Source organism: Pseudomonas sp. PDM01 (genome assembly GCF_014852325.1).
GTDB classification, from domain to species: Bacteria; Pseudomonadota; Gammaproteobacteria; order Pseudomonadales; family Pseudomonadaceae; genus Aquipseudomonas; species Aquipseudomonas migulae.
Window position 1 is genome coordinate 168,474 of the sequence record NZ_JACVBK010000002.1, and the last position, 57,671, is coordinate 226,144.

49 protein-coding genes (2 of these 49 cut by a window edge) are annotated in these 57,671 nt (G+C 60.2%); 23 read left to right on the top strand and 26 right to left on the bottom strand.

Translation table 11 applies throughout. The features are described 5' to 3' along the window. The 3 genes from IB246_RS05350 to uvrD all read right to left on the bottom strand — a co-directional run. Positions 1-302: the 5' portion of a Tim44 domain-containing protein gene (locus IB246_RS05350; protein ID WP_192229995.1), read on the bottom strand. It extends 571 nt beyond the left edge of the window; the window shows 302 of its 873 coding nt (coding positions 1-302); its start codon is at positions 300-302; the stop codon falls past the left edge of the window. A gap of 178 nt (positions 303-480) precedes the next feature. Further along, the gene (locus tag IB246_RS05355; protein ID WP_007934436.1) at positions 481-921 is read right to left on the bottom strand and encodes an EamA family transporter; all 441 of its coding nucleotides are present in this window, start codon (positions 919-921) and stop codon (positions 481-483) included. A gap of 156 nt (positions 922-1,077) precedes the next feature. Continuing rightward, positions 1,078-3,261 carry a DNA helicase II gene (gene uvrD, locus IB246_RS05360; RefSeq protein WP_008038173.1) on the bottom strand — a complete coding sequence of 728 codons (2,184 nt, stop codon included), beginning with the start codon at positions 3,259-3,261 and terminating at the stop codon, positions 1,078-1,080. Between the two features lie 258 nt (positions 3,262-3,519). On the opposite strand from uvrD, the gene IB246_RS05365 reads away from it, so the two are divergent. After that, positions 3,520-6,387 carry an EAL domain-containing protein gene (locus IB246_RS05365; protein WP_008038172.1) on the top strand — a complete coding sequence of 956 codons (2,868 nt, stop codon included), beginning with the start codon at positions 3,520-3,522 and terminating at the stop codon, positions 6,385-6,387. A gap of 59 nt (positions 6,388-6,446) precedes the next feature. Here the strand turns inward: IB246_RS05365 and IB246_RS05370 are convergent, their stop codons facing one another. After that, on the bottom strand, positions 6,447-6,761 hold the full coding sequence (locus IB246_RS05370) for a hypothetical protein (protein WP_008038170.1): 315 nt from the start codon (positions 6,759-6,761) through the stop codon (positions 6,447-6,449). Between the two features lie 352 nt (positions 6,762-7,113). Between IB246_RS05370 and hexR the strand changes: the two genes are divergently transcribed. Together hexR and IB246_RS05380 are read left to right on the top strand one after the other, a co-directional pair. After that, a complete protein-coding gene (gene hexR, locus IB246_RS05375) occupies positions 7,114-7,980 on the top strand; it encodes a transcriptional regulator HexR (protein WP_008027445.1) in 867 nt (288 codons plus the stop codon). Positions 7,981-8,168: 188 nt separating this feature from the next. Then, positions 8,169-8,378, top strand: a complete 210-nt coding sequence (locus tag IB246_RS05380; protein ID WP_008030742.1) for a PA3496 family putative envelope integrity protein — start codon at positions 8,169-8,171, stop codon at positions 8,376-8,378. On the opposite strand, the gene IB246_RS05385 is transcribed toward IB246_RS05380, so the two are convergent. Beyond that, positions 8,320-9,282: a LysR family transcriptional regulator gene (locus IB246_RS05385; RefSeq protein WP_008038154.1), complete on the bottom strand. Its 963-nt coding sequence runs from the start codon at positions 9,280-9,282 to the stop codon at positions 8,320-8,322. The genes IB246_RS05380 and IB246_RS05385 overlap by 59 nt on opposite strands. A gap of 190 nt (positions 9,283-9,472) precedes the next feature. On the opposite strand from IB246_RS05385, the gene IB246_RS05390 reads away from it, so the two are divergent. Continuing rightward, positions 9,473-10,888 carry an acetyl-CoA carboxylase biotin carboxylase subunit gene (locus IB246_RS05390; protein ID WP_008030739.1) on the top strand — a complete coding sequence of 472 codons (1,416 nt, stop codon included), beginning with the start codon at positions 9,473-9,475 and terminating at the stop codon, positions 10,886-10,888. Between the two features lie 11 nt (positions 10,889-10,899). Beyond that, positions 10,900-12,708, top strand: coding sequence for a sodium-extruding oxaloacetate decarboxylase subunit alpha (oadA, locus tag IB246_RS05395; RefSeq protein ID WP_008038148.1), 1,809 nt, complete (start codon positions 10,900-10,902; stop codon positions 12,706-12,708). A 190-nt stretch (positions 12,709-12,898) separates the two neighbouring features. Here oadA and IB246_RS05400 read toward each other — a convergent pair whose 3' ends face one another. The 3 genes from IB246_RS05400 to IB246_RS05410 form a co-directional block, all read right to left on the bottom strand. Further along, a complete protein-coding gene (locus IB246_RS05400; RefSeq protein ID WP_008038146.1) occupies positions 12,899-14,956 on the bottom strand; it encodes an autotransporter domain-containing protein in 2,058 nt (685 codons plus the stop codon). Between the two features lie 233 nt (positions 14,957-15,189). Then, positions 15,190-16,026 carry an amino acid ABC transporter permease gene (locus IB246_RS05405; RefSeq protein ID WP_008030736.1) on the bottom strand — a complete coding sequence of 279 codons (837 nt, stop codon included), beginning with the start codon at positions 16,024-16,026 and terminating at the stop codon, positions 15,190-15,192. Further along, positions 16,023-16,844 carry an ABC transporter substrate-binding protein gene (locus IB246_RS05410; protein ID WP_008038142.1) on the bottom strand — a complete coding sequence of 274 codons (822 nt, stop codon included), beginning with the start codon at positions 16,842-16,844 and terminating at the stop codon, positions 16,023-16,025. Before IB246_RS05410 ends, IB246_RS05405 begins: the two co-directional genes overlap by 4 nt. Before the next feature lie 112 nt (positions 16,845-16,956). Between IB246_RS05410 and IB246_RS05415 the strand changes: the two genes are divergently transcribed. Next, positions 16,957-17,856 carry a homocysteine S-methyltransferase family protein gene (locus IB246_RS05415; RefSeq protein WP_008038141.1) on the top strand — a complete coding sequence of 300 codons (900 nt, stop codon included), beginning with the start codon at positions 16,957-16,959 and terminating at the stop codon, positions 17,854-17,856. Positions 17,857-17,968: 112 nt separating this feature from the next. On the opposite strand, the gene IB246_RS05420 is transcribed toward IB246_RS05415, so the two are convergent. Genes IB246_RS05420 through IB246_RS05430 form a run of 3 tightly spaced genes read right to left on the bottom strand, consistent with a single transcriptional unit; the run spans position 17,969 to position 19,737 of the window. Next, entirely contained in the window at positions 17,969-18,640 is a 672-nt protein-coding gene (locus IB246_RS05420; RefSeq protein WP_008030727.1) for a GNAT family N-acetyltransferase, read from the bottom strand. Positions 18,641-18,657: 17 nt separating this feature from the next. After that, positions 18,658-19,104: a GNAT family N-acetyltransferase gene (locus tag IB246_RS05425; RefSeq protein ID WP_008038140.1), complete on the bottom strand. Its 447-nt coding sequence runs from the start codon at positions 19,102-19,104 to the stop codon at positions 18,658-18,660. 9 nt (positions 19,105-19,113) lie between these two features. Beyond that, positions 19,114-19,737 (bottom strand): FMN-binding negative transcriptional regulator, encoded by a 624-nt coding sequence (locus tag IB246_RS05430; RefSeq protein WP_008038139.1) that lies wholly within the window; start codon positions 19,735-19,737, stop codon positions 19,114-19,116. A 90-nt stretch (positions 19,738-19,827) separates the two neighbouring features. On the opposite strand from IB246_RS05430, the gene IB246_RS05435 reads away from it, so the two are divergent. Continuing rightward, positions 19,828-21,378, top strand: a complete 1,551-nt coding sequence (locus IB246_RS05435) for a PLP-dependent aminotransferase family protein (RefSeq protein WP_008038138.1) — start codon at positions 19,828-19,830, stop codon at positions 21,376-21,378. A gap of 17 nt (positions 21,379-21,395) precedes the next feature. On the opposite strand, the gene IB246_RS05440 is transcribed toward IB246_RS05435, so the two are convergent. The 7 genes from IB246_RS05440 to aspA all read right to left on the bottom strand — a co-directional run bounded on the left by IB246_RS05440 (position 21,396) and on the right by aspA (position 34,180). Beyond that, positions 21,396-25,982 carry a dermonecrotic toxin domain-containing protein gene (locus tag IB246_RS05440; protein ID WP_008038137.1) on the bottom strand — a complete coding sequence of 1,529 codons (4,587 nt, stop codon included), beginning with the start codon at positions 25,980-25,982 and terminating at the stop codon, positions 21,396-21,398. Positions 25,983-26,132: 150 nt separating this feature from the next. After that, positions 26,133-27,233 (bottom strand): polyamine ABC transporter substrate-binding protein, encoded by a 1,101-nt coding sequence (locus IB246_RS05445; protein WP_008038136.1) that lies wholly within the window; start codon positions 27,231-27,233, stop codon positions 26,133-26,135. 5 nt (positions 27,234-27,238) lie between these two features. Next, positions 27,239-28,276: a histone deacetylase family protein gene (locus tag IB246_RS05450; protein WP_008038135.1), complete on the bottom strand. Its 1,038-nt coding sequence runs from the start codon at positions 28,274-28,276 to the stop codon at positions 27,239-27,241. Positions 28,277-28,520: 244 nt separating this feature from the next. Next, complete coding sequence (locus IB246_RS05455; RefSeq protein WP_008030718.1) at positions 28,521-29,513, bottom strand: AraC family transcriptional regulator; 993 nt, start codon at positions 29,511-29,513, stop codon at positions 28,521-28,523. Between the two features lie 145 nt (positions 29,514-29,658). Then, positions 29,659-30,663 (bottom strand): asparaginase, encoded by a 1,005-nt coding sequence (locus IB246_RS05460; protein ID WP_008038134.1) that lies wholly within the window; start codon positions 30,661-30,663, stop codon positions 29,659-29,661. 141 nt (positions 30,664-30,804) lie between these two features. Beyond that, a complete protein-coding gene (locus IB246_RS05465; RefSeq protein WP_008038133.1) occupies positions 30,805-32,256 on the bottom strand; it encodes an alanine/glycine:cation symporter family protein in 1,452 nt (483 codons plus the stop codon). A 499-nt stretch (positions 32,257-32,755) separates the two neighbouring features. Beyond that, the gene (gene aspA, locus IB246_RS05470) at positions 32,756-34,180 is read right to left on the bottom strand and encodes an aspartate ammonia-lyase (RefSeq protein ID WP_008030715.1); all 1,425 of its coding nucleotides are present in this window, start codon (positions 34,178-34,180) and stop codon (positions 32,756-32,758) included. Between the two features lie 180 nt (positions 34,181-34,360). Here aspA and IB246_RS05475 point away from each other — a divergent pair, with 180 nt between their 5' ends. The 5 genes from IB246_RS05475 to IB246_RS05495 all read left to right on the top strand — a co-directional run bounded on the left by IB246_RS05475 (position 34,361) and on the right by IB246_RS05495 (position 38,141). After that, positions 34,361-35,278 (top strand): LysR substrate-binding domain-containing protein, encoded by a 918-nt coding sequence (locus tag IB246_RS05475; RefSeq protein WP_008030714.1) that lies wholly within the window; start codon positions 34,361-34,363, stop codon positions 35,276-35,278. A gap of 297 nt (positions 35,279-35,575) precedes the next feature. Continuing rightward, a complete protein-coding gene (gene purE / locus IB246_RS05480) occupies positions 35,576-36,067 on the top strand; it encodes a 5-(carboxyamino)imidazole ribonucleotide mutase (RefSeq protein WP_008030713.1) in 492 nt (163 codons plus the stop codon). A gap of 11 nt (positions 36,068-36,078) precedes the next feature. Continuing rightward, a complete protein-coding gene (locus IB246_RS05485; protein ID WP_008030711.1) occupies positions 36,079-37,161 on the top strand; it encodes a 5-(carboxyamino)imidazole ribonucleotide synthase in 1,083 nt (360 codons plus the stop codon). Positions 37,162-37,271: 110 nt separating this feature from the next. Then, a complete protein-coding gene (locus IB246_RS05490; protein ID WP_008030708.1) occupies positions 37,272-37,517 on the top strand; it encodes a GlsB/YeaQ/YmgE family stress response membrane protein in 246 nt (81 codons plus the stop codon). An 87-nt stretch (positions 37,518-37,604) separates the two neighbouring features. Then, a complete protein-coding gene (locus IB246_RS05495; RefSeq protein WP_008030706.1) occupies positions 37,605-38,141 on the top strand; it encodes a DUF3299 domain-containing protein in 537 nt (178 codons plus the stop codon). 120 nt (positions 38,142-38,261) lie between these two features. On the opposite strand, the gene IB246_RS05500 is transcribed toward IB246_RS05495, so the two are convergent. Further along, a complete protein-coding gene (locus IB246_RS05500; RefSeq protein ID WP_008038132.1) occupies positions 38,262-39,161 on the bottom strand; it encodes a D-hexose-6-phosphate mutarotase in 900 nt (299 codons plus the stop codon). A gap of 57 nt (positions 39,162-39,218) precedes the next feature. Further along, on the bottom strand, positions 39,219-39,623 hold the full coding sequence (locus tag IB246_RS05505; RefSeq protein ID WP_007896491.1) for an acyl-CoA thioesterase: 405 nt from the start codon (positions 39,621-39,623) through the stop codon (positions 39,219-39,221). 361 nt (positions 39,624-39,984) lie between these two features. On the opposite strand from IB246_RS05505, the gene IB246_RS05510 reads away from it, so the two are divergent. Both IB246_RS05510 and IB246_RS05515 read left to right on the top strand, forming a co-directional pair. Continuing rightward, positions 39,985-41,283 (top strand): MFS transporter, encoded by a 1,299-nt coding sequence (locus IB246_RS05510; protein ID WP_008030702.1) that lies wholly within the window; start codon positions 39,985-39,987, stop codon positions 41,281-41,283. Positions 41,284-41,495: 212 nt separating this feature from the next. Further along, positions 41,496-42,497, top strand: coding sequence for a phosphate ABC transporter substrate-binding protein PstS (locus tag IB246_RS05515; protein WP_008038131.1), 1,002 nt, complete (start codon positions 41,496-41,498; stop codon positions 42,495-42,497). A gap of 62 nt (positions 42,498-42,559) precedes the next feature. On the opposite strand, the gene IB246_RS05520 is transcribed toward IB246_RS05515, so the two are convergent. Then, entirely contained in the window at positions 42,560-42,706 is a 147-nt protein-coding gene (locus IB246_RS05520; RefSeq protein ID WP_157222763.1) for a hypothetical protein, read from the bottom strand. 44 nt (positions 42,707-42,750) lie between these two features. Here IB246_RS05520 and IB246_RS05525 point away from each other — a divergent pair, with 44 nt between their 5' ends. The 6 genes from IB246_RS05525 to IB246_RS05550 all read left to right on the top strand — a co-directional run bounded on the left by IB246_RS05525 (position 42,751) and on the right by IB246_RS05550 (position 50,773). After that, entirely contained in the window at positions 42,751-45,033 is a 2,283-nt protein-coding gene (locus IB246_RS05525; RefSeq protein WP_008030700.1) for an ABC transporter permease subunit, read from the top strand. A 15-nt stretch (positions 45,034-45,048) separates the two neighbouring features. Continuing rightward, the gene (pstA, locus tag IB246_RS05530) at positions 45,049-46,719 is read left to right on the top strand and encodes a phosphate ABC transporter permease PstA (protein ID WP_008030699.1); all 1,671 of its coding nucleotides are present in this window, start codon (positions 45,049-45,051) and stop codon (positions 46,717-46,719) included. A 159-nt stretch (positions 46,720-46,878) separates the two neighbouring features. After that, positions 46,879-47,712 carry a phosphate ABC transporter ATP-binding protein PstB gene (pstB, locus tag IB246_RS05535; RefSeq protein ID WP_008030698.1) on the top strand — a complete coding sequence of 278 codons (834 nt, stop codon included), beginning with the start codon at positions 46,879-46,881 and terminating at the stop codon, positions 47,710-47,712. A gap of 71 nt (positions 47,713-47,783) precedes the next feature. Continuing rightward, positions 47,784-48,545 (top strand): phosphate signaling complex protein PhoU, encoded by a 762-nt coding sequence (gene phoU / locus IB246_RS05540; RefSeq protein WP_008030696.1) that lies wholly within the window; start codon positions 47,784-47,786, stop codon positions 48,543-48,545. Between the two features lie 168 nt (positions 48,546-48,713). Further along, complete coding sequence (locus tag IB246_RS05545) at positions 48,714-49,670, top strand: response regulator (protein ID WP_008038130.1); 957 nt, start codon at positions 48,714-48,716, stop codon at positions 49,668-49,670. Positions 49,671-49,876: 206 nt separating this feature from the next. Beyond that, positions 49,877-50,773 carry a peptidoglycan DD-metalloendopeptidase family protein gene (locus tag IB246_RS05550; RefSeq protein ID WP_008038129.1) on the top strand — a complete coding sequence of 299 codons (897 nt, stop codon included), beginning with the start codon at positions 49,877-49,879 and terminating at the stop codon, positions 50,771-50,773. A gap of 123 nt (positions 50,774-50,896) precedes the next feature. Here the strand turns inward: IB246_RS05550 and IB246_RS05555 are convergent, their stop codons facing one another. The 3 genes from IB246_RS05555 to phoB form a co-directional block, all read right to left on the bottom strand. Then, complete coding sequence (locus IB246_RS05555) at positions 50,897-52,237, bottom strand: hemolysin family protein (protein WP_008030693.1); 1,341 nt, start codon at positions 52,235-52,237, stop codon at positions 50,897-50,899. 123 nt (positions 52,238-52,360) lie between these two features. After that, positions 52,361-53,647 (bottom strand): phosphate regulon sensor histidine kinase PhoR, encoded by a 1,287-nt coding sequence (gene phoR, locus IB246_RS05560; protein ID WP_219739792.1) that lies wholly within the window; start codon positions 53,645-53,647, stop codon positions 52,361-52,363. Positions 53,648-53,728: 81 nt separating this feature from the next. Beyond that, positions 53,729-54,418 carry a phosphate regulon transcriptional regulator PhoB gene (gene phoB / locus IB246_RS05565; protein ID WP_007896474.1) on the bottom strand — a complete coding sequence of 230 codons (690 nt, stop codon included), beginning with the start codon at positions 54,416-54,418 and terminating at the stop codon, positions 53,729-53,731. 153 nt (positions 54,419-54,571) lie between these two features. Between phoB and IB246_RS05570 the strand changes: the two genes are divergently transcribed. Continuing rightward, complete coding sequence (locus IB246_RS05570; protein WP_008038127.1) at positions 54,572-54,961, top strand: hypothetical protein; 390 nt, start codon at positions 54,572-54,574, stop codon at positions 54,959-54,961. A gap of 66 nt (positions 54,962-55,027) precedes the next feature. Here the strand turns inward: IB246_RS05570 and ubiA are convergent, their stop codons facing one another. Both ubiA and IB246_RS05580 read right to left on the bottom strand, forming a co-directional pair. Beyond that, positions 55,028-55,918 (bottom strand): 4-hydroxybenzoate octaprenyltransferase, encoded by an 891-nt coding sequence (gene ubiA, locus IB246_RS05575; protein ID WP_008038125.1) that lies wholly within the window; start codon positions 55,916-55,918, stop codon positions 55,028-55,030. Continuing rightward, complete coding sequence (locus IB246_RS05580) at positions 55,918-56,469, bottom strand: chorismate--pyruvate lyase family protein (protein ID WP_008038114.1); 552 nt, start codon at positions 56,467-56,469, stop codon at positions 55,918-55,920. Before IB246_RS05580 ends, ubiA begins: the two co-directional genes overlap by 1 nt. A 201-nt stretch (positions 56,470-56,670) precedes the next feature. Between IB246_RS05580 and IB246_RS05585 the strand changes: the two genes are divergently transcribed. Both IB246_RS05585 and IB246_RS05590 read left to right on the top strand, forming a co-directional pair. Beyond that, on the top strand, positions 56,671-56,838 hold the full coding sequence (locus tag IB246_RS05585) for a rubredoxin (RefSeq protein WP_007954349.1): 168 nt from the start codon (positions 56,671-56,673) through the stop codon (positions 56,836-56,838). Between the two features lie 20 nt (positions 56,839-56,858). Then, positions 56,859-57,671, top strand: partial view of an NAD(P)/FAD-dependent oxidoreductase gene (locus IB246_RS05590; protein WP_008038113.1) — the 5' portion only. Its footprint extends 336 nt past the window's final position; only the first 813 of its 1,149 coding nucleotides appear in the window; it begins with the start codon at positions 56,859-56,861; the stop codon falls past the right edge of the window.

Consider the following 57,671-nt stretch of genomic DNA (forward strand, 5'->3'; position numbering starts at 1 on the left):
ATCTGCATGCCCTCGAAGCCGCCGCCCATGAACATGGAAGCCAGCAGGCCACCGGCCGCGATACCGGCCAGAGGGCCGAGCCAGCGCGAAGCACCGCCGGCCTTGGCGGCAGCGCCAGCGGCACCGGCCGCGCCCGCAGTGGCAGCAGCGCCACCTGCAGCAGAAGAAGGAGCCATTTGGCTGGTCTGGTGAGTCGGCGCAGCGCCGGAGCTCTTGCCGCCACCAAAGCGCTTGGCGTTGGCGTCGAGGCTCATCGTCAGGCCGATGCACAACGCCATGGCGATGCTAAGAAAACGTTTCATAAAGGGAATTCCCATTTGTGGATGGCACGCGCGCCATGTTGCACAGCTGAAGTGTTACTGGCTAGCGGCAGAGTGTTTCGGGCTTTTGCCTGACAGGTCGTGTTCAGCTTCAGTCAGGGCAATAAGGCCTGTTAACTTTGGTCCGTAGGACGAGTGGATAGGTTCTGTAGGAAGGGGCCTAGCGTCGTAGCGCAAGCATGACCACACCGGCCGTGATCAGGCCGATTCCGCCCCATTGGCGCAGGTCGAGTTTTTCACCCAGTAAGATCACGCCGAGCACCGCCACCAGCACCACACTGAGTTTGTCCACCGGAGCGACCAGCGAGGCCGGCCCCAGTTTCAATGCGCGGAAGTAGCAGATCCACGAGGCGCCGGTGGCCAGTCCCGACAGCAGCAGGAACAGGTAGCTCCTGGCCGAGATCGATCCTAATGACTGATATTGGCCCGTGGCGTACAAAATCAAGGCCAGGCTGACCAACACCACCACGGTGCGCAGCAACGTGGCGAAGTCGGAGTTGACGTTTTCGATGCCGATTTTGGCAAAGATCGCGGTCATGGCGGCAAAAGCTGCCGACATCAGGGCCCAGAATGTCCAGGAAGAAAAGAAACCTGAGCCCATGGTTCGCGCCTTTATAAGATCAACCTGCCGAGGTGGATTAACCACAAACCCCTGTGGGAGCGAGCCTGCTCGCGATAGCCGCACCACGGTTTTCTGGATAAACCGCGGCGCCCTCATTCGCGAGCAGGCTCGCTCCTACAGAAAAGCCGATAACCCTTAGATCGCTTCCAGTTTCGCGTAACCCAACATCAGCCACTTGCTGCCTTCGCTGAAGTTCACCTGCACCCGGGCCTGCGCGCCGGCACCTTCGAAGTTCAGGATCACGCCGTCGCCAAACACCGAATGCCGTACGGTCTGACCGAGGCTGAACCCGGTGTCCGGGATCTCGCTGCCGCCAAACAGGCTGCTGGAACTCTGCTGCTGGCCGCCGCCAAACGGGCGACTGACACTGTTGGACAGGCGCACTTCCTGAATCAGGCCTTTCGGCACTTCACGTACGAAACGCGAGACCTTGTTGTAGGTTTCGCTGCCATACAGGCGTCGGGTTTCAGCATAGGTCATCACCAGGTTCTGCATCGCCCGGGTAATGCCGACGTAGGCCAAACGACGTTCTTCCTCAAGACGACCCGGCTCTTCCAGGCTCATTTTGTGCGGGAACAGGCCTTCTTCCATGCCCACCAGGAACACGTAAGGGAATTCCAGGCCTTTGGCGCTGTGCAAAGTCATCAGCTGAATGCTGTCTTCGTGCTCGTCGGCCTGAGTATCGCCAGCCTCCAGCGACGCGTGACCGAGGAACGCCGCCAGTAGGGTCAGGTCTTCGTCTTCTTCAGCGTTTTCGAAGTTGCGTGCGGCGCTGACCAGTTCCTCAAGGTTTTCTACCCGGGCCTGGCCTTTTTCGCCTTTTTCCGCTTCGTGATAGGCAATCAGTCCGGACTGCTCGATGACGGTCTGGGTCATCAGGTGCAGCGGCATTTCCATGCACTTGGCGGCGAGGTTCTCGATCAGCTCGATAAACGCGCCAAGCGCACCCGCTGCGCGACCGGTCAGGCCTTTATTGGCAACCAGCAGGCGCATGGCTTCCCACATCGACACGTCACTGTGGCGCGCATGGTCGCGAATCGCTTCAACGGTTTTTTCGCCGATGCCGCGTGCCGGAACGTTAATCACCCGCTCCAGTGCTGCATCGTTGCCACGACCTTCCAGCAAACGCAGGTAAGCCATGGCGTTCTTGATTTCAGCCCGCTCGAAGAAGCGCTGACCGCCATAGATGCGGTAGGGAATGCGCTCGCGCAGCAAGGCTTCTTCCAAAACGCGGGATTGGGCGTTGGAGCGGTACAAAATCGCGATATCGCTGCGAGCCAAGCCGGTTTTCAGCGCGCTTTCGATGGTTTCCACCACGTAGCGTGCTTCATCGTGTTCGTTGAACGCCGCGTACAGATTGATCGCTTCGCCTTCGCCGCCGTCGGTCCACAGCTCCTTGCCCATGCGCCCGGTGTTGTTGGCGATCAGGGCGTTGGCTGCCTTGAGGATGCCGGCAGTGGAGCGGTAGTTCTGCTCCAGACGAATGGTCTCTGCGTCCGGGAAATCGTCGGAGTACTGATAGATGTTCTCGATTTTCGCGCCGCGCCAGCCGTAGATCGACTGGTCGTCGTCGCCCACCACCATCAGGCTGTCGCCACCCTTGGCCAACAGTCGCAGCCAGGCGTACTGCACGGCGTTGGTGTCCTGGAACTCGTCCACCAGGATGTGCCGGAAGCGCTTCTGATAGTGCGCCAGCAAACCCGGGTGATCGCGCCACAAGTCGAGGGCGCGCAGCAGCAATTCGGAGAAATCGATCACGCCAGCGCGCAGGCACGCGGCCTCGTAGGCCTCATAAATGCTGCGCATGGTGGCCAGGAACAGGTCGCCGCTGGCTTGAATGTGTTGCGGACGCAGACCTTCGTCTTTCTGCCCGTTGATGAACCACTGCGCCTGACGGGCTGGCCAGCGTTGCTCGTCCAGCCCCAATTCGCGAATAACGCGTTTGACCAGGCGTTGCTGGTCGTCGCTGTCGAGAATCTGGAAGGTCTGGCTCAGGCCGGCTTCCTGCCAGTGCGCCCGCAGCAAGCGGTGCGCCAGGCCGTGGAAAGTGCCGACCCACATGCCGGCCGGGTTAATACCCATCAACTGCTCGATGCGATGACGCATCTCGGCAGCGGCCTTGTTGGTGAAGGTCACCGACAGGATTGAGTGGGGCGAGGCGTTTTCGACCTGGATCAACCAGGCGATACGGTGCACCAGCACTCGGGTTTTACCGGAACCAGCACCGGCCAGGACCAACTGACGACCCACGGAGGCAGCTACGGCCTGGCGTTGGGCATCGTTGAGGGAGTTCAGCAGAAGGGAGAGATCATCGCGCATCGGGGCATTCTAGGGGGCGGCGCCACACCGGGCAAACCCCGCTTTGCTTTAGCCGATGAAAGATACGCGAAGGACGACCGGTCGGTCACTGGCTGCAGGCGTTGGTGGGGCTCGCTTCCAGCGTTTTCAGGGGGTAAAAGGGCTCCGGACTTTTGCAGAAATTATGATCTGGAGCAGTTTGGTAAGGGCATTGGCTTGTGTATGCTCCGTCCACGTTTCGGGCTCATGCTCATCATTATAAGAACAAGAACATTGCCTATGACCCTCAGCTCCGACCTGTCGGGCCCCACTGTGGAGCCCCGGGTTATCCGCAAACAGTACGCCATGGAAATGGCGGTCGAGCGCACGCGCCTGCTTTATCAAGGCTCGTTGCTGCCGACGCTGTTCATGCTGATCAATGGCCTGGTGTGTGCGGGATTGCTCTGGAGTCCGCAGCGCTACTTCCTGGTCAGCGTCTGGCTGGTGTGGCTATTGTCGCTGGTGGCGCTGCGGGTGATTCAGGTCGCCGCTTTCGATTCGGCCATTCCCAACCGCCAGGCCCATCCAGTCTGGCGTCGCATGTTTTTGCTCGGTTCGGCCATGACCGGCCTGACCCTGGCCGGCGCCGGAATTGCCCTGGTGCCCGCCGACAATTTCATCCAGCAAGCCTGGGTGTTCGGCCTGATCGGCGCGGCAGCCCTCTCGGCCAGCGTCGCTTATGCCGTCAGCCTGCCAGCCTTCCTGTCATTCACCTTGCCGTGTCTGTTACCGGCCATCGCCTACCTGTTCTGGGGTGGTGACGAGCAGGAGCAGGGCTGGGGCTGGTTCGGCCTGATTTTGCTGGGGGCGTTGAGCGTGGTCGCCTGGCAGGTCAATCGGCTGATTGATCGCGGGTTGTTGCGCCGCTTCCAGAATCAGGCATTGATCGAGCACTTGCAGCAGGCCCAGAGCCGCAGCGACCAGCTGAACCATGATCTTGCCAAAGAAATCGATCAGCGCCGTCGTGCCGAAGACGAGTTGCGAGAAATTCAGATTGGGCTGGAAAGCCGCGTCGCCCAGCGCAGCCTGGAGCTGGATGCTGCCAACCAGGCCCTGAGCAAAAGCGAGGCGCGCCTGGCGCTGGCGTTGAAGGCCAGCGAACTGGGGCTGTGGGACTGGAACCTACAAACCGACGAAGTCCATCACACCCATATTCAGGAGTTGTTCGGCCTGGAGCCGGAATTCGTGACGGCCATGCTGCGTCACCTCAAGCCGCGCCTGCATCCCGAGGACTTGCCGTCGCTGAGGCGCGCACTGGTCGAGCACCTGAAGGGCCGCAGCGAGGACTATCAGATCGAATACCGCGTGCGCCATGGCGATGGTCATTGGGTCTGGATCGAGGACCGCGGTCGAGCGGTGGAGCGCAGTGACGGCGGTCGGGTGATCCGCATGGTCGGCACCCGCCGCGACATCAGCGCCAGCAAGATGCTGGAAGCCCAGCAGCAACTGGCGGCGACGGTGTTCGAGGCCGCCAGCGAAGGCATCATGATTTTCGATCCGAATTACGCACTCATCGCGGTAAACCAGGCGTTCAGCCGCTTAACGGGCTACGACATCGACGACATGCTCGGGCGCAACGTCGTGGAACTGCCGTGCAGTCGCGATGCCCGTCGCCACTACGGGGCGATTCATCAGGCGCTGGAGCAACACGGCAGTTGGCAGGGCGAGCTGGTGGAAACGCGCAAGAACGGCGAGCTGTATCCGCAATGGCTGCAATTGAACGCCGTGCGCGATACGCGGGGAAATGTCAGCCATATCGTCGGCTTCTTCGCCGATCTCTCGGCGCGGCGCGAATCCGAAGAGCGCATGCGCTACCTGACTCACTACGATGAACTGACTGGACTGGCCAACCGTTCATTGTTCCGCGAAAGGTTGCGTGAAGCCCATCAGCGCGTGCGCCAGGGCGGGCGCAGTCTGGCGTTGTTGCACATCAACCTTGATCGCTTCAAGTTGCTCAACGACAGCCTTGGTCATGAAATCGCCGATCAGCTGTTGCAGAAAATGGCCCGGCGGCTGGTCAACGCACTGCCGGAAGCAGACACCATCGCCCGATTGTCCGGCGATGAGTTCGCCGTGCTGTTCGACGCTTACGGCAACCTTTCGAGCCTGGCGCGGGTGGCGACTCGCCTGTCGGCCAAGCTGCGTTTGCCGGTGACCGTCGAGGGGCATGAGCTGGTGGTCAGCGCGTCCATGGGCATCAGCATGCTGCCGGACAACGCACGGGAAATCTCCGCGCTGGTGAGTCAGTCGAACATGGCCATGCAACACGCCAAACACTTGGGCGGCAACAATTTCCAGTTCTACACCGACAGTCTGCAAGCCAGCACGCTTGAGCGCTTGCAGCTGGAAAACCAGCTGCGTAAAGCCATCGAAGAAAAACAACTGAAAGTGTTTTACCAACCCAAGCTTTGCCTCGCCACAGGCCGGCTGAATGCCGCCGAGGCATTGGTGCGCTGGGATCACCCGACCATGGGCCGCGTGCCGCCGTCGGACTTCATCGGCCTGGCCGAGGAAACCGGGCTGATCGGCCCGATCGGCGAGTTCGTGTTGCGTCAGGCCTGCTGGCAAGCCTGCGAATGGCAGCGTCAGGGGCTGGAACCGATTCGGGTATCGGTCAATTTGTCGGTGCATCAGTTGCGCCAGGGCAAGCTGGTCAGCCTGGTGCGTCAGGTATTGGAAGAAACCGGGCTGGCGCCGCACTACCTCGAACTGGAGCTTACCGAAAGCCAGTTGCTGGACAGCGTTGAGCACATCATCGCGACGTTCCAGCAGCTGCGTGATCTTGGGGTGAAGCTGGCCATCGACGATTTCGGCACCGGCTATTCGTCCCTGAGCTACCTCAAGCGCATTCCGGTGGATTACGTGAAGATTGATCAGGCATTCATTCGCGGCCTGGGGGAGGGGAGCGTGGATGCGGCGATCACCCGGGCGATCATTGCGATGGCCCACGGGTTGTCGTTGAAGGTGGTGGCTGAAGGCGTGGAGCGGTCGGAGCAGCTTGAGTTTTTGCAGGCTGAGCGCTGCGATGAAGTGCAGGGGTATTTGATCAGTCGCCCGATAGAAGCGGGTGGGTTGGCGGACCTTCTGCGAGCGCAATCCGCCTACTGAAGGTGTGTCGCACAATCACACCTTCCCGCCACTAAAATGACGGGAAGGTGTTTATAGGCTTAGTTTGTAATCAGAACTTTATCGATGTGGTGAATTTTTTCACCTTTATAAAAGATGCTCACGCCGGAAACATTAGAGTCCCCCAGTGCTTTATATTCGACAACTTTGTCTGTTTCAACTTGCAGCGAAATTTCGTTGGAGTTTTCAAGAATCAACTCCAGTCGCAGATCAAAGGATTTATCCTGAAGATCGGTCATTACCAGCTTGGGGGTAATGCCTGTGTGTGCAACGGTTACGGTGCCGAAAGCGCGGAAAGAAGCTGCGCCAGGCATACGGTCAATTTGTGCGGTCCAGTCTTTGGTTTTAATGCTCATAGTGTGTAACTCCTTTAATTAAGTTTGATTGCTTCCTGCACGATCAAGGTAACTAGGTGAAGTTGTTTTTGGAAGAGGGTTGTTATTTGCATTTGTAAGTTTGAGTGTTTTGTTTTTTGCACTTGTAGCAACTAAGACCCTGCTGCTTTGAGTGAGTCGATCAGGGAGGGTTGTTAGCCTAAGGGTGTGCTTCGGTTGCGCTGCGGCTCTGATAATGAGTGCTACATGAAGCGCGCACGCCTGAAAACGAGGGATTCGGTTGCGCATTGAGCAGGCAAAAAGCCAATTCATGTAGTATAACTACAAGCTTGCTACATCCCCGGCGCCTGCCAATAACAAAGAGTCCAGCCCCTTGAATCTGCTGCAACACATCGCCCAGTCACGCCACCTGTTACGCAAGTCGGAGCTCAAGGTCGCCGACCACGTGCTGCTTGACCCGGCGGCGGTGATGCACAGCTCCATGGCCGACCTGGCCCACAGCGTGGGCATCAGTGAGCCGACCATCGTGCGGTTCTGCCGCGCCATCGGTTGTTCCGGGTTTCAGGATCTGAAACTGAAGCTGGCGCAAAGCCTGGCGGCTGGTGCGAGCTTCGGCCAGTTCGCGATCCATGAAGACGATTCGGTCGCCGACTACAGCCTGAAGATTTTCGACACGACCCTGCACACCCTGATGGAGGTTCGCGAGAAGCTCGACCCGGTGGAGTTGCAGCGAGCGGTATCGCTGATGTCCCAGGCCCAGCGTGTCGAGTTTTATGGCTTTGGCGCGTCAGGCGCGGTGGCGGCGGATGCCCAGCACAAATTCTTCCGTTTGCTGCTGACGGCAGCCGCGTATTCCGACCCGCACATGCAGGCGATGTCGGCGGTCACCTTGAAGCCGACTGACGTGGCGATCTGCATTTCCCAGTCCGGGCGTTCCAAGGATCTGTTGATCACAGCCAACCTGGTGCGCGAAAGCGGTGCCTCGCTTATCACCTTGTGTCCGAGCCAGACACCGTTGGCCGAGCTGTCAACCGTCAACCTGGCCATCGACGTGCATGAAGACACCGAAATCTATACACCGCTGACCTCGCGCATCGCTCATTTGGTGGTGATCGACGTGTTGGCGATGGGCGTAGCCATGGCGCGCGGGCCGAGCCTGGTCAACCACCTCAAGAGCGTCAAGCGCAGCCTGCGCAGCTTGCGGTTGTCGCCCAAATCGGTGAAAGCCCTGGACGACTGATTCGTCTTGAGGGCGTCTTCGCGGGCAAGCCTCGCTCCTACAAACAATGCAAACCTGTAGGAGCGAGGCTTGCCCGCGAAGGCGTTTTCAAATCCGATAACTTTCATCTGCCTGTAACGCACAAGCCGCCAAACCGTCATCCCTCGCGCCCATCCTGTAACTCCCGTAATCGCCTTGGGAGACTCGAAATGGCCCAGCCCTACGAAGAACGCAACAGCGCCGTCAAAACCCGTCGTCAGCAAGAAGACCAGCGCCGCATGGAATTTCGTCGCGCTATCGAAGATCGCTGCGAACGCCGCCAGTTGCTGGCCGAGATCGGTGATTTTCCCGAGCTGGAACTCAACTACTGGCAGGCAGCTCCCGCAACTTCCCGTCGAAACGCTCAACCAGGGCGCTGATCTGCACCCGTTCGCTGCGGATAAACGCAAGGAATGCGTGGGCCACCGGCGACAGCCGTTTGGCCTTGGCCTGCACCAGGCACCAGCTGCGAAACAGTGGCAGTTCTTCGACCGGTAACTCGATCAGTCCGCCGGTCGCCAACTCCAGGTTCAGGGCGTGGCGCGTCAACAGCGCGACGCCCAGACCCGCCAGTACACATTCACGCTGAGCTTCGGCCGATGCGACCTCTTGGGTCTGGTTGAAATGCACGCGCTTCTCTTTGAAATACTCTTCGCACGCCAGTCGTGTCCCCGAGCCGGGCTCGCGCAGTAGCAGCGTGTAGGGTTCGAGGTCCTGCAAGCGCAACGGCCCCATATGGCACAGCGGATGATCCGGCGGCGCCACGGCCACGATCGGATTGTTGAGGAACGGCAGGAACTCCAGCCCCATGTCCTGCGGCACCATGGACATGATCACCAGGTCGTCGCGGTTGTCGGAGAGACGGCGGATCACTTGCCCACGGTTGACCACCGTCAGTTGCAGATTCACTTCCGGATGCTGGCGCTTGAACGCGGCAAACAGGTGCGGTACGAAATACTTGGCGCTGGATTCCACCGCCAGTTTCAGTTGCCCCTGCAGTGATCCCTGCATGTCCGACAGCTGCATGTCGAGGTTTTCCAGGCGCCCGAAAATATCCCGGCTGGCCCGCTGAAGCGCTTCAGCCGCTTCGGTCATGTAGAGTTTTTTGCCGACGTAATCGAACAAAGGCTGACCAATCAGCTCCTCAAGTTGACGAATCTGCAGGCTCACGGCAGGTTGTGTGAGCGACATTTCGTCCGCCGCACGGCTGTAAGACCGTAAATCACAGACCTCATTGAAGATCTGCAATTGACGCAATGTCATACGCATCAATGACTTACGCATTATCTGAAAGCTCCTGCCGCAGGCTGATGCATCAACTATAAGTCTTTACTTATGCCTGACCCAATAATTAATCATTTTTGTTAATCCCTTGCGGGGGCTAGTGTGGGCCTGCGACTGAATTGAAACATTTGGTCACGCGTCGACCTGGTCTAGCAGGTCGTGGGTACCACCGGCTCAAGGGAAACTCCAAGTGATAACAAAGATCCTGATCGCCAACCGTGGTGAGATTGCCGTACGAATCGTGCGAGCCTGCGCCGAGATGGGCATTCGCTCGGTTGCGATCTATTCCGACGCCGACCGCCATGCCTTGCATGTGAAGCGTGCGGATGAAGCCCACAGCATCGGTGCCGAGCCTCTGGCCGGTTACCTGAATGCGCGCAAGCTGGTGAATCTGGCAGTAGAAACCGGTTGTGATGCGTTGCATCCCGGCTACGGTTTCCTCTCGGAAAACGCTGAGCTGGCAGATATCTGCGCAGAACGCGGCATCAAGTTCATCGGTCCATCGGCTGAAGTGATTCGCCGCATGGGCGACAAGACTGAAGCCCGTCGCAGCATGATCAAGGCTGGTGTACCCGTCACCCCGGGTACCGAGGGCAACGTCGCGGACATCGCCGAAGCCTTGGTCGAAGGCGACCGCATCGGATATCCGGTGATGCTCAAGGCGACTTCCGGTGGTGGTGGCCGTGGTATCCGTCGCTGCGACAGCCGAGAAGAGCTTGAACAAGCATTCCCTCGGGTCATTTCCGAAGCCACCAAGGCCTTCGGTTCGGCGGAAGTGTTCCTGGAAAAATGCATCGTCAACCCGAAACACATCGAAGCGCAGATCCTCGGCGACAGCTTTGGCAATGTGGTGCACCTGTTCGAGCGTGACTGCTCGATCCAACGCCGCAACCAGAAGCTCATCGAGATCGCCCCGAGCCCGCAACTGACCCCGGAACAGCGCGCCTACATCGGCGACCTGTCGGTGCGCGCAGCCAAGGCAGTGGGTTACGAGAACGCCGGCACCGTGGAGTTCCTGCTCGCCGAGGGCGAGGTGTACTTCATGGAGATGAACACCCGGGTGCAGGTGGAACACACCATCACCGAAGAAATCACCGGCATCGACATCGTGCGTGAGCAGATCCGCATCGCGTCCGGCCTGCCGCTTTCGGTAAAACAGGAAGACATCCAGCACCGCGGTTTCGCGCTGCAATTCCGGATCAACGCCGAAGACCCGAAAAACAACTTCCTGCCGAGCTTCGGCAAGATCACCCGTTACTACGCACCCGGCGGTCCTGGCGTGCGTACCGATACGGCGATCTACACCGGCTACACCATTCCGCCGTTCTACGACTCCATGTGTCTGAAACTGGTGGTGTGGGCGCTGACCTGGGAAGAGGCGATGGACCGTGGCTTGCGTGCCCTCGACGACATGCGTCTGCAAGGGGTCAAGACCACCGCCGCGTACTACCAGGAAATCCTGCGTAACCCTGAATTCCGTAGCGGCCAGTTCAATACCAGCTTCGTTGAAAGCCACCCTGAACTGACCAATTACTCGATCAAGCGCAAACCCGAAGAGCTGGCCCTGGCCATCGCCGCCGCCATCGCCGCCCACGCAGGCCTGTGAGGAATAGAACAATGAGCAAGCAAATCCACGTTACCGACACAATCCTGCGCGACGCCCACCAATCGCTGCTCGCCACCCGCATGCGCACCGAAGACATGCTGCCGATCTGCGACAAGCTCGACAAAGTCGGCTACTGGTCGCTGGAATGCTGGGGCGGCGCGACGTTCGACGCCTGCGTACGCTTCCTCAAAGAAGACCCGTGGGAGCGTCTGCGCCAATTGCGCGCGGCGTTGCCTAACACCCGTTTGCAAATGCTGCTGCGTGGCCAGAACCTGCTGGGCTACCGCCATTACAGCGACGACGTGGTCAAAGCCTTCGTCGCCAAGGCAGCGGTCAACGGCATCGACGTGTTCCGCATCTTCGACGCAATGAACGACGTGCGTAACCTGCGCGTGGCCATCGAAGCGGTGAAAGCGGCGGGCAAACACGCCCAAGGCACCATCGCCTACACCACCAGCCCGGTGCACACCATCGAGGCATTCGTGAACCAGGCCAAGCAAATGGAAGCCATGGGTTGCGATTCGGTGGCAATCAAGGACATGGCCGGCCTGCTGACCCCATATGCCACAGGCGAACTGGTCAAGGCACTGAAAGCCGAGCAGTCGCTGCCTGTGTTCATTCACTCGCACGACACCGCTGGCCTGGCTGCGATGTGCCAGATGAAGGCCATCGAAAACGGTGCCGACCACATCGACACCGCGATCTCCAGCTTCGCCTGGGGCACCAGCCACCCTGGCACCGAGTCGATGGTCGCCGCCCTTAAAGGCAGCGAATTCGACACCGGCCTGAACCTGGAATTGCTGCAAGAGATCGGTCTGTACTTCTACGCCGTGCGCAAGAAGTACCACCAGTTCGAAAGCGAATTCACCGCCGTCGACACCCGCGTGCAAGTCAACCAGGTACCGGGCGGCATGATCTCCAACCTGGCCAACCAGCTCAAAGAGCAGGGCGCGCTGAACCGCATGAGCGAAGTGCTGGCCGAAATCCCGCGCGTTCGTGAAGACCTCGGTTTCCCGCCGCTGGTAACCCCGACCTCGCAGATCGTTGGCACCCAGGCGTTCTTCAACGTGCTGGCCGGCGAGCGCTACAAAACCATCACCAACGAAGTGAAGCTCTACCTGCAAGGCGGCTACGGCAAGGCGCCAGGCACCGTAAACGAAAAACTGCGTCGCCAGGCCATCGGCAGCGAAGAAGTGATCGACGTTCGTCCGGCTGACCTGCTCAAGCCGGAAATGACCAAGCTGCGTGCCGAAATCGGCGCCGTGGCCAAGTCTGAAGAAGACGTGCTGACCTACGCGATGTTCCCGGACATCGGCCGCAAATTCCTCGAGGAACGCGCTGCCGGCACCCTCACTCCAGAAGTGCTGTTGCCGATCCCGGAAGCGGGCGGCGTAGCCTCTGCCGGCGGCGAAGGCGTGCCGACCGAGTTCGTCATCGACGTCCACGGCGAAACCTACCGCGTCGACATCACCGGTGTCGGCGTCAAGGCTGAAGGCAAGCGTCACTTCTACCTGTCCATCGATGGCATGCCGGAAGAAGTGGTGTTCGAACCACTCAACGAATTCGTCAGCGGCGGCAGCAGCAAGCGCAAACAAGCCACGGCACCGGGCCACGTCAGCACCACCATGCCGGGCAACATCGTCGACGTGCTGGTCAAGGAAGGCGACGTTGTGAAAGCCGGCCAGGCCGTGCTGATCACCGAAGCGATGAAGATGGAAACCGAAGTGCAGGCGGCCATCGCCGGCAAAGTCACCGCCATCCACGTGGCCAAGGGCGACCGGGTCAACCCGGGCGAAATCCTGATCGAGATCGAAGGCTGAGTTAACAGCCTCGATACAACGCTTTAAACCTCGGGGGGGCATGTGCTCCCCTTTTTTTTCGCCTGTTATTCAAGGCACCACATGACCCATGTGGGAGCGAGCCTGCTCGCGATTACGGTGTGACACTCAGCCTCTTCATTGGCAGATTCTCCGCTAGCGCGAGCAGGTATGGTGATGTGTCAGTGGTTGATCAGAACGCCATCCGCCACTGACCCATTACGCCATGAGTGCGGCTATCGCTGCCCATTTCACCCGAGAGCCCCACTCCAATCGTGTTACGTGCGGAAAGCCTGAGGTCCACACCCGCATCGACCATCAGTTTGTCCCGATCCTGTGGCGCACTGTAGACGCTGTAGTCGTTGCCGCCGGTGACAAGGCGTTGCCTGGTTTCTGTGTAGACCTTGCCATACGTGTGTTTCCAGCCTGCGCTGAAACGCGGCGTTAGTTGCATTCCGTTATCCAGCGTATTGAGCTTCGCCAGACGCAGGCCGAATGTGCTGCTGAAGTTTTCCTCGGATTGATCGTGGACTTTCAGCGAAGCATCGCCTCCTTTCTCAGTGAAACTGTCGCGTTGATAGCGCTGGTACCCAAGACTGGCAAACGGTTCGATGATGACGCTGGCGCGGCCAAGGTTGAAACCCACCTCTGCGAAGGCTTGTTGGGTATTGGCCTCGTAACGGCCCTTGGGTCGATCCTTGAAACCGTAAAATTCGACCCGGCGCGTGCTGCTGCCATCATGGTTGTTGTAAGTCGCGCCCAAGCGCAGGGACATTGGCCCGTTCTGGCGAAGTGCGTAAGCCCCCAAGTGCCAGCTGTCCAGATTGCCGTCAAACTCGCGGCTCTTCTGGCGAGTGCGGGATTGACCGCCCATCAGACCTAGACGCCATTGCTCATCAATTTGCCAGTCGGCACCTATCACCAATCCGTGGGTGGAGTGCTGCAGCGGGTCATAGTCGCGATCCAGTTTCCCACTGTGTCCCAGCGCCTGGAGCCAGACTCGGCTATTGGCATCGCTGCCGGCTGCCAGTCGAGGCGCACCATTCTGATTATTGGAAACACTGTTGCTATCGAGCTGGCGCATGGCCGAGAGCAGGGTGGCGCTTATCGGGCCGTCACTGTTCAAGGTCGCCTTGGCGAGGTTGGCGTTGCTGTCGCCGGCCAGAATTTCGAGGGCGTGGGCAGCGGTAGCTCGATCGGATCCGAGCAGGGCGGTGACGGCGGCATTGGTCGTGCTGGAGGTTTTTTGTTCGGTCTGGGTGGCCGTTGGCTCTTCAATGCTGGCACCGAACTGCTTGCCACTTTCCGTATCTGCGATGCTCTCGAAAGATACATCGTTACGTGCGTAGGTCAGGCTGACAATTCTCGGGTCGTCGTAATTCAGTTCAGGTGTCATGAAAACAAGGTTGTTTTCGATGTCGCCGAAACGCCCCACGACGTTGGTCGCCTCAATGAGGGTGTACTGGCTGGTTTGCGGGAAATCACCAGTTGCGGCAATTTTCAGGGTTGCATCGCCAAGGCTCGCCGTGCCATCGACTTTGATCGTCTCGCCTCGGCCATCGGCATTTACTTCATAGGTCAGAACTGCGGTCCTGGACAGTTTCATGTCGCCCGCTACGACAGGTGCGCCGAGTTGTCGATTGACGACAAGCCCGCCGCTTACGTCCAGCCCTCCTACACGGCCCTTGCCACTGAAGGTTCCCGACTCATACACCTCGACGTTTCCGCCGATGCTGCCGTTGTTCACCAACGTGCCTTGAGCGACTGCGCGCCCTTGGATATGTCCGTTATTGGTGAGCATCGCCTGAGGGCGCACTAAGGCACCGATCTGGAAGTCTCCGGAGTCCTTGCCGCCATTCAGGGTCCACGTACCCTGTTTGATATCCAGGCCAGCGAAATCCCGGGTTTCGCCCAATGTGCCCCCTTTGGTGTGATCGAGTCTGATGACGTTGATGCCACCACCGCCGTCCAGTCGCTTGGTCATGCCCCCTCCGGAAAGGACGCTGACCAGATCGTTACGCTCATCCAATTGCAGATTTCGCCACTCCGCGATTTTGTTGATCAAGTGGGGTTGGGTATCGGCAGCTCCGATGAACGCATCGAGTTCCATAATCAAGTCTTCGGACGTTTCGAAAGGTGCGGAAGTTTGATCGGTACTGGTTTGTTGGGCCGCCGCGAATTCAGCGCAGCCCACGGCAAGTGCTATCGAAAATGCGAGGTGTTTGGGTCGGTATTTGTGTTGAACGGGCATCGAATTCGGCCTCTTTTGACAGGAGGCCAAACTCTAAAAGGGAGGCTATATGTGCCGATGTCAGCTGCGTCCGGCAGCGATGCAGGCGGCGTCGGATGGTTGCGTGGAAAAAGAACAGCCAAATGGGGATGGCCGTATTTATCGGTTTTGCCAAGGCGCTTTTTCTTACAGGAATTCTCAACGAATGTTAGAAACGTCAGAAGTGCCCATACCCGAAGACGGTGATTTTTTACCTAACTACGACTCAAATACGCCTTCCCATAATGCCGCTCCATCCGCGCCTGAATCAGCTCCAGCCCAATCGACATCACCCAGTAAATCACCGCGGCCGTCGTCAGCATCTCGATGTAGCGATAGCTCGAGCGCCCATACGACTGCGCCAGAAACATCACCTCCCAAACACCCATCACCGAGATCAGTGACGAGTCTTTGAGCATCGAGATGAATTGATTGGTGGTCGGCGGGATGATGGTGCGCATGGCTTGCGGCAGGGTGACGCGCCAGAAGATCACGGTTTCGCGCATGCCCAGTGCCAGCGAGGCTTCACGCTGGCCGTGGGGGACGCCGAGGATGCCGGCGCGGAAGATTTCGCTCAGGTAGGCGCCGTAGTTCAGCGACAGGGCGATGATCCCGGCGACGACGGCGCCCGGCACGATGCCGAGTTGCGGCAGGCCGAGGTAGATCAGCAGGATCTGGATCAGCAGCGGAGTGCCGCGAAAGAACGAGGCGTAGAAACTTGCAATGCCGAAGGCCACGGCGCTTTTCGACAGCCGTGCGAGGGCGGTGATGAAGCCCAGCAGCGACGACGCGACGATTGAGCACAGGCACAAAAACAGGGTCAGCGCCGCGCCTTGCAGAAAGCCGTTCGGCGCCAGGTGCAGGCCGATCAGGTTGGGCAGTTTGTCGAGGATGATCGAGAACTTCAGGTCGAAGCTCAGGAAGAAACTGGCGAACAGACCCAGCATTGCCGCCCAGGTCAGGTACAGCCGCGTGCGAAAACCGAAGATTCGTTGCAGCCGGGACTCAGCCACCGGTTGTGGTGGCTGAGGTGGGTTGGGAAAGGAAGTCATTTGCTGATGTCGGCGCCGATCCATTTTTGCGAGAGTTTGCTCAGGGTGCCGTCCTGTTTCAGTTGCGCGAAGACGTCACGCACCTTGGCGTCCCACTGTGCATCGCCTTTTTCGATGGCCACCGAGTTCGGCTCCGAGTACAGCGGTTCGCCGGCAAGCTTGAAGCGTTTGTCTTCGGTCAGGCGTGGCTGCGCGGTGACCAGGTTGGTGAGGACCGCATCCAGTCGCACACCAGCGCCCAGCCCCAGGTCCTGGAACGCCACGTTGTCGGTGTCGTACGGGGCGATCTGCACGTTTTCAAACGGGTACTGCAACTGCGTGTCTTCGGCGCCTTCGATCACCAGGTTTTTGTTCAGGTAGCTTTCGTAGCTGGAAGCGCTGGTGAGGCCGACTTTCTTGCCGCTCAGGTCCTTGGCGCTGTGGATGCTGTCGTCCTTGGCGTTGACCACGATCACCGCCGGCGAGGCGTAGTACTCGACCGGGAAATCAAAAACTTCGGCGCGGGCCTTGCTCGGGGTCATGGAGCAGATGCAAATGTCGTAGCGCCCGCTCCAGCGGCCGGCGGCGATCACGTCCCAGGATGGTGTTTCGAGGCGCAGTTTGACCCCCAGTTTATTGGCCACGGCTTTGGCCACATCAACGTCGAAGCCGTCGAGCTGGTTTTGGTCATTGAGGAACGAGAAGGGCGGATAGCTTTCCATCAGCACGCCGACCAGTTCTTTCTTTTGCTCGATGCGGTCCAGCGTGGCGCCGCCGAAGGCTTGGGTGGAGGCAGCCAGAATCGTCAGGCCCAGGGCCAGTAGTGGTTGAAGTTTCACAGTCGACCCCTGATAAAAAAATGGTTGTTATTAACCGGATGGTGCGTATTAAATAGTTATAAGAACTACTCTGGTAGTGAGTTATTTTCATAAGCATATGAGTAAAAAGCATATGAGCGCAGCAAGCACAGTGATTCTGGATGGCGGCATGGGTCGTGAGTTGCAACGTCGGGGTGCGCCATTCAGACAGCCTGAATGGTCGGCGCTGGCCTTGAGCGAAGCGCCGCAGGCCGTCGAGGCGGTGCACGCGGCTTATATCGAAAGCGGCGCGAACGTGATCACCAGCAACAGCTACGCGGTGGTGCCTTTTCACATTGGTGAGGAACGTTTTGCGGCTGAGGGTCGAGCCCTCGCGGCGCTGGCCGGGGAGTTGGCCAGGCGTGCGGTGGACGCTGCGGGCAAACCGGTACGTGTGGCGGGTTCATTGCCGCCGTTGTTCGGTTCGTATCGTCCGGATTTGTTCGATGCAGCTCGGGTGACGGAATTGCTCGCGCCGCTGGTCGAGGGGCTGGCCCCGCATGTCGACCTGTGGCTGGCCGAAACCCAAAGCTCGATCGTGGAAGCGCGAGCGATTCACGCCGGTCTGCCGCAGGACGGCAAGCCGTTCTGGCTGTCGTTTACCCTGAAGGATGAGGACACGGACGAAGTCCCGCGTTTGCGTTCCGGCGAACCTGTGGCCGAAGCCGCTGCGGTGGCTGCGCAGTTGGGTGTCGAGACGTTGCTGTTCAACTGCAGCCAGCCGGAAGTGATCGGTGCGGCGATTGATGCGGCGCGGGCAACGTTCGAGCGTCTGGGGGTGAAGATTCACATCGGCGCGTACGCCAATGCCTTCCCGCCGCAACCGAAAGAGGCAACGGCCAATGACGGTCTGGACCCGTTGCGCGACGATCTGGACCCGCCGGGCTACCTGCATTGGGCGGCGGACTGGAAAGAGCGCGGTGCCAGCCATTTGGGTGGGTGCTGCGGGATTGGGCCGGAGCATATTGCGGTGCTTGCCCAGAAATTGGTGTGATGCCATTCGCGGGCAAGCCTCGCTCCTACAGGTTTGTTGGAGCGTTCAAATTTGCGCAAAACCTGTAGGAGCGAGGCTTGCCCGCGAAGGCGTCCGTCCAGGCGCCGCTGATTTACCCGCGACACTCAGCCAGAGTTTTCACCTGCCCCGACCCCGTCTGATTCTCATCACTCAACCACCGCTCAAACCCCGCCCCAACCACCGGCCATTCCGAATCCAGAATCGAATACCAGGCCGTATCCCGGTTCTGCCCCTTCACCACCATGTGCTGGCGGAACACCCCTTCAAAACTGAACCCCAACCGCTCCGCCGCGTACTTGGAACGCGCGTTGCCGTTATTGCATTTCCACTCCAGACGCCGGTAACCAAGGGCGAACGACTCTTTCGCCAGCAGATACACCGCCTCGGTACTTTTCGGCGAACGCTGCATCGGCGCACCGAAGGTGACGTGGCCGATTTCAATACGGCCCTGAGACGGAACGATCGACATCAAGCTGAGAATGCCTTGCACATCGCCGCTGGCACGGTCGATCACGCTGAAGAAATACGGGTCGCTGTTGGCAGCGTGGTTGTTCAGCCAGTCGTTGAAAACGCTGCGCTCCGGGAAAGGACCGTAAGGCAAATAATCCCAGAGTTTCGGGTCGGCACCGGGGCCTTGCAGGGCTTTGAACAAACCGTCGCCATGGCGTGCCGGGTCGAGTTTTTCCAGGCGGATGAAGCGCCCTTCGATGGTTTGCACCGTTGGCGCCGGGACGCCTTTCCAGTCTGCGAGTGAAGTCGTCATGTCGTTCTCCTTGAACCTTAAAGGGCTTTGCGGAACTGGATGAAACCAGGGCGCTCGGCGATGCGCTCGTAGAGCTGGATCGCGGTGGCGTTGGTTTCGTGGGTCAACCAGTGGACCTTGCAGCAACCGTCCGCTTTGGCGGTCGCGTAGACAAATTCGATCAGTTTGCGGCCGACGCCGGTGCCTCGGGTTTCGGGTGTTACCAACAGGTCTTGCAGGTAGCAGGAGTTTTCGATGCTCCAGTTCGACCGATGGTAGATGAAGTTCACCATGCCGACCGCTTTGCCATCGCTCCACGCCAATGCCGAATGAGTCGGTTCATTCGAGTCGAGCAGGCGTTGCCATGTGCTGTCCGTGACCGCCTCAGGCAGTTCGGTGTTGTAGAAGCGCAGGTAGGCTTGCCACAACGGCAGCCACGCAGCGTGATCAGCAGCGGTGACCTGGCGGATTTCAATCTGACTCATGTTCAATCCTTAGCGCATCAAGTGGGCGAGGGCCTGGTCGTGCACGTCGGGGCTGGCGGCGAGCCCCTCGCGCACACCGGCGATGTCTGCGGTGCTGCGGTTCTGGCTGAGTTTGCGTTTGCCTTCCAGGCGCTGGATCGGCAGGGCAAACCCGACGATGGCCTTGAGCATGCCGTCGATGTAGTCGGCGGGTGCTTCAGCGACTGTCCATGGTTGGGCGCGACCGGCTTCATGGCGATCGGTCAACGCACTGACCAGATTGAGCAGGCGGTCGGCGTCGGTGAAAACCTCTGCGGTGCCGTAAGCGTGTACGGCGACGTAGTTCCAGGTCGGTACGACTTTGCCGTGCTCGGCTTTGCTCGGATAAAAGCCCGGGCTGATGTACGCGTCGGCACCGGCGAAAATGACCAGCGCTTCGGCACCGTTTTGCAGTGCCTTCCATTGCGGGTTGGCCCGGGCGAAATGACCGTACAGGGTGCCATTCGGACCTTGGTCAGGGCTGAACAACAACGGCAGGTGACTGGCTTGCAAGCCTTGCTCGTCGTGGGTGATCACCACGGCCAGGCGTGTGTCGAGTATCTGCTGCTGCAGTTCATGCAAATCTTTGATGGCAAAGCCGCTGGGGTTGTACATGGAAAAATTCCTTGGCGAATGCATCCATCCTAGGCAGGCTATTGGTCTGTTGTAAGAGCCATTAACGACCAATTTCATAGGTCCATTGCCATGAGCGAAGCGCCGCTTTCCCTATCGTTCAACCCCGCCGGTATCGAACTTGATCGCCGTCAGGGGCTTAGTCGTCAGCTCTATCAGGCCTTGCGCCTGCGGGTGCTCGACGGGCGATTGGCCAGTGGCACTCGATTGCCGGCCAGCCGGGACTTGGCGGCGGCGTTGGCGATTTCCCGCAACAGCGTGGTTCGCGCCTACGATCAGCTCTATGCAGAGGGCTTCATCGAGGGGCGTGTCGGGGACGGGACTTACGTCGCGCAATTGCCTCAAGCGGCGTTGCCCACGAAAAAACTATCCACAAAAGTATCCACAGGGTTGTCAACAGGGTTACCCACAGCCTTATCCACAAATCGGCTGGATTTACCTGTGGTTTCATCCAGTAAAGTTATCCACAGCGGAGCGCTGGGGCGCGTTGAAAAGAACCATTTGGCCACGCCGCCCAGCGGTCCGCCTCGGGCTTTTCGGGTGGGCGTTCCGGCGTTCGACCTATTTCCCTTCGAGGTGTGGGCCAAGCTGAATGCGGCTTTCTGGCGTAAACCGGATTTGCAGCAGCTGTGTTATGGCGATCCGGCAGGCGATGCGCGCTTGCGCGGCCTGATCGCCGCTTATTTGCGCAGTTCGCGGGGGATGCAGTGCACGGCTGAGCAAATAGTGATCACCAGCGGCGCACAGCAGGGGATTAGCCTTTGTGCACAGCTGCTGGTGGAGCCGGGCGACGGGGTGGCGATTGAAAATCCGGGGTATCGGGCGGCAGGTCATGCGTTCGCCGTGGCCGGGGCGAAATTGCATGGGGTGGCGGTGGACGGCGAGGGCATCGACTGCACCGAACTGGCCCGGCTCAGCGATTGTCGACTGGCCTATGTCACGCCTTCGCATCAATACCCGACCGGCGTGGTAATGAGCCTGGCGCGGCGTCTTGAATTACTCGCTTGGGCGGAGCGCAACCAAGGCTGGATCGTCGAGGACGACTACGACGGCGAATACCGTTACAGCGGCGCACCCCTGGCGCCGTTGGCGGCACTCGATCGGCAGGGCCGGGTCTTGTACGTCGGGACCTTTGGCAAAGTTGCATTCCCGGCGTTGCGCCTGGGTTATCTGGTGTTGCCGCCGGCTCTGGTGCAGGCGTTTTCTCAACGTCGAGCGGTGGACGTCCGGCATTCCGAAGTCAGCACCCAGGCGGTGATGGCCGAGTTCATGGCCGCCGGGCATTTCCAGCGGCACATCCGCCGCATGCGCCGTGCCGCCCTGAGTCGACGCAATACGTTGCTGGCGGGCTGGCCGCAGAACATCCCCGGCATCGGCAGCCTGCCGAGTGTCGCCGCAGGGTTGCATCTGACAGTGGCGGTCAACTCACAGGTGCGCGAGTACGAACTGATAGAAAAAGCCGCCAGCGTCGATGTCGAGATCAATGCGCTGAGCAGCTATTGGTTGCCGGACTCGCAGAAACCGGCGGACCAGCGTGCCGGGCTGGTCCTGGGTTTCGCGGCCGTGCCCGAGGCGGCCATCAGCACCGCACTCGGGCGACTGGAAAAGGTCTGGCGCCGTTAATCACCACGACGCAAGCCTTACGATTTTGAGGCCGACGGCAGCACCTTCGCGAAAAACAGTGCAGTCGCCAGTTGTGGGCTGATTTCGCTGCGATAGATCGCTATCGCGTGCAGGTCGTCATTTGCACTGCGCGCTTCGGATGCGCCGCCCAGCAGCCGTTGCTGCACGGTTTTCAGATGCGCCGCCGTGAATGTCTGGACAGGCGACGCGGGCTGCGCGTAGTGAAAGTGTGCATACCACAGAACATTTTTGCTGGTGTGGTCACGGACCTCATATTCCTCGAGGTAGTCTTTTTTACGGCTTTTGAGCAAGCGTCGGCCGGGGTTCCTGACGATGTCGACCTGACCTTCGCTTTGCAGCCACTGGACCCGCTCGGCCGTCGGCGGCTGTAGTTTTGTCATGCTGATTCGCATTGTGCGTCCCTGACTGTAGAGGCGGGTTGCTCCGTCATTCAGCTGCTTGACCAGTGTCACGGCAGACCCCGGACCGTCATCGGTGGCGTTGCTGGAAATCAGTGCTTCGTCGATTGCCTTGGCGGCCTCCTGCAGCCGATGGGCTTGCTGATGGAACATCTCCTCGATTTCCACGGGAATTCGCCGCGCTCCTTTCGAATGGGCGTCCGTTCGGCGGATGAACGCCTCCAGCCCGTCCAGCATTGCCTGACCTTGAACAATGCTTGTACCCAAATCGGGTTGGACGACGGCAGGGGAAACCGGTTTCGCGGCCACTCGTTCAACCCAGACACCCGGGGGTTTCTCATGAAAGGTCGAGATGACTTTGCCTGTCAGTGTCGAGGTTACGTCGACCAGTTCTGATCCGTCCGCCACGGCATCGGCGCGTAGTTGGCCGACCACCGTGCCGTTGTAACGGGTCTTGATGATGCGTTTGACAGGAGCGGTCGGCAGACGGGAAGGGCCAGGTTGCGGTTCGAGCGCTTGGCGCTCGCGCAGCAGGCTCGCCAGGTGCTTCACAGTGCGCTGTTGAAACGCGTCGATACGTTGGCGCATCAGGTCGAGCGAGGGTTGCAGGAACTGACCGGGGAACTCGCCGGGCAGATCGATGATGCGCTGATCGGTGACCGTGAGTTGCTCCACCAGATCACTGAGCCCCTCTATTCGCTCCGGCAAGCGCAACACGTCTTCGTCAGCGGCCAGATCCAGTGAAGCCTGGATGGCGAGCGCTGCGTTTTCGACAACGCTCTCCAGCGCCGGGCGTGCTTCATGCGTGAGCGCAACCGAGGGTGCGAGGCACAACTCCTGGGCCAGCGTGATCTGGAACAGTTTGAGGTCCTGTAAATCGAACGTCGGTATGTTGGCCTTGACGTCGCGGATCACTTCCACGGCTTCTTTGCCGAGCAGGTTCAGTTGCTCGAAGCGCGATTGCGCGAATTCGATTTTGTTGATGTAGCCCTCAGCCAGATCGCTCATGTGTTGAAAGGTCTGTCGGGCGGCCTGCGTGTTTTCCGTTGGTTGTGTGTCGAGAAGATTGAGGGAGAGACGCATTTGATTGTCGAAAACAGGACGCTGGTGGTCGAACCATTTCTCCAGCAGCGATAGCTGGAAATCCAGACGGCTGATCATCGCTTTTCGGAAATTGGGAATGGCTTCGCGAGCATTGAACGCTTTCATCTGCTCAATGTTGGCGCCGATGAGTGACATCTGCGCATCGAGCATTTCAAGGTACAAGCGGCGATGGGTGTCGGTGGCGCTCGCTGCCTTCGCGTTTTTTTCAGCTTCCTTGAGTTCTGTTTCCCGGCTTTTGACCTGGCTTTCGAACGCTGTCATTTGCTGTTTCAGTTCAGCCAGACGCACTTTGTTTTGCTGTTCCAGCCGCTGCCTCTCCCTGCCCCCGCCCCGCAGCCTCAGCCGTGTATCGATAAACCATTCGCCGCTGGCGTTCTTGATCAGCAACGGCCCGGTGCGCGGGGGGGACTGGCGTGAGTCAATGATCTGCACGTCGTTATTGTCGTTGAGGGTGACTTCGAACCATCGCTGGCCGACCTTCGCATACCATTTTCCGTTTAGTGAACTGAGGTGCTGGTGAGGGCCGGCCACGCTGGAGGCGACGGCCATTCCCTTGGGTTCGGCGATGGCCAGTTCATCCAGCAAGATGCCCAACGCTACAGGCGGCAGCGTGGCGACGGCGTGCAAAGACGTCTCATGGTCGTGAGGCAGTTGATTAAGGTCGGGCAGGCGAGTGACCGTGATTTTCTGCGCAGGCTTGATGGGCGGTGTGACCGGTGGTGGCTCGAGTTTCTCGGCTAATCGCGAGACCGGTTTATGGCGAGCGGCAGCCCGATGAGCCAGTACCAAGCCGAGCATCAACAGCAAATCGGTCACGGCAGACCAGGCAAGTTGGCTGTCTTCGCTTTCTGCGGCATCGGTGATTTCCTGCAAGTCGTCCATGATCTGCCAGATCCACGCGGCAACCCCGGCAGTGCGCCCGAGGAAGGGCAAGGCGACGTTGAACAGCATCCATGCACCGTGCTTGAACGTTTCCCAGCGAGCTTGTGCATTGGACACTGATTGACGGTCAGCCAACGTCATCATGGCGTTGGCGTTCGCTTTGAACAGCGGCGCCAGTGAATCATCATCAAGGGCTGCCGCACTGAGCGACACCGCGCCCATCTTGCCCAGCGCTGAAGTGGGATCGACCAGCAGTTGGGTCAGGGTCCAGACCGAAGGCAACTCACCGGAAAACACGTACTGGGAATAGTTGAAGCGCACGTCGTCGGCCAGCCATGCCAGGACCGATTGGCGAAGGGGTTTTTCGTGCTTGATCGCGTACAGCAGATTGGCTTCGTTCGGGTACTGCGTCAGCGAGGGCACGAGCAATGGCCGGTAGAGCAGGCATGGTCCTTGATCAGTGGAGCGTGGGCCGATGACGAACATATTGGCGACTTCGTCGCCCTTGCTGTCGGCGCTTTCACTGCTGATAAAAGCCAACGGGCGAATGACAATCTCCTGCCCATTCACCCGGCGGTCGGCCGCGCTTTGCTGCAGGGCTGCGTTGACGTATTGGTAGCCTCGTTCATCAATGCCGGCTTCGCCGCGCATCTTGTGTTGCAGCGCCTGCAAGGGCAACTGGGTGCGCAGATGACGCGTGTAGAGCGTTTGTCGGCGCAACGATTCTCGCGAGTCATCCAGCAGCTTGCGCTTGATCAGTGCCGGGTAGACCGCGCCGATATCGACCTGGGTCACGAGTTCTTCCAGGTAGGCGGGTGTCATCCAGGCGGGCACAGGGTCGCCGTTTTTGTACTGCACCGTCTTGTTGCCCAACGGAACGGCTATCAGGTTTTGCAGTGCCAATTCGATCAGCGACAACGTAATGGTCTGCGTCTTGCCGGGGACCACGAAAGTGCCCAGCACGATGAGGCTGGTGATGCTGATTTGAATGTCTTTCAGATTCAGGTCCGCTGCCGTTGGATGATCCTTGATCATCTGCTCTCGCAGGGTTTGCAGGGTAAATTCCGGCAGTGAAGCGATGCCTTCGTCGAAGGTTTTTCCAGCGTCCTGCTCTCGCAACTGCGCCAGGTCCATCAGGTGTCGGCTGTAACGGGTCAGGTCCGCTGACGATGCGTTGCTCAGCCAGCCTGTCAGTAACCCCTGAACCTGGTTGAAGCGCGACGAAGGCAGGGCTTCAAACTCAGTGAAGCTCTTCGCCGCCGCGCTGATTTGCGGTGAAAGCCTGGTTGGCGTAGTGCTCTGGAATGTATTGAAGGCACCGATGGCTTCGGCTTCGAGTGCGATCAGCGCACACGCTTGATGATGGAAGAAGTTGCCCTCGGGTTCATACAGGCGCCATTGCAGGGTCTGCCCGGTGCTCGACGCCCCAGGGTTTGCAAACAATGTTTCGCCCAGCGCCGCAACAGAGTCGTAACGCCTGAACCCTTCGGTAATCGAGTGGGTCAGCACCAGGGTTCGACTGTCCAACGTACCCACAAACACGGCGATATCCAGAACCCGCAGATGTTTGCTCTGCGCGCTTTCAACGTGTTCGGTATCGATCAGGCAGGCCTTGGTCAAGTACTTGTCCTGTGAGCGCCGTGCTGCCCGATCCGGCTGAGTGAACACGGCAAGGGCCATTGCTTTTTGATCGGCATCCCAGTCGGTGGTCGCATCGAGGTTCCAGATGTCTTGCAGCGCCTGCGAGAGCTGATGCCAGCGTGGGGTCGAAGGGCTTGTCTGCTGATTCCAGTAATCCAGTTGCTGTTGCTGGTAGGCGATGAACAGCTGCGGTGCGAGCGTATTGATCAGTGAACCGATGGCCGTGATGTTCACGGGCAGTTGAGCCGGCGGTACAACGCCCGGTTGCAGGGTCAGGAAATGCTCGCCATCGATGAGCATCACCGTCGAACCCGACAACCCGAGCCGCACCAATACGTCGGTGAGCGATTCATACAGATTATTGCCCGGCGCGACCTCGCTGCCGGTATCGACCCAGGTCGGAGTGACGACCGTGGCGAGCGTCGGATCTATCTTCAACTGCGGGTAAAGCGCGTTGAGTGCAGGCGCCAATGCAGTCGCTGCAACCTCTCTGATCGAGGGGCCGGTGACCAGTTGGGTCAGTACATTTTCTGCACTCGGGGAAGGGGTATCGGACATGGTCGTCTCCTGATTGAGTACGCTGCGGTTGAATGCGCAGCGCTGGATCAGGGGACGGTATCGGGCGAGCTCAGGTGTCTGGCGGTACATAAATATCGCAGGCAAAAAAAGACCCGCATCACGGCGGGTCTTCGCTTTTCAGGGAGGGCTTCAGGTCCCCGACTTGATTTTGGTCCAGGCCCGCGTGCGCGCACGTTCGGCATCACGCGGCAGCGGTTGCAGGGTGTAAAGAGTGGCCATGGCCGTTTCGGTCGGGTACAGGTTCGGGTTGTTGCGGATCGCCGGGTCGACCAGTTCCGTAGCGTCCTTGTTCGGGTTCGGGTAGCCGACGAAGTCACTGACCGGCGCGATCACCTGCGGTTGCAGCAGGTAGTTGATGAAGGTGTAGGCGTCCTCGGTGTTCTTCGCGCCCTTCGGAATCGCGAGCATGTCGAACCAGATCGGCGCACCTTCTTTCGGCAGGCGCATGTCGACGGTCACCCCGTTCTTTGCTTCCTTGGCGCGGTTGGCCGCCTGGGAGAAGCTGCCGGAATAACCGACCGCGACGCAGATGTCACCGTTGGCGATGTCGGCCATGTATTTGGAGGAGTGGAAGTACGTGACGTACGGCCGGATCTTCATCAACAGCGCTTCAGCCTTTTCGTAGTCCGCCGGCTTCTTGCTGTTGGGGTCCAGGCCGAGGTGTTGCAGGGCCAGCGGCAGGATTTCCGACGGCGAATCGAGCAGGGCGACGCCGCACTGCTTGAGCTTGCTGATGTTCTCTTCCTTGAAGATCAGGTCCCAGCTGTCAACCGGCGCGTCGGCGCCCAGCGCGGCTTTGACCTTGTCCGGGTTGAAGCCGATCAGGATGGTCCCGTACATGTACGGCACGGCGAATTTGTTGCCCGGATCGTTGGCCTCGATCAGCTTCATCAGCTTGGGATCGAGGTGGTTCCAGTTCGGCAGTTTGCTGCGGTCCAGCGGTTGGAAAACACCGGCCTCGATCTGCTTGGCGAGAAACACGTTGGACGGCACCACCGCGTCGTAACCGGAGTTGCCGGTCAGCAGCTTGGCTTCCAGCGCTTCGTTGGTGTCGAAGATGTCGTAGATCAGCTTGGTCTGGGTGTTCTGCGCCTTGAAGTCTTCCAGCGCTTTGGGGGTGATGTAGTCGAACCAGTTGTAGACGCGCAACGTGCGCTCTTCGGCGTGAGCGGCCCCGCTGAGCACCGTGGCGCAGAGCGCGGGCACGATGAAACGCTTGAGTGTGTTCATTGTTGTTATTTCCCTTGGGCGCTTTCAAAACCTTCAAGAACGTTCACGGCATTGATGCCGATTTCTTCGACCGCGTAACCGCCTTCCATCACGAACAGGGTTGGCACGCCCAGCTTGGCGATGCGCTCGCCCATCGCCAGGTAATCCGGGCTGTCGAGCTTGAACTGGGAGATCGGATCGTCCTTGAACGTATCGACGCCCAGGGACACGACGACGATCTCGGCACCGTACTTTTCGATCTCTTTGCAGGCTTGTTCCAGCGCTGCGCTCCAGACATCCCAACCGCTGCCGGCGGGCAACGGGTAGTTGAAGTTGAAGCCTTCGCCCGCGCCTTCTCCGAGCTCGTCTTCATAACCGAGGAAGAACGGAAACTCGGCTTCCGGATGGCCGTGGATCGAGGTGAACAGCACGTCGCTGCGCTCATAGAAAATCGATTGGGTGCCGTTGCCGTGGTGGTAATCGACGTCGAGGATCGCGACTTTCTTGTGGCCCTGATCGAGGAACGCCTGAGCGGCGATGGCGGCGTTGTTGAGGTAGCAATAACCGCCCATCAAGTCGCTGGCGGCATGGTGTCCCGGTGGACGGCACAACGCGAAGGCACTGCGCGCACCGCGCTGGATTTCCGCCTGGGCGGTGAGCGCCACTTGGGCTGCGCTGTACGCGGCCTGCCAGGTGCCGGCGGTGATCGGGGCGCCGCCGTCGAAGCTGTAGTAACCCAGTTCGCCGTGCAGGCTGGTGGGTTTGATGCGGCGCAAGGTACGAGCCGGCCAGGTGTAAGGCAGCAAGTCGCCGTCGGTGTTGAACTCGGTCCAGCGTGCCCAGGCGCCTTTGAAGAAGTCGAGGTAGTCGCGGCTGTGGATGCGTGCAATCGGGTCGAGGCCGAAGTCCTTCGGCGCTTCTACCGGGCCGAGGTGCTGGTTTTGCACCCGTGACAGCACATGGTCGGCGCGCGAGGGCATTTCGAAGCAGGGCTTGAGTTGCCCGTCTATCAATTCACAACGGCCGTGGTGCAGGTGGTGATCGTCCGAGTAGATCGTCAGCATTTCTTGTTCTCCGCAGGCTGATTCGGTTGAACACAGTCTTGCGGCGGATGGCGATTCGGAGAACGGCAGGAAAGGCCAAAAGGGGATCGATGTGGCCAAAATAGTTGACCGAAATTCGCCCCTTTTCGATACCGCAACGCCCCCAAATGACGCATTGATCCTGTAGGAGCGAGGCTTGCCCGCGAAGCTTTTGGCGTACCTGAGGACGCCTTCGCGGGCAAGCCTCGCTCCTACAGGGGGGCGTTTATGGGCGGAACTGGCTGGGCGCCACGCCGCTCCAGCGCACAAAGGCATGGCGGAAGCTCGCGGTCTCGCTGAAGCCCAGAACTTCGGCGATCCGGTAGATCGGCATCTGGTCTTCGCAGAGCAGTTGCTTGGCCTGCTCGAATCGCAGCTCATCCAGCAACTCCTGATAACTGCACCCCAGGTCCTTGAGGTGCCGACGCAATGTCCGCGCCGAGCAATTCATCTGCTCGGCCAACCCTTCGAGCCCCGGTGCAGCATTCAATTGCGCGCTGAGCAACTGACGAATCCGCCCCAGCCACGCCTGACGTCCGGTGAACTCGAGGTTCTGCTTGCGGCAGCGTTCGGCCATGGCCTGATGGGTGATGACATCCGCGAGCGGCAGGGGTTGGTCGAGCCAGCGCTTGTCGAAAGCAAAGGCGTTGTCCCGCGCTTCGAAGTGCAGCGGGCAGTTGAAGTGTGCGGCGTAGGTCGCTTGATAGTCCGGCGCGGCATGTTCGAAGCGTGCGGCGATCAACGGCAGCGGGTGACCGAGCAGGTCGTCGCAGGTGACTTTCAATGACACCAGGCAGAACTCGGCATTGAACACCGCCATCGCCGGGCTCTCCCGGTAGTCGGCGGCGACGAACCAGATGCGTTCGCCGTCGTCCTCCAGGCTCAGCTCGAAAAGTGTTCCCAACAGCGCCGGAAAACGTATCGCCAGGCGCAAAGCGTCACCGAAGGTGGCACTGGTGAGCAGCGCATAACCGAGCATCCCGTAGCAGGAAACGTGCATGCGCCGACCCAGCTCCAGGCCGATGTCACGCTTGAGCGCGACCGCGTTGGCGCAGACCTGCATTTCCTGGTTGGTGGTGATGCGCGTGTCGGCACGGTTCAAGTCCGCTGCGCTGATACCGCTCCCCGCGAGCAAGGCGTCGCTGGACAGGCCTTCGGCCTTGAAGGCGTTGAGCACCAGGGAGACAGCGTTGAGGGTGGTGAGGTGGGAGTGCAGCATGAGCGGCTTCCAGCCTTGGGATGGCTGGAACGCAGCAAATTACATGCCGAGCACTTGTAGGAGCCGGCTTGCTGGCGATCCAGTCGACGCGGTTTTCCAGACACACCGCGTTGCATGAATCGCCAGCAAGCCGGCTCCTACAGGGTCAGGTGAGTTCGCCGCAGAGGTCGAGTTCGACCAGTCGCCGCACTTCAGCGGTGTCCAGACCTGCACCCAGCAACCCATGCAACTTGCCGAACGCCGCTTCACGAGTCATGCCGCCACCGGACAATACACCGACACCACGCAACCGGCTGCCGGCCTCGTAAACGTCCAGCTCAACGCCACCTTCATGGCACTGCGTCACTGCAACGACCACCACGCCGTTGTCCCGTGCCCGCGAAAGCGCGGCGAGAAACTCGGGGTTGTCGCTCGGCCCGGTGCCGCTGCCGTAGCACTCAAGCACCAGGCCCTGGATGCCGCTGTTCAGCACGCCATCCAGTTGCTCGGCGCCAATGCCGGGGAACAGCGGCAACACAGCGACTTTCGCCAGTTGCTTGCTCTGGTTGTAGTTCAACGTTGCTGGCAGTGACGGGGCCTTCGCTCCGCCGCCTTGACGCTCCAGGCGCTTGAACGGATGCCGACCGAAACTGCGCACCTTCGCGCAGCGGGTTGGCGCCAGCAGCTCGCCGTGGAAGTACAGATGCACACCCGGCGCCAGACCTTGGCCCAAAGCAACCAGAGCACCACCGAGGTTTTCCCAGGCATCGCTGTCGGTCACGCCGGCCGGCAACATCGAACCGGTGAAGCACACCCGCGCATTCAGGCCGAGCAATTGAAAGCTCATGGCCGCTGCGCTGTAGGCGAGGGTGTCGGTGCCATGCAGGATCAGCACGCTGTCGCAGCCCTGAACGTCGACGGCATCGACCACTGCTTCACGCAGTTGCTGCCAATACGTCGGGGACATGTTGGCGCTGTCGATCAGCGGCGACATCTCGCGAAAGCGCCACTGCGGCACCACCAGCTCAGGCTGGCTGTGCAGGTATTCACGCATCCGCGCTTCAAAACCGGAGGCCGGAGCCAGGCCGTGTTCGCTGGCTTGCATGCCGATGGTGCCGCCGGTGTAGAGCACCATGACGTGCTGGGCGGCAGGGTAGGTCGAGGAATTCATGGAGATGCTCCGAGAACGATGAGTTCCTCTGTGGGAGTGAGCCTGCTCGCGATAGCGGTCTATCAGCCAGCATTAATGTCGCCTGACACGCCCTCATCGCGAGCGGGCTCACTCCTACAGGGTTTTTCGCACTTTAACCGATCAGCGTTGCGCTGCGGGTATGCCTTGCGCTTCAGCTTCAGCCTTGGTGGCAACCGCTGGCGGGTTGGCTGGCCAAGCGTTCAGATCCAGGTCCAGGTCCGGGAACTTGCTCGAATCGAACACCGGTGTCTTGATGCCGGCAGCGCGCTGGTCATCGTAGTCACGCAGGATGCGCATGCCGACCTTGAACAGCAGGAACAGCGCGATCAGGTTCACGAATGCGAGCAGAGTCATGGTGATGTCGGCAAACGCGAACACCGTGCCGAGGTTCTCGATCGCACCCCAGAAAATCAACACCAGTACCAGCGCACGGTAGCCGATCAGCGCCTTGCGGTTTTCACCGATCAGGAAGCGCAGGTTGCTCTCGCCCAGGTAGTAGTTGTAGAGAATCGAGGTGAACACGAACAGCGCCAGTGCCACGGAGATGAACATCCGGCCCCAGTCACCGACCACGGCGGCCAGAGAGTTCTGGGTCAGGGCAATGCCGTCGCCTTCGAAGCCCGGGGTGTAGAAACCCGAGAGCAGGATCAGCAGCGCGGTGCAGGTGCAGATTACAAAGGTATCGAGGAACACGCTGAACGCCTGAACCACACCTTGAGAAACCGGGTGCTCAACCGACGCCACGGCCGCTACGTTTGGCGCACTGCCCAGGCCTGCTTCGTTGGCGAACACGCCACGCTTCACGCCCATGACGATGGCGCTGCCGATCAGGCCGCCGAAGGCCTGGTCCAGACCGAACGCGCTTTTGACGATGGTCATCAGCATCGCCGGTACGTGGTCGAATTGCAGCACGATCACGTAGATGGTCACGCCGATGTACACCAGGGTTTTCACCGGCACCAACAGGTCAGCGACCTTGGCGATGCGCTTGATCCCGCCGATGAACACCAGGCCCAGCAACACCGCCAGGGCCAGGCCGGTCCAGGTGGTGTCGAAGCCGAACGCGTTGTTCAGCGAGTGAGTCACGGCGTGGGATTGCAGGCCGTTGAAGGCAAACCCGAAGGTGATCAGCAGCAGGAACGCCATGATCATGCCCAACCAGCGTTTCTGCAGGCCGTGCTGGATGTAATAGGACGGGCCGCCACGGTAAGTGCCGTCCGCATCGGCGCGTTTGTAGAGCTGGCCGAGGGAGCATTCGAAGAAGCTGCTGGACATGCCGACCAGCGCGGTCACCCACATCCAGAACACCGCACCTGGCCCGCCGAGGGTCACGGCAATGCCGACACCGGCGATGTTGCCCGCACCGACGCGGCCGGCGAGGCTGAGCATCAGGGCCTGGAAGGAGCTGAGTTGACCGGCGCTGCTTTTGAGGCTGTCGCGGAACACCGCGAACATGTGGAAGAAGTGACGCAATTGAACGAAACGCGAGCGGATCGTGAAGTAGCTACCGAGCCCGACAATGAGCACGATCAGTACTTTCCCTGAGAGGAAGTCGTTAATGACTTCGAGCATGGATTATTCCTCGCTGTTTTTTGTGTAGGCAAATGCTGGGCGGTCAGAAACATCGCGTTACACCGCTGTGCGCACGGCACAACAGGCGAGGCGAAGGTTCGTCCCGATTTCATATTGCGGGTTTGTTATTAGTTCGGGTTTCGCATGGGTTTGGGCCTCGTTACCGACGACCGCTCACGCGAAGAGGGGCGGCACTATACCGATGACAGTGCCGTCCGTCTGCACGATTGTGGTGCATTCGGTGAAGCGAAGCCTTTGAAACACCCGACGTTACCGGCGTCGGGCTCTTGTAGGAGCAAGCTTGCTCGCGATGCAGACGCTGCGGTCTTTCAGGTAAACCGCGTTGTCGTTCATCGCGGGCAAGCCCGCTCCCACAGGTTCTGAGTTGTTGCAAAAGAGTTAAAAAAAAGGGCCTGGGGAGTAAATCCCCAAGCCCTCAAAAGGTGAGAGGTGTCTAGTCCCTCGACCTGGTGAGCGGTGCTACAAGTAACGCGTCGGTTCAGGCTTTAAGCGGAACCAGACGCGGAGCAATCATGTTTTCCGGGCGCAGGATGTCGGCGAGCATTTCTTCGTCGAGCAAGCCTTCTTCGCGCACCAGTTCCAGCACGCCACGACCGCTTTCAAGGGCGATACGGGCGATGCGGGTGGCGTTTTTGTAGCCGATGTACGGGTTCAGTGCGGTGACCAGACCGATCGAGTGTTCGACCAGTTCACGGCAGCGCGCTTCGTTGGCGGTGATGCCGACGATGCAGTGCTCGCGCAGCATGTCCATGGCGCGTTGCAGCAGGCGGATCGAGTCGAGGATCTTGAAAGCGATCAGCGGCTCCATCACGTTCAGTTGCAGTTGGCCGCCTTCGGCTGCCATGGTCAGCGCCAGATCGTTACCGATGACCTGGAACGCAACCTGGTTCACGGCTTCCGGGATCACCGGGTTGACCTTGCCTGGCATGATCGAGCTGCCTGGCTGACGCGCCGGCAGGTTGATCTCGTTGATGCCGGTGCGTGGGCCGCTGGACAGCAGGCGCAGGTCGTTGCAGATCTTCGACAGCTTGACCGCGGTACGCTTGAGCATGCCGGAGAACAGCACGAAGGCGCCCATGTCGGAGGTGGCTTCGATCAGGTCGGCGGCTGGAACCAGCGGTTGACCGCTGATCAGGGCCAGACGCTGTACGGCCAGGGCCTGATAACGCGGGTCGGCGTTGATGCCGGTGCCGATCGCGGTGCCGCCCAGGTTGACTTCGGTCAGCAGTTCCGGGGCCAGCGTCTTCAGACGGGCCAGGTCTTCGCCCATCGTGGTGGCGAAAGCACGGAACTCTTGACCCAGGGTCATCGGCACGGCGTCTTGCAGCTGGGTACGACCCATCTTCAGGACGTGGTTGAATTCTTGACCCTTGGCCGCGAATGCCTGAATCAGGCTGTCGAGGCTGGCCAGCAGAGCGTCGTGACCCAGCAGCAGACCCAGGCGGATCGCGGTCGGGTAGGCGTCGTTGGTCGACTGCGCCATGTTCACGTCGTCGTTCGGGTGCAGGTACTGGTATTCGCCTTTCTGGTGACCCATGGCCTCCAGCGCGATGTTGGCGATGACTTCGTTGGCATTCATGTTGGTCGAAGTGCCAGCGCCGCCTTGAATCATGTCCACCACGAACTCTTCGTGGAAGTCGCCGCGGATCAAACGTGCACAGGCTTCGCTGATGGCAGCGTGCTTGGCTTCGCTCAGGTGACCCAACTCACGGTTGGCGTCAGCAGCGGCCTGTTTAACCATGGCCAGGCCGACAACCAGTTTCGGGTAGTGCGAAATCGGAACGCCCGAAAGGCGGAAGTTATTCACCGCTCGCAGGGTCTGGATACCGTAATACGCTTGAGCCGGTACTTCGAGAGCGCCAAGCAGGTCATTTTCTGTGCGGAATGATGCAGCGGAGGACATGATAGAAATCATCTCAATATGGACCCGGTCTGTGCCGGAACACCGCAAATGCTAGGCTTGTAGAGAATTTTCGGCCAATGCTGTTAAACACTGGCCTATGCATATTCGGCATAATGCCCGTGTGACGCCGTGTCTGTGGCGAACGTGTGACCTAATTTGGTGCGTGTCCGGGAGGACTTGATGAATCTGGAAAGCAAATGGCTTGAGGACTTTAGTGCTCTGGCCGCCACCCGCAGCTTCTCCCAGGCTGCCGAACGCCGCTTCGTGACTCAGCCGGCGTTCAGCCGACGGATCCGCAGCCTTGAGGCCGCGCTGGGGCTGCAACTGGTCAATCGTTCGCGCACGCCGATCGAGCTGACGGCGGCGGGGCAGTTGTTCCTCGTCACCGCGCGGACCGTGGTCGAACAGCTCGGCGAAGTGCTGCGTCATCTTCATCACCTGGAGGGCGGGCAGGGTGAAGTGATGCAGGTCGCGGCGGCTCACTCCTTGGCTTTGGGTTTCTTTCCGCGTTGGATCGCGCAATTGCGCAATGAAGGGCTGAACATCGCCACGCGGTTGGTGGCGACCAACGTTGGCGACGCGGTGCATGCCTTGCGCGAAGGCGGTTGCGACTTGATGCTGGCGTTCTACGACCCGGACGCCGCGATGCAGATGGACCCGGAAATTTTCCCGTCGCTGCACCTTGGGCACACGGAAATGTTGCCGGTGTGCGCAGCAGATGCCGACGGCAAGCCGCTGTTCGATCTGGAAGGCGAAGCCAGCGTTCCGTTGCTCGCCTACAGCGCCGGCGCCTTTCTCGGGCGTTCGGTGAACGGCTTGCTGCGCCAGCGTGCGCTGCGGTTTACCACGGTGTATGAAACCGCCATGGCCGACAGCCTGAAAAGCATGGCGCTGGAAGGGTTGGGCATCGCCTGGGTGCCGCAACTGAGTGTGCGTGCCGAACTGGCCCGCGGTGAGCTGGTGGTCTGCGGCGGCCCGCAATGGCATGTGCCGCTGGAAATTCGTTTGTACCGCTGCGCGTTGGTGCGCAAGGCCAACGTACGGTTGTTGTGGCGCAAACTCGAAGGCGGCGCCGCCCAGACCCCCACCGGACTGTAGGAGCCGGCTTGCTGGCGATCCAGACAACTCGGTGTATCAGACAAACCGCGTCGACTGGATCGCCAGCAAGCCGGCTCCTACAGGGGATTTTGATTGACCTTCAGGTCAATAAAACCGGGGTTTTGCGCCGTATGACAGATGGTCGCATCGGGGGCTGTTTATCTGCTTCATTGAGGTATACTGCGCGGCCTTCGGCCGGTTACGACCGGCCATTTTTCGTACAATCAAGCCACGCATTTTGCGTGGCTTGTTGTTTTTTGACGCGCCTGCGGGCGCCCAGAGAGAAGAGGCACGACGATGAGTGCACTGGTTGGCGTGATCATGGGCTCCAAGTCCGATTGGTCCACCCTTAGCCACACCGCCGATATGCTGGAAAAGCTCGGCATCCCTTACGAGGTGAAAGTGGTCTCTGCCCACCGCACCCCGGACCTGCTGTTCCAGTACGCCGAAGAGGCCGAGGCGCGTGGCATCGAGGTGATCATCGCCGGTGCCGGTGGCGCGGCCCACTTGCCAGGCATGTGTGCGGCCAAGACCCACCTGCCGGTGCTGGGCGTGCCGGTGCAGTCGGCGATGCTCTCGGGCGTCGATTCGCTGCTGTCTATCGTGCAAATGCCAGCAGGCATTCCGGTTGCCACTTTGGCCATCGGCAAGGCCGGCGCGATCAATGCCGCGCTGCTGTCGGCGAGCATCCTCGGCGCCAAGCACCCGCAGTTCCACGAAGTGCTGAAGACTTTCCGCGCTGAGCAGACAGACAGCGTCCTGGACAATCCAGACCCACGCATCGCCTGAGGTTGTTGACGATGAAGATCGGTGTAATCGGTGGCGGCCAGTTGGGTCGCATGTTGGCGCTGGCGGGCACTCCGCTGGGCATGAACTTCGCTTTCCTGGACCCCGCGCCGGATGCTTGCGCAGCCGCGTTGGGCGAACACCTGCGGGCCGATTACGGCGATCAGGATCACCTGCGCCAACTGGCCGATGAAGTCGATCTGGTGACCTTCGAGTTCGAGAGCGTCCCGGCTGAAACCGTGGCGTTCCTGTCGCAATTCGTTCCGGTCTACCCGAGCGCCGAAGCCCTGCGCATCGCCCGTGACCGCTGGTTCGAGAAGAGCATGTTCAAGGACCTGGGGATTCCGACCCCGGCGTTCGCCGACATCCAGTCGCAAGCCGATCTGGACGCCGCCGTGGCCTCCATCGGTCTGCCGGCCGTGCTGAAAACCCGCACCCTGGGTTACGACGGCAAGGGCCAGAAAGTCCTGCGCACCGCTGAAGACGTGGTGGGCACCTTCGCTGAACTGGGCAGCGTTGCCTGCCTGCTGGAAGGCTTCGTGCCGTTCACCGGTGAAGTGTCGCTGATCGCCGTGCGCGCCCGCGATGGCGAAACGAAGTTCTACCCGCTGGTTCACAACACCCACGACAGCGGCATCCTCAAGCTGTCCGTGGCCAGCACCGACCACCCGCTGCAAGCCTTGGCCGAAGACTACTCCAGCCGTGTGCTCAAGCAGTTGAACTACGTTGGCGTGATGGCGTTCGAGTTCTTTGAAGTCGACGGTGGCCTCAAGGCCAACGAGATCGCCCCACGCGTGCACAACTCCGGGCACTGGACCACTGAAGGCGCCGAATGCAGCCAGTTCGAAAACCACCTGCGCGCCGTAGCCGGCCTGCCGTTGGGTTCGACCGCCAAGGTCGGCGAGAGCGCGATGCTCAACTTCATCGGTAAAGTGCCGGACACCGAGAAAGTCCTGGCCATCGCCGATTGCCATCTGCACCACTACGGCAAGGCGTTCAAGGTCGGCCGCAAGGTCGGTCACGCCAACCTGCGTTGCGCAGACCGCGAGACGCTGGCGGCACAGATCCTCAAGGTCGAAGCCCTCATCGCCGAATAAATAGTTTCATGTGGCAGCGGCGGAACCATTCAGGGGCCGCCGTTCTCTCATGGCAGGATGCGAAAGTCTGACTAGGCTTCTGCATAGCCACTTACTCAGAGGGAAATGCCATGGGAATTATCGGAACCATCTTTATCGGCTTGATCGTTGGCCTGCTGGCGCGGTTCCTGAAACCGGGCGATGACAGCATGGGCTGGATCATGACCATCCTGCTCGGTATCGGCGGTTCGCTGGCGGCCACTTACGGCGGTCAGGCCCTGGGCATCTACCAGGCCGGCCAAGGCGCGGGCTTCATCGGTGCGCTGGTCGGCGCCGTGGTGTTGCTGGTGATCTACGGCTTGATCAAAAAGAACTGATTCAGGCGACAAAGTCCTCTCGGCTGCGCAGTCCGGGAGGACTAGAATGCTCGGCGACTTATCGTCCTTCCTTTACCGAGCACCTCCATGCGCCGTCTTCTATTGACTGTCCTTTTACTGGGTTCGGGCCTTGCCCATGCTGGCGAACTGCCGGAAACCGACTGGCTCGAACTGATGCCCAAGTCGGACCAGAAAGCCCTCGAGGCCATGCCCGAAATCGATCACAACTCCCCCGAAGCCAATGGCACCTTTACCGAAAAGGGTGGCATGAAGCAGAGCAAGGGGTTGCCGGCGGTGATGTACTCGACCAAGACCGTGGCGTCGATGAACGACAAGAACATCCGCATCGGTGGTTATCCGGTGCCGCTGGAGTCCGACGCCAAGGGCCGCAGCACGCTGTTCTTCCTCGTGCCGTATCCGGGCGCCTGCATCCACGTGCCGCCACCGCCGCCTAACCAGTTGGTGCTGGTGCGTTATCCGAAAGGGTTGAAGCTCAATGATATCTATACGCCGCTGTGGGTGACCGGGACGTTGAAGATCGAGAAGGTCAACAACGACCTGGCTGATGCGGCGTATGCGCTCGATGCGGCGCAAGTGCGGGTGGTGAAAGAATCGGATTTGTAGGCGGTCAAAACTGTGGGAGCGAGCCTGCTCGCGAAAGCGGTGTGTCAGTTAACATCAATGGTGTCTGACACGACGCATTCGCGAGCAGGCTCGCTCCCACATTTGGTTTTGCGGTGTTGCTTATAGCGGTGTGCTGGCGATGCTTACGCCGAGGGTATGGCTCGCACCCGGCGCCAGCGTCACCACATCATCCATCACATTCGCCGTCTCGATGCACAGCATCCGTTGCCAGCCATCATCGGCCATGTCGCTGAACGCCGCTGCGCGATCAATCCACGGGTTCCAGATCACCGCCGAGCGCGAACCACTGCTGGTCAGCTTGATGCGCCGTTCCCAGGCCGGGTCGACAATGCTCAGCTTCGCCGGGGTATTGAGGTAGATGCGATCGGTCTCGCCGGCAAAACGCAGGTCGCCGGTCTGAGTCTTGGTTTTCCAGTCTTCCAGCGTCTCGATGTACTTCAAGCCATCCAGCCCATCAACATGCACATTGCGCACATCGCTGACCGCGAAATAGCTGTGCAGCGCCTGGCTGATCGTGACTTTTTCCGAGCCCTGGTTGTGGCTGGTCAGGCTGATGTGCAGTTGCTCATCCAGACGAATGCTCAACTTCAGATCCACCTGATGCGGCCAGCCGGGGAAGCCGCCATCGGGGTAGGGCAGGACGAACTCAACCTTCAGGCTTTCACCTTCGGTTTCGATGCCGCCCAGTTCCCAGTCCATCGCCCGTACAAAACCGTGGGCGCTCGGCGGTTCGTTGCTGACGCGCATCGCCTGAACGCTCTGCGGGTTGCGCGAAAGGTTGCCGAACCACGGCCAGCACACCGGCACGCCGGCGCGGATGTTCTTGCCGGTCTTGAACACGGCCTCGTCGTTGAGCCAGATCAGCGGCGGTTGGCCGGCCAATTGATAACTGAGGATGTGCGCACCTTGCTGGGCGACCAGCAATTCGGCCTGACCGTGGCGGATGCGCCAGCAGTTCAGTTCATCCAGCTTCACGGCTTCAACGTTGGGCGTGCTCATGGGGCAATTCTCGATCAGGAACAATGACTGCAATGGACCGCAAAACGCTCGCCGTGTTTAACGTGCGCGTGGCGGAACCGAACGGGTGCGACCGCTGCCGTCGATGGCCACGAACACAAACACGGCTTCAGTCACTTTACGCCACTCGCTGGACAGTGGATCGTCGCTCCAGACCTCGACCATCATTTGAATCGAGCTGCGGCCGATTTCCAGCGCCTGGGTATAGAAGGAGAGCTGAGCGCCCACCGCCACTGGCACCAGGAACGCCATACGGTCGATCGCCACGGTCGCCACGCGTCCGCCCGCGACTTTGCTGGCCATTGCGGTGCCGGCCAAATCCATCTGCGCCACCAGCCAGCCGCCGAAAATATCGCCGAAACCGTTGGTTTCACGCGGAAGCGCGGTGATTTGCAGGGCCAGGTCGCCTTGCGGGATTGGATCTTCTTGTTCGAGCTCTATCATTCCGGGGGTGCCTCTGACCCGTGACTCTTCATTGGTACTTCAGGTGAATAGCCGTCTCAGAAAAAACGATTCAGCCCCGAACATACTACGTTCGTCACGTTTTTCGTAAGGCGCCTAAAGGGAAACTCTGCGAAATCGACTGGTAGGCCAGCAGCGTCTTCGCACAGCAACCCTTTCAAACTGTTGCAAGATCCCGAGTATATCGGTCGGTAGACTCCGAGACGACCGTCCGGTTCTCATTTTGACCGTCAAATACGCACCTCTATGTGCTTTTTCGAACAATTTGCTATCGTGCCGGACCTGCCCAAGCCTCCGCCAGCGTTGTTGAGGTTGCAGATCCGACTATAAGAGAAGCCTTGCCATGACCACAGCGCCCTCGAGCATCGCGCAGCCGACCCAGCCCGCACGTCCGTTGACCCGCAATGACTACAAGACTTTATCGCTGTCCGCCCTTGGCGGTGCGCTGGAGTTCTACGACTTCATCATCTTCGTGTTTTTCGCCACGGTGGTCGGCAAGCTGTTCTTCCCGGCCGACATGCCCGAGTGGCTGCGCCTGATGCAGACCTTCGGCATCTTCGCCGCCGGTTACCTGGCGCGTCCGCTGGGCGGCATTGTGATGGCGCACTTCGGCGACCTGCTGGGTCGCAAGAAGATGTTCACCCTGAGTATTTTCATGATGGCGGTGCCGACCCTCATCATGGGTTTGCTGCCAACGTACGCGCAAATCGGCATGTGGGCACCGATCCTGTTGCTGCTGATGCGCGTGATTCAGGGCGCAGCGATTGGCGGTGAAGTGCCCGGCGCGTGGGTCTTCGTTTCCGAACACGTGCCACAACGGCATATCGGCTACGCCTGCGGCACCCTGACGAGCGGTCTGACGGCGGGGATCCTTCTGGGTTCGCTGGTCGCCACCGCGATCAACAGCATTTACACCCCAGTGGAAGTGTCGGATTACGCCTGGCGGATCCCGTTCCTGCTCGGTGGCGTGTTTGGCCTGTTCTCGGTTTACCTGCGCCGCTGGCTGCACGAAACCCCTGTTTTCGCTGAGCTGCAACTGCGCAAGGCCCTGGCCGAAGAAGTGCCGCTGCGTGCCGTATTGCGCGACCATCGCGGCGCGATCGCGATTTCCATGCTGCTGACCTGGTTGCTGTCCGCCGGCATTATCGTGGTCATCCTGATGACCCCGACCGTGCTGCAGACGGTTTACCACTTCGCACCGACCACCGCGCTGCAGGCCAACAGCCTGGCGATTGTGTTCCTGAGCCTGGGTTGTGTGGCTTCCGGCGCGTTGGCCGACCGCTTCGGCGCGGGCCGGGTGTTCGTGTTCGGCAGTGCCGCGCTGCTGATCAGTTCGTGGACCTTCTATCACAGCCTGTTCAACCACCCGGACTGGCTGTTCCCGATGTATTCCCTGACCGGTCTGTTGGTCGGCACCATTGGTGCGGTGCCGTACGTGATGGTCAAAGCCTTTCCAGCAGTGGTGCGCTTCAGCGGGTTGTCGTTCTCCTACAACCTGGCCTATGCGATTTTCGGTGGCCTGACGCCGATGGTGGTGACGTTGCTGCTGAAGGAGAGCCCGATGGGGCCTGCGTATTACGTGGCGATCATTTGTGGCGTCGGGATTGTGGTCGGCGGTTATCTCTGGAAGAAGGGTCGCTAAGCTTCTGACGCCTTCGCGGGCAAGCCTCGCTCCTACAGGTACACCGTTTACCTGTAGGAGCGAGGCTTGCCCGCGAAGAACGATGGCGCGAATTATCCTGTAACGCCAAATACTGGCCTTTCATCCAATTGTCATATTTCAGCCATAGAGTGTTCACACGGCCTGCTGATACTTGGCCCCGACTAACACACTCTATCTGCTAGGAGTAAGGCATGAAACTGAAGCGTTTGATGGCGGCAATGACTTTTGTCGCTGCTGGCGTTGCGACTGCCAACGCGTTCGCCGCTGTTGACCCTGCTATCCCGAGCTACACCAAGACCACTGGTGTGTCGGGCAACCTGTCCAGCGTCGGCTCCGATACCCTGGCCAACCTCATGACCCTGTGGGCTGAGAACTACAAAAAAGAATACCCGAACGTAAACATCCAGATTCAGGCCGCTGGCTCCGCCACTGCGCCACCTGCGCTGACTGAAGGCACCTCCAACCTGGGCCCGATGAGCCGCAAGATGAAGGACACCGAACTGGCTGCCTTCGAGCAGAAGTACGGCTACAAGCCAACCGCTATCCCGGTTGCCGTGGACGCCCTGGCCGTCTTCGTTCACAAAGACAACCCGATCCAGCACCTGACCATGGAACAAGTCGACGCGATCTTCTCGTCCACTCGTCTGTGCGGCGCTAAAACCGACGTGAAAACCTGGGGTGACCTGGGTGTGACCGGCGACCTGGCCAACAAGCCGGTTCAACTGTTCGGTCGTAACTCGGTATCCGGCACCTACGGCTACTTCAAAGAAGAAGCCCTGTGCAAAGGCGACTACAAGCCAAACGTCAACGAACAACCAGGCTCGGCTTCGGTCGTGCAGTCGATCAGCTCCTCGCTGAACGGCATCGGTTACTCGGGCATCGGCTACAAGACCGCTAGCGTGAAGACTGTGGCCCTGGCCAAGAAAGGCAGCCAGGACTTCATCGAAGACACCGAAGAAAACGCCCTGAACGGCAAATACCCGCTGTCGCGTTTCCTCTACGTTTACGTCAACAAAGCCCCGAACAAGCCTCTGGCCCCGCTGGAAGCCGAGTTCGTGAAACTGGTTCTGTCCAAACAGGGCCAGGAAGTTGTAGTGAAAGACGGCTACATCCCACTGCCGGCCAAAGTTGCTGCAAAAGCACTGGCTGACCTGGGTCTGCAAGAAGGCGGCGCTGAAGTCGCAAAAAAGTAAAACCCTAGGTCCGGGTTGATCCCGGACCTGTAGGAGCAAAGCTTGCTCGCGAACGCGGTGGGTCAGTCGACATTGATACTGAATGTGACGACCCATTCGCGGGCAAGCCTCGCTCCTACAAGGCTCAGGGTTGCCATTTCCGGCAGCCCGGCCTCCCCAAATTTTTGATCCACTGCCAGTTCCCGCTGGCGGCGGATTTGTTGCGTCACTGCATTGTCATCTTTCTGTCATACAGGATCGCTAGGGTGTGCGCATGAATGATCTGGCCAATTCCACCATGACTACAAATCCCCCCAAGCGAATTGATTTCAATACGCCTGAGTTGCAACGCAAGCGCCGCATCCGCGCGCTCAAAGATCGCCTGACCCGCTGGTACGTCCTCGTTGGCGGCCTTGCCGTTCTCGGCGCGATCACGCTGATCTTCTTCTTCCTTGCCTACGTCGTCCTGCCCCTGTTCCAGGGTGCCGACCTGACCGCCAAGGAATCCATCACGCCCGCCTGGATGCAGGACGCCGGCAAGCCGCTGATGATCTCCCTGGAAGAGCAGAACCAGGTCGCCATGCGGGTTTCCGACAAAGGGCAGGCACTGTTTTTCGACATCGACAGTGGCGCCGAACTCAAGCGCGTCGATCTGCCGGTTCCGGCCGGCGCTACCGTGACCTCCATCGGCGAAGACCAACCGGGCCATCCATTGGTGGCGGTGGGCTTCTCCAATGGCCAGGCGCTGGTGTTCCGTCACACCTATAAAGTCAGCTACCCGGACGGCAAGAAGACCATCTCGCCGGCCGTCGAATATCCGTACGGCGAAACCCCGATTGCGCTGAACGAGGCGGGCGGTGCGCTGGAGCACGTCAGCCTCAACGCCACCGATTCGACCCTGATGCTGGTCGGTTCCACCGGTTCGCAACTCAATGTTCTGTCGCTGACCAGCGAAGAGAACATGATGACCGGCGAAATCACCAACGAGCAGAAACGCATCGATCTGCCGCAGATGACCGAGCCGGTGAAGAACATCTTCGTCGACCCGCGCCAGCAGTGGCTGTATGTGATTAACGGTCGTGCGCAAGCCGACGTGTTCAGCCTGCGCGACAAGAGCCTCAACGGTCGCTACAAGCTGCTCGAAAACGGCGAAGCCGAGATCACCGCCAGTACCCAACTGGTGGGCGGTATCTCACTGATCCTCGGCGACTCCAAAGGTGGCCTGGCCCAGTGGTTCATGGCTCGCGACCCGGATGGCGAACTGCGCCTGAAGCAGATCCGCACCTTCCAGATGGGCACCACGCCAATCGTTGAAATCACTGCCGAAGAGCGTCGCAAAGGCTTCATCGCCCTCGACGCTTCCGGCAAGCTCGGCGTATTCCACAGCACCGCGCACCGCACCTTGCTGGTGGATCAGGTCGTGGAAGGCCAGGGCCTGTTCGGTCTGTCGCCACGGGCCAACCGCGTGATCGTGGAAGCCGGTGGCAAGATTCAACCGCTGCTGCTCGACAACCCGCACCCGGAAGTGTCGTGGAGCGCGCTGTGGAGCAAGGTCTGGTACGAGAACTACGACGAGCCTAAATACGTCTGGCAATCGACCGCCGCCAACACCGATTTCGAACCGAAGCTGAGCTTGTCTCCGCTGACCTTCGGCACCCTGAAAGCCGCGTTCTACGCCATGCTGCTGGCCGCGCCACTGGCCGTCGCTGCGGCGATCTACACCGCGTACTTCATGGCCCCGGGCATGCGCCGCAAGGTCAAGCCGGTGATCGAGCTGATGGAAGCGATGCCGACGGTGATCCTCGGTTTCTTCGCCGGCCTGTTCCTCGCGCCGTATGTAGAAGGGCATTTGCCGGGCATCTTCAGCCTGCTGATGCTCTTGCCGATCGGCATTCTGGTGGCCGGCTTCGTCTTCAGCCGCCTGCCTGAGTCCATCCGCCTGAAAGTGCCGGACGGTTGGGAAAGCGCGATTCTGATTCCAGTGATCCTGTTCGTGGGCTGGCTCTCGCTGTACATGAGCCCGTTCATGGAGAACTGGTTCTTCGGCGGCGACATGCGCATGTGGATCTCCCATGACCTGGGCATCACCTACGACCAGCGCAACGCACTGGTGGTCGGTCTGGCCATGGGCTTCGCGGTGATCCCGAACATCTACTCCATCGCCGAAGACGCCGTGTTCAGCGTGCCGCGTGGCCTGACCCTCGGTTCCCTGGCCCTCGGTGCCACGCCGTGGCAGACCATGACCCGCGTGGTAATCCTCACCGCCAGCCCGGGTATCTTCTCGGCGCTGATGATCGGCATGGGCCGTGCGGTCGGTGAAACCATGATCGTGCTGATGGCCACCGGTAACACCCCGGTCATGGAAATGAACCTGTTCGAAGGTCTGCGAACGCTGGCCGCCAACGTCGCGGTAGAAATGCCCGAATCGGAAGTCGGCGGCAGCCACTACCGCGTGCTGTTCCTCTCGGCGCTGGTGCTGCTGTTGTTCACCTTCGTCATGAACACCCTCGCAGAACTGATTCGTCAGCGTCTGCGCAAGAAATACTCGTCGCTTTAAGAAAGGTAGAAGTCTGTGAAACAGAACTCCCTGAATGGATGGTTCAAGAGCGGCGCCCCAGGCGTCTGGATCAGCGGTGGCGCGGTGTCCATCGCGGTCATCATGACCATTGGCCTGCTGGCGGTGATTGCCGTGCGCGGTCTGGGTCACTTCTGGCCGGCTGATTTGATTCACGCCAGCTACGACGTGCCGGGCCAGGCCAATCACCTGGTCATCGGCGAAGTGGTACAGAAAGAAGAAGTGCCGCGTGCGCGCCTGAAAAGTGCCGGGCTGCCGGTGCCTGACGAAGGCCCGGAGTTCATGACCCGCGAGCTGATCAAGGTCGGCAACCGTGACTTGAACGGCAACGACTTCACCTGGATCGTCGGCGAGTGGCTAACCAACCAGAAGACGCCACCTGAGCTGATGGCCATCGAGCGTCGCGAGTGGGGCAATTTCTACGGCTACCTGGTCAACGTCAAACAGGACGGCAAGGTCATCGCTGAAGGCGAAGCCGCGTGGCCTGAGTTGCAGGCCCGTGTTGCCCGCGTCAATCAGCTCGCCTCTCAGCTCAAGACCCTGGAAAAAGTCGACATCGGCGCGATCAACTCAGGCCTCGAACGCATCCGTCTGCACGGTCGCAAACTGGAACTGGCCGGCAAGCTCGATGCCACCGCGCAAGCGGATATGGAATCCGAGCGCGCCGAGCTGAACGCACGTTATCAGGACATCGAAGCACGCCTGAACGACCTGCACGCCCAGTTCAATCGCGATAGCCTGACGGCCCGCGATGCCAACGGCAAAGAGATTGAAATCGGCATCGGCAAAGTAGTTCACGCCTATCAGCCGAACGCCATGGGTACGATGACCAAGATCGGTTTCTACTTCAGCAAGGTCTGGGAATTCCTCAGCGACGACCCGCGTGAAGCGAACACCGAAGGCGGGATTTTCCCGGCCATCTTCGGCACCGTGATGATGACCCTGATCATGGCGATGATCGTGACCCCTTTCGGCGTACTCGCGGCGGTTTACCTGCGTGAATATGCCAAGCAGAACACGCTGACGCGGATTATCCGCATCGCCGTGAACAACCTGGCGGGCGTTCCGGCGATCGTTTACGGCGTGTTCGGTCTGGGCTTCTTCGTTTACGTGCTGGGCGGCTCGGTCGACCGGTTGTTCTTCCCTGAAGCGCTGCCGGCACCGACCTTCGGTACGCCGGGTCTGCTCTGGGCTTCGTTGACCCTGGCGCTGCTGGCGGTGCCGGTGGTGATCGTGGCCACCGAAGAAGGCCTGGCGCGGATTCCTCGCACCGTGCGTGAAGGCTCGTTGGCCCTCGGCGCGACCAAGGCGGAAACCTTGTGGAAGATCGTGCTGCCGATGGCCAGCCCGGCGATGATGACCGGCATGATCCTCGCCGTGGCTCGTGCCGCCGGTGAAGTGGCGCCGCTGATGCTGGTGGGTGTGGTGAAACTGGCGCCGTCGCTGCCGCTGGATGGCAACTACCCGTACCTGCACCTTGACCAGAAGATCATGCACCTGGGCTTCCATATTTATGACGTCGGCTTCCAGAGCCCGAACGTCGAAGCCGCACGACCGCTGGTGTACGCCACCGCGTTGCTGCTGGTGCTGGTGATCGCGACATTGAACCTGTCGGCCGTTTATATCCGTAACCACCTGCGCGAGAAATACAAAGCGCTGGATAGCTGATTTAGCGCCGCTCCCTGTAGGAGCCAGGCTTGCCGGCGAAGGCGATTTCAAGGACGCCTTCGCGGGCAAGCCTCGCTCCTACAGGACGGCAACACCGCTGGCCCATTATGTGAGGCCAGCGGACAACCGAACCGAATTTGTCAGCACAGGGAGCTTCCCATGCAGCACGAAACACATACCCACGGCATCAACATGTCTGCCCTGGGCCGCGACAAACAGAGCCTGAGCCTTGCGCAGGAAACCGTGGCCATTGAAGTGCCGGGCCTGAGCCTGTTCTACGGCGACAAACAAGCGCTGTACGACGTCAGCATGAACATCCCGAAACAGCGCGTGACCGCCTTCATCGGCCCGTCCGGCTGCGGCAAGTCCACGCTGCTGCGCACCTTCAACCGCATGAACGACCTGGTTGACGGCTGCCGCGTAGAAGGTGAAATCAACCTCTACGGCAACAACATCTACCGCAAGGGCGAAGACGTGGCCGAGCTGCGTCGTCGTGTCGGCATGGTGTTCCAGAAGCCGAACCCGTTCCCGAAAACCATTTACGAAAACGTGGTTTACGGCCTGCGCATCCAGGGCATCAACAAAAAGCGCGTCCTCGACGAAGCTGTCGAGTGGGCGTTGAAGGGCGCGGCACTGTGGGACGAAGTCAAAGACCGTCTGCATGAATCGGCACTCGGCCTGTCCGGTGGTCAACAGCAACGTCTGGTGATCGCGCGCACCATCGCCGTGGAACCGGAAGTGCTGCTGCTCGACGAACCGTGCTCGGCACTCGACCCGATCTCGACGCTGAAAGTCGAAGAGCTGATCTACGAACTGAAATCGAAGTTCACCATCGTCATCGTGACCCACAACATGCAACAGGCCGCTCGGGTTTCCGACTACACGGCGTTCATGTACATGGGCAAGCTGGTGGAATTCGGCGACACCGACACCTTGTTCACCAATCCGGCGAAGAAGCAGACCGAAGACTACATCACTGGTCGCTACGGCTAGGAAGCTGTTGTTGCTCACTGAACTGACGCTGCGGTCCACCGCACCTTACCGGACGCTCCAAGGACGCCAACATGATTAGCAAAGAAGGCCTTACCCATCACATCTCCCAGCAGTTCAACGCTGAGCTCGAGGAAGTGCGCAGCCACCTCCTGGCCATGGGCGGGCTGGTCGAGAAACAGGTCAACGACGCGGTCACCGCGCTGATCGAGGCCGACTCCGGCCTGGCCCAGCAAGTGCGCGAGATCGACGACCAGATCAACCAGATGGAACGCAACATCGACGAAGAATGCCTGCGCATTCTGGCCCGTCGTCAGCCGGCCGCGTCCGACTTGCGTCTGATCATCAGCATCTCCAAGTCGGTGATCGACCTTGAGCGCATCGGCGACGAAGCGACCAAGATCGCCCGTCGCGCCATCCAGTTGTGTGAAGAAGGCGAAGCCCCGCGCGGCTATGTCGAGGTGCGCCACATCGGCGACCAGGTGCGCAACATGGTTCGCGATGCACTGGACGCGTTTGCCCGTTTCGACGCCGACTTGGCGTTGTCGGTGGCGCAGTACGACAAGATCATCGACCGCGAATACAAGACCGCCCTGCGTGAGCTCGCCACCTACATGATGGAAGACCCACGCTCTATCTCGCGGGTCTTGAGCATCATCTGGGTGCTGCGTTCGCTGGAGCGCATCGGCGACCACGCGCGCAATATTTCCGAGCTGGTGATTTATCTGGTGCGCGGCACCGACGTGCGTCACTTGGGCCTCAAGCGCATGAAAGAAGAAGTTGAAGGCACAAGTGGTGAAACCGCTAATGTTCCGGGCAAAGTTGACGATAAGTAAGATTGCCCAAGTAAAGCGCCCGGCCTTTTGGCCGGGCGTTTTTGTTTACGGGTTTGTGAATTTGAATGCAGCACCCGCGAACGAAAAGTCCCGGCGTGACTGAAGGTTTATGGCGATGCGCCATCAGTAAAGCGGTATGCTTGCCGGGATTTTTTAAAGGGGTGATGGATGAGTAAGGTCAGTGTATTGGTCGTGGATGATGCGTCGTTCATTCGTGACCTGGTGAAGAAGTGCCTGCGCAACTACTTCCCGGGGATCCGGATCGAAGACGCGGTCAACGGCAAGAAGGCTCAGGCCTTGCTGGCGCGGGAAGCGTTCGACCTGGTCCTGTGCGACTGGGAAATGCCGGAAATGTCCGGCCTGGAACTGCTGACCTGGTGCCGCGAGCAGGACAACCTCAAGACCATGCCCTTTGTCATGGTGACCAGCCGTGGCGACAAAGAGAACGTTGTCCAGGCGATTCAGGCCGGTGTATCCGGCTACGTCAGCAAGCCGTTCACCAACGAACAACTGCTGACCAAGGTCAAGCAGGCGCTGAACAAGGTCGGCAAGCTCGACACCTTGATGAACAGCGCGCCGACCAAAATGAACTCGGCGTTCGGCAATGATTCCTTGAGCGCGCTGACCGGTGGTAAGCCTGCCATGGCCAGCGTTGCACCTGCTGCTGCACCGATTGCCCGACCTGCCGCCGCTGCACCAGCGCCCGCACCTGCGGCGGCTGCCCCGTCCCGTGGCCTGCTCAACAGCCCGCCGGTAAAAGCACCGGCGGCGTCTGCAGCACCTACCGGTGGTCGTGGCCAAGGCCAATTGCGCCTGCCCAATGGCATTCAGCAATGCGTGATCAAGGCGTTGAGCCTCAAGGAAGCGCTGCTGGTGGTCAAACGCAGCGAAGCCCTGCCGCAAGTGCTCGACAGCGCCGTGCTCGATCTGGAGCAGGGCGACAACGCTGAAGTCGCCCGCCTGAACGGTTACCTGCACGCCATCGTCGCCCACGAGCAGAAACCCGACAGCGAATGGCTGCAACTGACGTTCCGCTTTGTCGACCAGGATGCGCAGAAGCTGGATTACATCTCCCGTTTGATAGCACGTGGTACGGCGCAGAAGCATTTCGTTCCAGGCGCATAACCTTCGTCGCCTGACAGTCCGCCATCGCTAGCAGGCTAGCTCCCACATTGGAATGCATTTCCCTGTGGGAGCTAGCCTGCTAGCGATGGGGCCATCACATACACCGCACATCTGCGCAACAGCCCATTTTGAAACATCTGCCGACTACCCGGGTCCATTGCAGCTGCTAGGCTCATCCCCAGGCCTTACTCGACAGAATCCTGCCCATGCTCGCGCGCCTGCTGTTTTGCTGTGGTCTGTTCATGGCGTCCTCTACGGCCATGGCCATGACCATCTACAAATCCACCGATGCCAATGGTGTGGTCTCCTACAGCGACCGCCCCACGAAAGGCGCCAAGGTGTTCACTTTTCGTGATCGCATGGTCGAGCACCTTGAGCGTCAGGTGTACCTCGTCATCACCAAGAAAAAAGGCGTGGACAGCGTGTACGTGCGCAACGACCTGTACGCGCCGGTACAGATCGAGTTGAGTTTCGCCGGGCTGCAGAACGTCAGCGGTGCGCCGAGCCGACCGATTCGCCGGGTCATGCCGGCGCGCAGCAGCATTCGTCTGGCGCTGCTCACGGCGACGCGGGCCGAAAGGCCGCTCGCGTACACCCCCAGATTTGAATACTTCCTGGGTGATCCCTCAGGGGCCGCCATGGCCTATCGATACCCGTTCCCCTGGCGCGGTGGACCGTTTCGGCTGAGCCAGGGGGCCAATGGCCAATACAGCCACTTCGGCCCGAAGAACCGCTACGCGATGGATATCGCGATGCCTGAGGGCACGCCGATCATTGCTGCGCGGGGCGGGGTAGTGGTGAAAACCGAGAATGCCCAGACCGGGCGCGGCAACGATCCGTCAGGCAATTTCGTGCGGGTGCTGCACGATGACGGGACGATGGGCGTGTACCTGCACCTCAAGCGAGGTTCAGTGAGTGTTCGCGAGGGGCAGCGGGTGTCGGTGGGCAGTCCGCTGGCGCTGTCGGGCAACACCGGCAACAGCAGCGGGCCGCACCTGCATTTCGTGGTGCAGCGCAATACGGGGATGGGGCTGGTGTCGATTCCGTACCAGTTCAATCAACCGGTGGGGGCATTGCCCAACTTTGCGTTGGGCAAACAGTGATGCGGTGCCTGGGCTGACGCCTTCCTTGTAGGAGCCGGCTTGCTGGCGATGGCAGCGCCGCGGTGTCATGTGAAACCGCGTTATCGTTCATCGCCAGCAAGCCGGCTCCTACAGGGGTAGGGCTCAATCCAGCATCAACACCTTGGCCAAAATAATCTTCGGCCCTTTCATCTTCTTGATGATGATCCGCAAGCCTTCAACTTCCAGCACCTCTTCCTCCTCCGGCACCCGTTTCAGGGATTCATACACCAGCCCGGCGAGGGTTTCGGCTTCGACGTGGTCCAGGTCAATGCCCAGCAGACGTTCGACCTTGAACAACGGCGTATCGCCGCGAACCAGCAACTTGCCCGGCTGGTACGCGAGAATCCCGCGCTCAGCCTTGCGGTGTTCGTCCTGAATGTCGCCGACCAGCACTTCCAGCACGTCTTCCATGGTCAGGTAGCCGATGACATTGCCATCGGCCTCTTCGACCAGTGCGAAGTGCGAGCCGCCTTTGCGGAACTGTTCCAGCAACTGCGACAGCGGCATGTGGCGCGACACGCGTTCCAGCGGTCGGGTCAGCTCAGCCAGGTTGAACGACTCGGGAATGTGGTCCAGCGCGGCCAGTTCCAGCAGCAGGTCCTTGATGTGCAGCAGGCCGACGAACTCCTGGCGATCGCTGTCGTACACCGGATAACGGCTGAACTTGTGGCGACGGAACATCGCCAGGATTTCCTTGAGCGGCGCGTTGAACTCCAGCGTCACCAGGTCTTCGCGGGAGTTGGCCCAGTCGACCACTTCCAGCTCGCCCATTTCCACCGCCGAGGCCAATACACGCATGCCTTGGTCGCTCGGGTCCTGGCCACGGCTGGAGTGCAGGATCAGTTTCAGTTCTTCACGGCTGTAATGGTGCTCGTGATGGGGGCCGGGTTCACCCTGGCCAGCAATGCGCAGGATGGTGTTGGCGCTGGCGTTGAGCAGGTAAATCGCCGGGTACATCGCCCAATAGAACAGGTACAGCGGCACGGCGGTCCACAGCGACAGCAATTCGGGTTTGCGGATGGCCCAGGATTTCGGCGCCAGTTCACCCACCACGATGTGCAGGTACGAGATAACGAAGAACGCGGCGAAGAACGACACGGCCTTGATCACTTCGGCCGACTGCACGCCGACGGCTTCCAGCAGCGGTTCGAGGATGTGCGCGAACGCCGGTTCACCAACCCAGCCAAGGCCCAGGGAGGCGAGGGTGATACCCAATTGGCAAGCCGAAAGGTAGGCATCGAGCTGACTGTGAACGGTGCGCAGGATGTGCCCGCGCCAGCCGTTTTTATCAGCGATGGCCTCGACCCGGGTCGAGCGCAGTTTGACCATGGCAAATTCCGCCGCAACGAAAAATCCGTTGAGCAACACCAGGATCAGAGCAAAAAGAATCATGCCGAAGTCGGCAAAGAGTGTCGCGAGGGTCAAGCCAGGGGAAGGGTCCATGATGGAGTTTTGCGGGTTCCGTGTATTCGAAAAGGGGGTCAATGCGGTGCCTGAAGGGCAGGCACAAGTCAGCCAATGTAGCGGCTGACCGGGTGCTTGCCTAGTGGCGAATGCTGGCCGGTATCAGTCGGCCGTGCTGATGACCCGGGATTTGGTGACCTGGGCCGGCGCGAAATGGCAGGTAAACGTACTGCCGTGGCCCGGCACGCTGCTGATTTCCATTCGTGCGCGGTGGCGCAGCAGCACATGTTTGACGATTGCCAACCCAAGCCCGGTGCCGCCGGTGTTGGAGTTGCGGCTGGAATCGACGCGGTAGAACCGTTCGGTCAGGCGCGGCAGGTGTTTGCTGTCGATACCGATGCCGGAGTCCTGCACGCTCAGGTGCGCGCCTTGCTCGTCGCCCCACCAGCGAATGCGGATATTGCCTTCGGCCGGGGTGTATTTCACCGCGTTGAACACCAGGTTGGAAAACGCACTGCGCAATTCGGCTTCGCTGCCCTTGAGCAGAATCGTCGGATCGGCTTCCAGGGTGATGCGCTGGTTTTTCTGCCCGGACAGTTGCTGAGCGTCGCCCTTGATCGATTGCAGCAAGCCATCGATGGCCACGGGCTGGTTGTCCGACGGGTAATCGGTGGCTTCCAGCTTGGCCAGCAGCAGCAAGTCGTTGAGCAACGTCTGCATGCGCCCGCCTTGCTGCTGCATTTGCTGCAGGGCACGGGTCCAGCGCGGGTTCACGTCATCGACGTTGTCGAGCAGGGTTTCCAGATACCCGCAGATCACCGTCAGCGGCGTGCGCAGTTCGTGGGAAACGTTGGCGATAAAGTCTTTGCGCATCTGTTCCAGCTGATGGATGCGTGTCACGTCGCGCACCAGCATCAAGTGTTCGTTGTTGCCGTAACGGGTGATGTACAGCTGAATGCGCAGTCGATCATTGATCGGCGAAGGGATTTCCAGCGGCTCGGCGTAGCTGTCCTGCTCGAAGTATTCCTTGAAGCGCGGGTGGCGCACCAGGTTGGTCACCGGCTGGCCGCTGTCCTGCGGCGTCTTGAGACCGAGCAGGGTTTCCGCGGCGCGGTTCCACCATTCGAGGTTGCCGTCGGTGTCGAGCATGATCACCGCGTCTTTCAACGCGGCGGTGGATTCCTGGACCCGGTCGATCACCGCTTGCAGGCGTCCGCGCACGCGTTGGTCGCGGCGTTGCAGGTGATAGATGCTGTCGAACACTTCGCCCCACAGGCCATAGCCATCGGGCGGCGCTTCATCGGGTTTGTGCAGGCGCAGCCACTCGTGCAGACGCAGCAATTGCTTGAGGGTCCAGGCCAGGTAAAGGCCCAGGCCCGCAGCGAGGCTCCAGCCGTAGTAGCCGGTAATCAGGCCGATCACCAGGCAGGCGGTGACCAGTAGCAGCATGTGGCGAATCAGGGTGCCATGCCAGTTTTGGTTCACTTGAACGCGCGTCCTTGTCAGCTTGTCGGGCGGGAAAGGGCTGAATCAGGCTTTGGTGGAAAACCGGTAGCCGGTGCCGCGCACGGTTTGTACCAGATTTTCATAGGCATCACCGAGGGCTTTGCGCAGGCGACGGATGTGCACGTCGACGGTGCGCTCCTCGACATACACATTGCCGCCCCACACCTGATCCAGCAACTGACCACGGGTGTAGGCGCGTTCCTGGTGGGTCATGAAGAATTGCAGCAAGCGGTATTCGGTCGGGCCCATCTCGGCGGGTTTGCCGTCGATGGTCACGCGGTGGCTGATCGGGTCCAGCAGCAGGCCGCCGACTTCAATCGGTGCCTCGCCATCGGTAGGGCCGGCGCGGCGCAGCACGGCTTTGAGGCGCGCAACCAGCTCACGAGGGGAAAACGGTTTGGTGATGTAGTCGTCGGCGCCGACTTCCAGGCCCTGGATCTTGTTGTCCTCTTCGCCCTTGGCGGTGAGCATGATGATCGGGATGTCCCCGGTCAGCTCATCGCGCTTGAGGCGGCGGGCCAGTTCGATGCCGGAGGTGCCGGGCAGCATCCAGTCGAGCAGGATCAGGTCCGGTTTGCGGTCGACGATGATCGCGTGGGCCTGTTGCGAGTTTTCGGCCTCCAGGCAGTCATAGCCGGCCATTTCCAACGCAACGGCGATCATTTCGCGAATGGGCGCTTCGTCGTCGACGATCAGAATGCTCCTGCCAACCATGCCTTTAATCCTCTTGTCATTTAACTGTCTTGCGCCGCATTAGATAACGGAATTATTGCAGTCGTGTGACAGTATTTTAGTCGCCCGGCGATTGTCGCGAACCTGAACTAAGCTCTAAGTCCGAATCCTGACAACCACAAAAGGAAGGTTTCCATGAAGAAATACTCGCATTCCTTCAAGGCTTTGATGCTGACCGCAGCCCTGGCGTTGCCGGCAATGGCCTTCGCGGCTGAGCCTGTGATGATGAAAGACGGTGTGATGGCGGACCACAAGGGCATGACCCTGTACACGTTCGACAAGGACACCACCGCTGGCAAGTCGGTGTGCACTGGTGAATGTGCAGAGTACTGGCCACCGTTCAAGCCGGAAGCGGGCGCCAAGGCCGAAGGTGACTGGACAATCGTCAAGCGTGACGACGGCACGATGCAGTGGGCCTACAAGGGCAAACCGCTGTACTACTTCAAGAAGGACGCGAAACCGGGAGACAAGGCCGGTGACAAAATGAAGGACGTCTGGCACGTGCTCCAAGGGCCGAAGATGTAAGCCCGATCCGAAACGGCGGCCTCGTTTCCGTAGGAGCGAGGCTTGCCCGCGAAGGCGTCAGCCGCCTCACCGCACCGCGTAATCCAAAACAATCCCCACAAAAATCGCCAACCCCGCCCAATGGTTGTGCAAAAACGCCTTGAAGCAGCGCATCCGGTCCTTGCCACGGGTGTACCAAAACTCCCACGCAAAACAGCCCGCCGCCGCCAGCAGTCCCAGGTGGAACCAGCCACCCAGCTCGAATTTCGACCCGGCCAGCAACAGGCAACCCAACGCCAACCCTTGCAAGGTCAGGATGATCACCCGGTCCGCCTCGCCAAACAGAATCGCCGTGGATTTCACGCCGATCTTCAAGTCGTCGTCGCGATCAGTCATCGCGTAATAGGTGTCATAACCCACCGTCCACAGCAGGTTGGCGATCCACAGCAGCCACGCCGCCGCCGGCAGTTCGCCGGTTTCGGCGGTGAACGCCATCGGCATCCCCCAGGAAAACGCCGCGCCCAGCACCACTTGCGGGTAATAGGTGTAGCGCTTCATGAACGGGTAAGTGAAGGCCAGCGCCAAACCGCCGAACGACAACCACACCGTTGGCGCATTGGTGCACAACACCAGCAGGAAGCTCACGCCCATCAGCAATGCAAAGAACACCAGCGCTTCTTTGGAGCTGATTTTTCCGCTCGGCAGCGGGCGCTGTTCGGTGCGTTTCACATGGCCATCGACCTTGCGGTCCGCCCAGTCGTTGATCACGCAACCGCCGGCGCGGGTCAGCACCACGCCGAGCACGAAGATCACCACGTTGGCCAGCGACGGCGAACCTTTGCCGGCAATCCACAACGCCCACAGCGTCGGCCACAGCAGCAGGTAAATGCCGATGGGTTTGTCCATGCGCGTCAACTGAATGAAATCCCAGGCCCGAGGGTTCAAGCGGTTCAGGGACTTGAGCAGGCTCTGGTACATCAGCAGTTCTCCGGATGGGCGCGGGTGGCGTGCCACAAGGTCGGCAGGAAAATCTCGGCCACCAGCACGCTCAAGGCGCCACGGTCGAAGCGCGAGCGACGGCCCCACAATTCAGGTGCCCGGCACTCCACCGGCAGCCACTCCTGAGGATAGTGACAAACCTCGATGGCGCGACGCTGAAACGCCTGATCGCAAAACAGCAACTCGCCCAGCGAGCGGCTGCCCAACTCGTCCATGTGCAACCCGTCGCCCTGCAACGCGCTGCGTGCCGCCACACTGCGGGCGAACACCCAGGCTTCACCGTGGCCGCGCAGATACACCTCGCGCACCCAGCCTTCACTGTCTTCGGCCAGGTCCAGTGCCGCACATTCGTCCGCGCGCAGCGGTTGCCAGCCTTCGAAAAGCGGCGTGACGCTGAAGCTGTCATTCGACAGACGGGTCAGCCGTCGGGTCAGCGAACCTTCGTCGAACAACCAGTCGAGGGTAGACGTGTCGGGGAGCGGCGAAAGTCGGCTTTGGGGAAGCCAGAAAGGAGGTTTTGAGTGCGGCACAGTGAGTCATTATTGGCAGCAAATGAGGCGGCGAGCTTACCATGTCGGTCGGTAATTTTGATTGATCCGGCGCCCCATTGCGTCGAACAGGCTTGCATCTGCCGGGCCCGATCAGTACAAAACGCCCTGAGCCGGACGGCAGCGCTGCAACCATCGACCGTTCGCGCCGGCAATAAGCCTGAATCCTGAGGATGTACCTGAATGAAAAAGTGGCAATGTGTGGTCTGCGGCCTGATCTACAACGAAGCCGACGGCTGGCCGGATGACGGCATTGCGCCGGGCACCCTGTGGCAAGACGTGCCGGAAGACTGGCTGTGCCCGGACTGCGGCGTCGGCAAGATGGATTTCGAAATGATCGAAATCAACTAAGACATTTAGAGGAGTAAGGAATGAACGCACCTGTCGTGATCGTCGGCACCGGGCTGGCTGGCTACAACCTCGCCCGGGAGTTTCGCAAACTCGATAGCGAAACCCCGCTGCTGCTGATTACCGCCGATGACGGGCGCTCCTACTCCAAGCCGATGCTCTCCACGGGCTTCGGCAAGAACAAAGACGCCGACGGCCTGAGCATGGCCGAACCCGGCGCCATGGCCGAACAGCTGAAGGCCGAAGTGCGCACCCACACGCGTATCAGCGGCATCGATCCTGGCCACAAACGCCTGTGGATCGGCGAAGAATCAGTGATCTACCGCGACCTGATCCTGGCCTGGGGCGCCGAAACCGTGCGCGTGCCCATCGAAGGCGATGCGGCGGACGCCGTGTTCCCGATCAACGACCTCGAAGACTACGCGCGCTTTCGTGCGGCAGCGGCCGGCAAACGCCGGGTGCTGTTGCTCGGTGCCGGCCTGATCGGCTGTGAATTCGCCAACGACCTGATCCTTGGCGGTTACGAGGTGCAACTGGTTGCACCGTGCGAACAGGTCATGCCGACCTTGCTGCACCCGGCGGCAGCCGCTGCGGTCCAAGCCGGGCTGGAAAGCCTCGGCGCGCGTTTCCACCTCGGGCCGGTGCTCAACCGCTTGCAGCGTGTTGAAGAGGGTTTGGAAGCGCATCTGTCTGACGGTCAGGTCATCCCGTGCGACGTGGTGGTCTCCGCCATCGGTCTGCGTCCGCGCATCGACCTGGCGGCCGCCGCCGGTGTGCAGGTCAATCGCGGCGTAGTGGTCGACCGTCACCTGCAAACCTCCCACGCCAACATCTAC

Coding starts and splice junctions, on each gene's coding strand:
- IB246_RS05355 (WP_007934436.1), bottom strand. CDS start 921: ATGGGCTCAGGTTTCTTTTCTTCCTGGACATTCTGGGCCCTGATGTCG.
- uvrD (WP_008038173.1), bottom strand. CDS start 3,261: ATGCGCGATGATCTCTCCCTTCTGCTGAACTCCCTCAACGATGCCCAA.
- IB246_RS05365 (WP_008038172.1), top strand. CDS start 3,520: ATGACCCTCAGCTCCGACCTGTCGGGCCCCACTGTGGAGCCCCGGGTT.
- IB246_RS05370 (WP_008038170.1), bottom strand. CDS start 6,761: ATGAGCATTAAAACCAAAGACTGGACCGCACAAATTGACCGTATGCCT.
- IB246_RS05380 (WP_008030742.1), top strand. CDS start 8,169: ATGGCCCAGCCCTACGAAGAACGCAACAGCGCCGTCAAAACCCGTCGT.
- IB246_RS05385 (WP_008038154.1), bottom strand. CDS start 9,282: ATGCGTAAGTCATTGATGCGTATGACATTGCGTCAATTGCAGATCTTC.
- oadA (WP_008038148.1), top strand. CDS start 10,900: ATGAGCAAGCAAATCCACGTTACCGACACAATCCTGCGCGACGCCCAC.
- IB246_RS05400 (WP_008038146.1), bottom strand. CDS start 14,956: ATGCCCGTTCAACACAAATACCGACCCAAACACCTCGCATTTTCGATA.
- IB246_RS05405 (WP_008030736.1), bottom strand. CDS start 16,026: ATGACTTCCTTTCCCAACCCACCTCAGCCACCACAACCGGTGGCTGAG.
- IB246_RS05415 (WP_008038141.1), top strand. CDS start 16,957: ATGAGCGCAGCAAGCACAGTGATTCTGGATGGCGGCATGGGTCGTGAG.
- IB246_RS05420 (WP_008030727.1), bottom strand. CDS start 18,640: ATGACGACTTCACTCGCAGACTGGAAAGGCGTCCCGGCGCCAACGGTG.
- IB246_RS05425 (WP_008038140.1), bottom strand. CDS start 19,104: ATGAGTCAGATTGAAATCCGCCAGGTCACCGCTGCTGATCACGCTGCG.
- IB246_RS05430 (WP_008038139.1), bottom strand. CDS start 19,737: ATGTACAACCCCAGCGGCTTTGCCATCAAAGATTTGCATGAACTGCAG.
- IB246_RS05435 (WP_008038138.1), top strand. CDS start 19,828: ATGAGCGAAGCGCCGCTTTCCCTATCGTTCAACCCCGCCGGTATCGAA.
- IB246_RS05440 (WP_008038137.1), bottom strand. CDS start 25,982: ATGTCCGATACCCCTTCCCCGAGTGCAGAAAATGTACTGACCCAACTG.
- IB246_RS05445 (WP_008038136.1), bottom strand. CDS start 27,233: ATGAACACACTCAAGCGTTTCATCGTGCCCGCGCTCTGCGCCACGGTG.
- IB246_RS05450 (WP_008038135.1), bottom strand. CDS start 28,276: ATGCTGACGATCTACTCGGACGATCACCACCTGCACCACGGCCGTTGT.
- IB246_RS05455 (WP_008030718.1), bottom strand. CDS start 29,513: ATGCTGCACTCCCACCTCACCACCCTCAACGCTGTCTCCCTGGTGCTC.
- IB246_RS05460 (WP_008038134.1), bottom strand. CDS start 30,663: ATGAATTCCTCGACCTACCCTGCCGCCCAGCACGTCATGGTGCTCTAC.
- IB246_RS05465 (WP_008038133.1), bottom strand. CDS start 32,256: ATGCTCGAAGTCATTAACGACTTCCTCTCAGGGAAAGTACTGATCGTG.
- aspA (WP_008030715.1), bottom strand. CDS start 34,180: ATGTCCTCCGCTGCATCATTCCGCACAGAAAATGACCTGCTTGGCGCT.
- IB246_RS05475 (WP_008030714.1), top strand. CDS start 34,361: ATGAATCTGGAAAGCAAATGGCTTGAGGACTTTAGTGCTCTGGCCGCC.
- purE (WP_008030713.1), top strand. CDS start 35,576: ATGAGTGCACTGGTTGGCGTGATCATGGGCTCCAAGTCCGATTGGTCC.
- IB246_RS05485 (WP_008030711.1), top strand. CDS start 36,079: ATGAAGATCGGTGTAATCGGTGGCGGCCAGTTGGGTCGCATGTTGGCG.
- IB246_RS05490 (WP_008030708.1), top strand. CDS start 37,272: ATGGGAATTATCGGAACCATCTTTATCGGCTTGATCGTTGGCCTGCTG.
- IB246_RS05495 (WP_008030706.1), top strand. CDS start 37,605: ATGCGCCGTCTTCTATTGACTGTCCTTTTACTGGGTTCGGGCCTTGCC.
- IB246_RS05500 (WP_008038132.1), bottom strand. CDS start 39,161: ATGAGCACGCCCAACGTTGAAGCCGTGAAGCTGGATGAACTGAACTGC.
- IB246_RS05505 (WP_007896491.1), bottom strand. CDS start 39,623: ATGATAGAGCTCGAACAAGAAGATCCAATCCCGCAAGGCGACCTGGCC.
- IB246_RS05510 (WP_008030702.1), top strand. CDS start 39,985: ATGACCACAGCGCCCTCGAGCATCGCGCAGCCGACCCAGCCCGCACGT.
- IB246_RS05515 (WP_008038131.1), top strand. CDS start 41,496: ATGAAACTGAAGCGTTTGATGGCGGCAATGACTTTTGTCGCTGCTGGC.
- IB246_RS05525 (WP_008030700.1), top strand. CDS start 42,751: ATGAATGATCTGGCCAATTCCACCATGACTACAAATCCCCCCAAGCGA.
- pstB (WP_008030698.1), top strand. CDS start 46,879: ATGCAGCACGAAACACATACCCACGGCATCAACATGTCTGCCCTGGGC.
- phoU (WP_008030696.1), top strand. CDS start 47,784: ATGATTAGCAAAGAAGGCCTTACCCATCACATCTCCCAGCAGTTCAAC.
- IB246_RS05545 (WP_008038130.1), top strand. CDS start 48,714: ATGAGTAAGGTCAGTGTATTGGTCGTGGATGATGCGTCGTTCATTCGT.
- IB246_RS05550 (WP_008038129.1), top strand. CDS start 49,877: ATGCTCGCGCGCCTGCTGTTTTGCTGTGGTCTGTTCATGGCGTCCTCT.
- IB246_RS05555 (WP_008030693.1), bottom strand. CDS start 52,237: ATGGACCCTTCCCCTGGCTTGACCCTCGCGACACTCTTTGCCGACTTC.
- phoR (WP_219739792.1), bottom strand. CDS start 53,647: ATGCTGCTACTGGTCACCGCCTGCCTGGTGATCGGCCTGATTACCGGC.
- phoB (WP_007896474.1), bottom strand. CDS start 54,418: ATGGTTGGCAGGAGCATTCTGATCGTCGACGACGAAGCGCCCATTCGC.
- IB246_RS05570 (WP_008038127.1), top strand. CDS start 54,572: ATGAAGAAATACTCGCATTCCTTCAAGGCTTTGATGCTGACCGCAGCC.
- ubiA (WP_008038125.1), bottom strand. CDS start 55,918: ATGTACCAGAGCCTGCTCAAGTCCCTGAACCGCTTGAACCCTCGGGCC.
- IB246_RS05585 (WP_007954349.1), top strand. CDS start 56,671: ATGAAAAAGTGGCAATGTGTGGTCTGCGGCCTGATCTACAACGAAGCC.